We start from the raw sequence: 56938 nt of genomic DNA on the forward strand, positions 1-56938 counted from the left end.
GGCAGCTGGCTCCCGCAGCCCGCCGCATGGGCCGGCCTGAGCGTCGCCGCGCAGACCGGCGACCCCCACTCCACCCTCGAGCTCTACCGCGCGGCCCTCGAACTGCGCCGCGCCCTGCCGGGCCTCGGCGCCCCCGAGGCCGGGCCCCTGACCTGGCTCCCCGCGCCCGAGGGCGTCCTCCTCTTCACCCGCCCCGGCTTCGCCTGCACCCTCAACACCCGGCCCGCCCCGCTCGAACTTCCCGCCCCCGGGCGCCCCGTACTCTCCAGCGCTCCGGTGGAGACGGACGGCAGGACCGTGCGGCTGCCCTCGGACTCGTGCACTTGGTGGGCTTTGTAGCGTGCGACCGGTACAGTCCAATCCCGTGACCGCACGGCTAGCCGACATCGCAGCCCAGGCGGGGGTCAGCGAAGCCACAGTCAGCCGCGTGCTCAACGGCAAGCCCGGTGTGGCCGCAGGCACCCGTGAATCCGTGCTGGCCGCCCTCGACGTGCTCGGCTACGAACGCCCCGTACGACTGCGCCAGCGCAGCGCGGGACTCGTCGGGCTGATAACCCCCGAGCTCGACAACCCCATCTTCCCGGCGCTCGCCCAGGTCATCGGCCAGGCGCTGACCCGGCAGGGGTACACGCCGGTGCTGGCCACGCAGACGCCCGGCGGGTCCACCGAGGACGAGCTGACCGAGATGCTCGTCGACCGCGGGGTCTCCGGGATCATCTTCGTCTCCGGACTGCACGCGGACACCACGGCCGACATGGGCCGCTACGACCAACTCCGCGGGCAGGGCGTTCCGTACGTCCTCATCAACGGGTTCTCCGACAAGGTGCAGGCCCCCTTCGTCTCCCCCGACGACCGCGCCGCCATGCAGCTCGCGGTCACCCACCTGACCGCGCTCGGGCACACCCGGATCGGACTGGCCGTCGGACCCAAGCGGTTCGTGCCCGTCCTGCGCAAGATCGAGGGCTTCCGGCTCGGCATGAAGGAGCGGCTCGGACTCGCCGAGGACGAGATCGAGGAGCTCGTCCAGCACTCCCTCTACACGCTGGAGGGCGGCCAGGCCGCCGCGTCCGCGCTCATCTCGCGGGGCTGCACGGCGGTGGTGTGCGCGAGCGACATGATGGCGCTCGGCGCGATCCGGGCGGCCCGGCAGCAGGGGCTCCGGGTGCCGCAGGACGTCTCGGTCGTGGGCTTCGACGACTCCCCGCTCATAGCGTTCACGGATCCGCCGCTGACCACGATCCGCCAGCCCGTCCAGGCCATGGGCCAGGCGGCCGTCCGGACCCTGCTGGAGGAGATCGGCGGGACGCCGGCACCGCACAGCGAGTTCGTCTTCCTGCCCGAGCTGGTGGTCCGCGGGTCGACCGCGTCGGGGCCGCAGCAGGGCCGGGGCCCCGCCCGCCCCTGATCGCAGACCCCTAGGGACACAAGGGCTCCGCTCGTCCACGAGGGGGAGATGCTGCGCCCAAGACCGTCCCAAGGGATGATCGGAGGCGAGTACGCCATCTGGCAGACTCTTTCCCTATGGGTGAAGCGAGCGTGAAGACACTGGATACCCGGACGGACCTCTCGTCACCTGTCGTGGCCGAGGGCGCGAACCGCCCGGAGTCTTCCGAGCGTGCCCGGTTCTCCCGGATGCGCGTTCCGCGGCGGCCCCGGCTCTGGTTCGAGATCCTGCTCATCGCGGTCAGCTACTGGACGTATTCGCTGATCCGCAACGCCGTGCCGGAGCAGAAGGCGGCCGCGCTCGCGAACGCCGACTGGATCTGGAAGGTGGAGCGGGCGCTCGGCATCGCCGTGGAGGAGAAGGTCAATCACGCGGTCAATTCGGTGACCTGGCTCGTGGTGGGCATGAACTACTACTACGCCACGCTCCACTTCGTCGTGACCATCGGCGTGCTGGTCTGGATCTACCGCTTCCATCCCGGGCGTTACGCGGCGACGCGGCTCGTCCTCTTCGCCACCACGGGCGTGGCCCTGGTCGGCTACTACTTCTACCCGCTCGCGCCGCCCCGGCTGATGAACGGGCACGACTTCGTCGACACCGTGCTGGTCCACCACACCTGGGGGTCCATGGCCTCCGGCAACCTCAAGCACATGTCGAACCAGTACGCGGCCATGCCCTCCATGCACATAGGGTGGTCGCTCTGGTGCGGGCTGACGATCTTCGCGGTCGCCTCCGCCCCCTGGGCCCGGATCCTGGGCCTGCTCTACCCGACGACGACGCTGATCGTGATCGTGTCCACCGCCAACCACTTCTGGCTCGACGCCGCGGGCGGCATGCTCTGCCTGGCCTTCGGCTTCGCCGTCTCCCGCGCCTGGTACGGGTCCCTCCCGCACCGGCTGCCGCGGCGGCCCGAGGACACCGGCCGCCACCCGGTGGCGACGGCCGTGCTGAACCACCCGGCGCTGAGCCGCTTCAAGCGCTGAGCCGCTCAGGGCGCTGAGGCCCGGGGCCCCCGGGCCACGCGGAGCCGTCCACGGGCCGGGCCTCCCTCTTGCGGGCCTTCCCGTGCCAGGAGGCCCCCCGCGGAACCTCAGCCCGCCCTGTGGGTGATCCGCCCGCCCGACATCGTGAGCCGGACCGGAGCCCCGGCCAGCTCGTCCGCCGGAGCCTCCACCGGATCCAGCCCGAAGGCCGTCAGATCGGCCCGGAAGCCGGGCGCGATCCGGCCCGCCACCCGCTCCTCCCCCGCCGCCAGCGCGGCGTGCGAGGTCATGCCCTCCAGGGCCATCAGCCCGGTCAGCGCCGCCCCCGTCCCCGCCGGCGTACCCGCCGAGGCCGCACCGCGCGGGCTGCGGGCCACGGCCAGTACCCGGCGGGCGTCGTAGGGGGCGATCGGCCAGTCCGAGCCCAGGGCCAGGACCGCACCGGCCTCGCGCAGGTCCCGGCACCGCCAGGCGCGGCCCGCCCGTTCCTCCCCCAGCCGCCTGGACCACTCGTCGCTCTGGTCGGCCCGGGTGTACGCGGTGTGCGGCGGCTGCATCGAGGCGATCACCCCGAGCTCCGCGAACCGCTTCAGCTGGCCGTCGGGGACCGTCTCGATGTGCTCGATCCGGTGCCGCATCCGGGCCTGCGCGCCCAGCGAGGCCACGGTGTCCAGGACGTGCCGGACGGCCGCGTCGCCGATGGCGTGGGTCGCGGTGCGGACCCCGGCCGCGTCGAGGACCCGCAGCGCCCCGGCGTAGGCCTGCGGGTCCGGCCAGAAGGCCTCCGTGCCCTGGCCGTGGCAGTCGGCGTGCTCCAGCCAGGCGGTGCCTCCCTCGACGGTGCCGTCCATGAAGAACTTCACGCCGCCGACCCGCCAGTGGCGGCCGCCGAGCAGCTGGGTCTCGATCAGCTCCTCCAGCTCGTCGGGGCCCGCGCCCGGCATGCACCACGGCGACAGGTTCAGCCGCAGCGCCAGATCGCCCTCGTACTCCACGGTCGCGAGCAGGGCCGGTACGTCCCCGGCCCCGAGATCCATGACGTGGGCGCCCGTCAGCCCGGTGGCGGCCATGTCGGAGAGCAGCCGGGTGAGCCGGACCCGGCGCTCGGCGTACGCGGGCTTCGGCGCGAGGGAGCCCACCAGGTCCATCGCGGCCTGCTCGATCAGGTGGCCCGTGGGCCGCCCGGCGCCGTCGCAGACGATCTCGGAACGCTGGGCGAAGGCGCGCGGGCCGGTGATCCCGGCGGCGGCCAGGGCCGCGCCGGAGGCCAGGGCGGAGTGGCCGTCGTAGAGGCGCAGGAAGGCGGGGGCGCCGTCGAGGACGTCCTCGATCAGCGCCTTGTCGACGGGGCGGCCGCCGAAGGCGTTGTGCTCGAGGCCGTAGCCGAGGATCCAGCCGCCGGGGCCGCGGGCGGCCGTACGCAGGGCGGTGCGGAGCCGGTCCAGGTCGGTGACGGCGGAGAGGTCCGTACCGGTGGCCATCTCGATGCCCCAGACGGGGTGGCTGTGGGCGTCGGTGAGTCCGGGGGTGAGGGTGGCTCCGTCGAGGCCGGTCACCACGGTGCCGGGGCCGCGCCAGTCGCGTACGTCGGCCTCGTCGCCGACGGCCACGATCGTGCCGCCGAGGACGGCTACCGCGCGGGCCTCGGGGCGGGCGGGGTCGAGGGTGCGGACGCGGGCTCCGGTGAGGACGGTGTCGGCAGCGGGCACGGCGCTTCTCCTTCGGGGGTACCGGTGGTACCGGAAGTGTCGGTGACGTCGGTGGTGTGGGGTACGGGTCGTGTCGGAGGTGTCGGAGGTGTCGGGGAGGTCGGAGGCTTCCTCCGGTCACGCGCCGCGTGCCGAGTGGCGTGACAATGGGGTGAGGAACGCGTCTGCCGTTGCGGAGAGGCGGGACGTCATCGTGGCGTACATAGCCGTGACCGCCCTGAGTCATGTCGGGCTGGTCCGCGAGCACAACGAGGACAGCCTGGTCGTCGGACCGTGGACACTGTGCGGGACCACGACCACGAGCCCCCAGACGCTTCTGTTCCCCCTCGGCAGACCGCTCGTCGTCGCGGTCGCCGACGGGCTGGGCGGCCAGCCGGCCGGCGAGGTCGCCAGCGAGCTGGTCGTCCGCGAGCTCTCCCTGCTCGGCCCTTCGCTGGACGGCGCCCGAGCCGTCGAGAACGCCCTGGACCTCTGCAATCACGCGGTGTTCTCGGCCACGGCGGGCCGCCCGGAGCTGACGGCCATGGGGACCACGGTGGCCGGGACCCTCGTCCTGGAGGATTCGCTGCTGGTGTTCAACGTGGGCGACAGCAAGGTGTTCCACGCGGCCCCGGACGGGCTGCGCCAGGTCAGCGTGGACGACAGCCCACTGCCGGAGCCGGGTCAGCGCACCACGTCGGCCGTGACGCAGACGCTGGGCGGACGGCGCGGGCACAGCACCGTCACGCCCCATGTGGCGACCCTCCCGCTGTCCACGGGCGACCGCTATCTGCTGTGCAGCGACGGGCTGACCGACCCGGTGCCGGACGAGGCCGTCGACGAGCTGTTGCGGATGTACGACGACGGAAAGGCGGCCTACGAGCTGTGGAAGGCCGCCATCGAGGCCGGGGGTCCCGACAACATCACCCTCGCGCTGGTACGCATCGGCGCGTGACGCCGACCGCCTCGCGGGCCGGGGAAAGGACGACCCGGCCCGGCCACGCCGCCGGCCCCCTCCCCCGGTCGGGTGCATACGATCAACTCGACTGGCTCGTAGGCCCATAGTCCCTGCCGACCGGCTCCCCGGTACGGGTCGCGGCCGTGGAACCCGCACCGGCGCAGGACCCCGAACCCGACCGGGACCCCGGTCCGGGCTCCGGCGCCCGGCCCGCGACCGAGGCCGCCTGACCCCCGGCCGCGATCCCGTGAGGAATTCGACCGCCCCGCGGGGCAACCGAATCCGGGCGGGTGGTGGTCAAGGGGGCGAAGGAGGTGCCCATGCAAGCCGAGGAAGAAGCCCACTTCCACTCGTTCGTCGCCGCGCGCTGGACCCATCTGGTGCGGACCGCGTACCTGTTGACGGGCGATCCGCACGACGCGGAGGACGTGACCCAGGCCGCGCTCGCGAAGGCGTACCGGTCGTGGCGGCGCGTGGCGCGCATGGACAGCCCCGAGGCGTACGTCCGCCGGATGCTGGTCACGTGCAACAGCGACCGGTTCCGCAAGCGCCGGGTCGCCGAGCGGCTGACGGCCAGCGTGCCGGACACCTCGGTGCGCGACAACGCCGTGGCGTGGGCCGACGAACGCAGCGTGCTGATGGAGGCATTGGCCCAACTGCCCGCCCGCCAGCGGGCGGTGGTGGTGATGCGGTACTGGGAGGACCTCTCCGAGGCCGAGACCGCCGACGTCCTGGGGTGCTCCCAGGGCACCGTCAAGAGCCAGGCGTCCAAGGCCCTGGTGAAACTGCGGGCCTGGCCCGGACTGGACCGGATCGCGACGAGGAACGAGGGGGCGGCCGCGTGAACGGGCAGGGCAGCGAACGGGGCGACGGGCAGCGCGACGGGCGGGGCAGCGGGCGGGCCGAGGGGCTCGGCCGCCTTCACGGGGGCCCGCGGGGCGACGAGTTCGAGGGGGACCTGCGCGAGTGGATGGCCCGGGGCGCCGAGGGCGTGCGGCCGGCCGCCGCACCGTACCCGGAGATCGTCCGGCAGGGCCGCGCGGCGCGCCGGCGCCGGCTGGCGGTGGCCGGGGCCGCCCTGTTCGTGCTCGCCGTCGTACCGGCCACGACACTCGCCTTCGCCGGCTACGGCGCCGGCGACGACGGCCCGGCCGAGCGGGTGTCCGTGGCGGGCGACGGACCGGGACCGAGCACGGCCCCGCCGTCCCCCCAGCCGCCCCCTGGACCGGCCGCACCCGCGACCCCCGGGCAGCTCACCGACGGGATCACCCTCCAGGAGGCGGCCGCCGGGCTCGAGAAGTGCCTCGCCTACGACCGGCAGCACTCCGCCGAACTGCCGTACGTCCGGCCCGATCCGGGCAGGGCCGCCGAATACCGGATCCTGCTCGCGCTCCGCAGCCCCGGCAACGACAACTCGCCGGGTGAGGGCCAGTTCATCGTCGCCGTCAAGGACGCTCCTTCGCCGGCCCGGATCATCTGCGGGATCAAGGAGGGCGAGGCGAGCAGCCTGAACACCTCCACCGGCGCGGGCTCGGATCCGGTGCCGTGGCCGGTCGCCCCCGACATCAACGGGGGCAAGCTCTATCTGCAGCGGATGCGCTCCGAGGGCGCCTGGCAGCTGCCGTACCGCTGGGGCAGCATCGGCACCGTCACCCCCGACGTGGCCCGGGTCACCGTCGGATACGGCGGCGCCACGGTCGAAGCCGCCCTCGACCGCGGCTGGTTCGCCGCCACCGGCGTCCTGGACCGGGCCGTCACCGAGGCCCCGCGGATCAAGGGCTACGACGCCCAGGGCAAGCAGGTCTACGACTCCACCCAGGACAAGGGCTACGACAAGACCATCCCGTAGCCCGGACGGGCGCGTGGGACCTCGCCGCCGTACAGGGGTCGGCGGCGAGGTCCCGGGCGTCGCACAGGCGTCGGGCAGGGGCCGTACGGGCGTCGCACCGCGGCGCCCGCGAGGCCTACGCGCCGTAGAACAGCTCGTCCACCACGGCCCGGGCGCGGCGGGTGATGCGCCGGTAGTCGTCGAGCATTTCGCCGACCCGCCCCGGGGCGTAGCCGAGGTAGCGGCCGACCGCCGCCAGTTCGCGGGCGTCGGAGGGGAACGTGTCCCCGGCGCGGCCGCGGACCAGCATCACGGCGTTGCGGACCCGGGTGGCCAGTACCCAGGCCTCGTCGAGGATCTGCGCCTCCTCGGTCGGGATCAGCCCGGCCGCGTGGGCGGCGGCCAGGGCCCTTCGGGTCCGGGTCGTGCGCAGGCCCGGTTCGGCCCACGCGTGCCGCATCTGGAGCAGTTGGACGGTCCACTCCACGTCGCTGAGCCCGCCGCGGCCGAGTTTGGCGTGCAGGGTCGGGTCGGCGCCGCGGGGCAGGCGTTCGGATTCCATCCGGGCCTTGAGCCGGCGGATCTCGCGGGTCGCGTCGTCCCCGAGGCCCTCCATCGGGTAGCGCAGCGGGTCGACGAGCTCGATGAACCGGGCCCCGAGCTCGGCGTCGCCCGCGACGGGTTCGGCACGCAGCAGCGCCTGGGACTCCCAGGTGAGGGACCAGCGGCGGTAGTAGGCGGCGTAGGAGGGAAGGGTGCGCACCAGCGGGCCGGAGCGGCCTTCGGGGCGCAGGTCGGCGTCGATGAGCAGCGGCGGGTCGGCGGTGGGCAGCTGGAGGAGCCTGCGCATCTCGGCGATGACGGCCTGGGCGGCCTTCGCGGCCACCTCTTCCTCGACCCCCTCGCGGGGTTCGTGGACGAACAGGACGTCCGCGTCGGAGCCGTAGCCGAGCTCGTGGCCGCCGAAGCGGCCGACACCGATGATCGCGAAGCGGGTGGGCAGGGTGTCCCCCCACTGCCCCTGGACGGCGGCGCGCAGGGCGCCGGCGACGGTGGCGGCGGTGAGGTCGGAGAGGGCGTCGCCGACCCGGTCGACCAGGGCTCCGTGGTCCTCCTCGGCCGGGTTGTCCTCCGTACCGTAGGAGCCGATGATGTCGGCGGCGGTGGTGCGGAACAGCTCGCGGCGGCGGACTCCGCGGACGGCGGCCACGCCCGCTTCGGGGGTCGCGGCGCGGCCTACGGCGGCGAGCACCTCCTGTTCGAGGGCCTCGTGGCTACGGGGTACCAGGCCTTCGGGGTCGCCGAGCAGGGCGACGGCCTCGGGTGCGCGCATCAGCAGGTCGGGGGCGAGGCGGCCGGCGGACAGGACGCGGGCGAGGTTCTCGGCGGCGGCGCCCTCGTCGCGCAGGAGCCGCAGGTACCAGGGGGTCTTGCCGAGGGCGTCGGAGACCTTGCGGAAGCCGAGCAGGCCGGCGTCCGGGTCGGCGGAGTCGGCGAACCAGCCGAGGAGGACCGGCAGCAGGGTGCGCTGGATGGCGGCCTTGCGCGTGACGCCGGAGGCGAGGGCTTCGAGGTGGCGCAGGGCGGCGACCGGGTCGGCGTACCCGAGGGCTTCGAGGCGCTGGCCGGCGGCTCGGGGGGAGAGCCGGGTCTCGCCGGGGGCGAGCTGGGCGACGGCGTCGAGGAGCGGGCGGTAGAAGAGCTTCTCGTGGAGGCGGCGGACGACGGAGGCGTGCCGGCGCCAGGCCTTGTTGAGCTCGGCGACGGGTTCGGTGCGCAGGCCCATGGAGCGGCCGAGGCGGCGCAGGTCGGCCTCGTCCTCGGGGACGAGGTGGGTGCGGCGCAGCCGGTAGAGCTGGATGCGGTGTTCCATGGCGCGCAGGAACCGGTACGCGTCGTGCAGTTGGGCGGCGTCGGCGCGCCCGACGTAGCCGCCGGCGGCCAGCGCGTGCAGGGCGTCGAGGGTGCTGCCGGAGTGCAGGGTGGCGTCGGACCGGCCGTGGACGAGCTGGAGGAGCTGGACGGCGAACTCGACGTCGCGCAGGCCGCCGGGGCCGAGTTTCAGTTCGCGGTCGACCTGTGCGGCCGGGATGTTGTCGACGACGCGGCGGCGCATCTTCTGGACGTCGGCGACGAAGTTCTCGCGCTCGGCGGCCTGCCAGACGAGGGGGGTTATGGCTTCGACGTACTCGGCGCCGAGCCTTTCGTCGCCGGCGACGGCGCGGGCCTTGAGGAGGGCCTGGAACTCCCAGGTCTTGGCCCAGCGCTGGTAGTAGGCGAGGTGGGAGGCGAGGGTGCGGACGAGCGGACCGTTCCTCCCCTCGGGGCGGAGGTTGGCGTCGACGGGCCAGATGGTGCCTTCGACGGTGGTCTCGGAGCAGATCCGCATGAGGTGGGAGGCGAGACGGGTGGCGGCCTGGACGGCCTTGCCCTCGTCGGTGCCGGGGGTGGCGTCGCCCACGAAGATGACGTCGACGTCCGAGACGTAGTTCAGTTCGTGGCCGCCGCACTTCCCCATGGCGATGACGGCGAGCCGGCAGGCGGCCGCGTCCTCGGGGGCGGCGGCGCCGGCGATGCGCAGGGCCGCGCGCAGCGTGGCGGTGGCGAGGTCGGCGAGCTCGGCGGCGGCCTGGGCCACGTCGGTGGTGCCGCAGACGTCGCGGGCGGCGATGGAGAGCAGGCAGCGGCGGTAGGCGATGCGCAGGGCGACGGGGTCGTGGGCGCCGGCCAGGCCCTGTTCGAACTCGGGGAGTCCGGGGTGCAGGTCGGCGGCCTCGTAGGTGACGAGGGCCTGCCAGTCCCGGGGGTGGCGGGCGAGGTGGTCGGCGAGCGCCTCGGAGGCGCCGAGCACGCCGAGGAGGCGGTCGCGGAGCGGTTTGGCGCTGACGAGGGTGTCGAGGAGCAGGGGCCGCTCGTCGTCGCTCTGCGCCTCGGCGAGCCGGACGAGCCCGAGGAGGGCGAGGTCGGGGTCCGCGGTGGCGCCGAGGGCGTCGAGGAGGACCGGGTCGTGGCGGACGGTGGCCAGCGCCTCGGAGTCGAGCAGCCGGGTGGCGGCGGAGAGGTCGATGAAGCCGCTGCGCAGCAGCCGGCTGAAGGTACTGCTCCTGCGTCCCGGGACTGTCATCCCGCCGCCTCCCGCGTACGTCGGCTGCCTCTGCCCTGGCCGGGCGCTTCGCGGCTCCGTGGCCGCCGGGGGCCCGGTGGTCGCGGCGCGGTCCGTGATCGCCCGGGGGAAGCCTAGCCGGAGCAGGCGTTCGACTCACCGGGACGGGTGCGGGCCCGGGCACCGGGACGTGGCGGGCGGGGCGGGCGGGGCGGCCCCGGGCGGCCCCTCGAGGGGGCGTTCCGGGGTGTACCGGCGGACGAACGGCGTCCACATGTCGGTCACATACGCACACGAAACACGCACAATACACCACCAAAGAGGGTCACTTCCGGAAATCAGAAGTCATCGGCCGACCGAGTGAACCAAGTTGCCCGTATTGACCTCTCATTGACTGACCGACACTGACCGGCCGCCCCGACCCCGCGGCTGATCGGCGGTCCTCTCTTCCGCCGGAACGACCCCGAGGCGTAAACCGATGCCCGTATCCCGCCGCCGCTTCCTCCTCGCCACCGTGCTCCCGATGCTCACCGTCGGAGTCACCGGCGTGCTCGCCGTGGCCTCCGGCCAGCAGACGGCCGCCGAAGGCAACCCCGGAACGGACCCGACGGCCGCCCTGCCCGCGAGCACCACCGCCGGATCGGTCCTCCAGATCGTCGCCCACCCCGACGACGACCTGTTCTTCATGAACCCGGACCTCAGCCGCTCCCTGCTGAGCGGCACCCCGCTCACCACGCTGTACCTCACCTCGGGCGAGGCGGACGGCCGCAACGAGGCCGGCGGCGGCGCGGCCAAGGACCCGGAGCAGCCCGCCGACCGCGGCCACTACTCGGAGGCCCGGCAGAACGGCATACGCTCCGCCTACGCCCAGATGGCCACCGGCGAGCGCACCAGCGCGTGGCGTCGCACGGTCATACCGACGGCGGGCGGCGGCCAGGCCGAGCTCGACGTCCTCGTCGCCAAGCCGAACGTGAACCTGGTCTGGCTGCAGATGCGCGAGTCCCGCGCCCCCGTCGCGGACACGCCGGACAGCCTGCGCGGCCTCTGGTACGGCCGGATACCGGCGCTCGTGCCCCAGCTCGCCACCGGCACCCCCGTCAAGCAGGGGCACACGTACACCAAGGACCAGGTCATCGCGGCGATAGCCGCGGTCCTGGAGCGGTACCGGCCGACGACGATACGGATGCAGGACCCGACGCCGGGGCGGTACGCCGAGACCGGCAGGTACACCGATCACCAGGACCACATGTACGGGGCCCGGTTCGCGCAGGCCGGCGCGGCCTCGTACGCCGCGCGGGTCCCGGTCGGGGAGCGGCCCCACTTCGCCGTCCAGAGCTACCTGGGCTACCACAACGGCACCCTGCCGCACTCGCTGGACCCGCAGACCGCCGAGACGAAGACCGGCTTCCTCAAGACGTACGCCTGGCACGACAAGCAGAACTACTGCGGGTCCCCCTCCGGCTGCGGCGACCGCAAGGTCGCGGGCAGCCCGACCGGCCACAACTGGGCCCAGTCGCTGCGCTACGCCCGCGCCGACAACGCCTCCTGGCTGGCCCAGGGCACGCCCGGGCGGCTGTACGCCTTCGCCGTCCTCGACGGCCAGATGGCCGTCTGGAACCGCGGGGCCGGCACCGGCCCCGGCGCCGCCTGGCAGGGCCCGGCCCTGCTGCCGGGCACCGGCATCGACCCGGGCGCCACCACCACCCGCTACCCCGACGGGCGCGTCGCGGTCCTCGCCACCCGCACCGTCTTCGGCGAACAGCCGCAGGACTACCGTCGCGAGATCGTCTACACCGCCCAGTCCGAGCCCGGCGGACCCTTCGGGGAGTGGGTCTCGCTCGGCACCCCCGAGACCAGCGACGAGGACGGCACCTCCTCGATCAGCGCACCCTCCGCGGCCGCCGACCGGGACGGCCGGCTGACCGTGTACGTCCGCGACGCGCGCCGCACCCTGCGCGCCCGCGTCCAGCAGCCCTCGGGCAGCTTCGGCGACTGGCAGTCCCTCGGCGGCGCGGACCTGCAGAGCGACCCCGTGACGGCCACCGACTCGGCCGGGCGGCGCCACGTCTACGCCGCGACCACCCAGTCCGTGCTCGCCTGGATCCAGCCCGCCCCGGACGCCCCGCTGGCCGGGCCCTTCCCGACCGGGCTGCCGGCCACCACCGTGCCCCTCACCGTGGCCCAGGAGGGCGCGGGCGTCCGCCTCTTCTTCCGGCGTCCCGATTCGGGCGTCGTGCGCACCGCCCTGGTCACGGCGGGCGCCGGCAGCGCGAAGCCGGCCGTCTCCAGCATCACGGAAGCCGGCGGCCGGGCCGGCTACGGCGCGATCGGCGTGGCCGGCCGCCTCCTGTCGGGCCGCGCCGACTCGGGCACCGTCAGCACGACGGGCCTCGGCGGGCCGCCGGCCTGGACGGAGTCCGGGATGCTCTTCGCGGGCGCCCCGGCGGGCACCGTGGAACAGGGCGGCGCCACCACGACGGCGGTCCTCGGCCTGGACGCGGAACTCCACGTCACCACGGCCCACCCCACCCAGGCCCGCCCGGTCTGGCACCGCGCGGTCCCGCCGGCGTGACCCCGAGCACTCCGCACACCCCTCGCACCCGGCGCGCGAAGCCCGCCCCCGAGGTCGCGCCCCCGAGGTCCCGCCCCCGCCCGGTACCGGGAGCGGGACCTCACCCGTCGCCTCCCGTGAGGAGCTCCAGGACGTGGGCCGCGGTCCAGTTGCCGGCCGCGCCGGGGCAGGCGGACAGGTAGTCGGCGATGTCCGGCTCCTCCCACGGCCCCGATTCCAGCAAGCCGCCGGCCAGGTACCGCAGGTACGCGGCCGACGGCATGAGCGGCTCGACGTCCCGGAGGGTCCAGGGGGCGGTGAAGGTCAGCAAGGGGATGCCCTCGACCGTCCCCGGACAGATCAGCGTCTCGTAGCGCCCCGGCCCCAACGCGTCGCGTCCCCGGCGCAGGACCGTGGTCAGGTCCAGGTCAGCGCCCGGCTCCTCGTACATCTCCTGTGCGGCGATGTCCGACAGCTGACCCGGGGTCACGAGGTGGGCCCGCACCCGCATGCGGCCGGGCGCCGTCGGATCGTAGAAACCCCTGCCGCCGGTCCACACCGGGGACTCGGTGGCGAAGTAGAGCCGCCCCTCGAGCTCGACGGCGACCGACCGCTCCGGCGCCCGCCGGTCGCGGCAGCCTGGATAGGCGCGGGCCGCACCGGGCGGTGTCCCACCGGCGAGGTAGGCGGCCAGCCGGTCCATGTGCATGTTGGAGCCGTACGCCGCGTACCAGACGCGCTCGGGGGCGCCGTGAGCCTCGGCTTCGGCTTCGGCGGCGAGAGGAACCACGGTGTGGACGACCATGCTCTGTTCCTCGCGTGAGACGGCTCCGGGCCCGCGGGTGCTTGCTGATCCACGTAGGTCTCACCACGCCCGCCGCTGGTCAACCATACGGGCGCGGTCTTCCCGGAGCCGGTAGCAGCACAGCGCTCCCCCGCTCGGCGGCGCAGCGAGTACGTACGGGGCTCCACCACGCCCCGGATGCGCCTTCCTGACGCCACGTCACCCAAATAGTCGCTTTTCCTTATTTCCAGACTATTGCTGCGAAATATGCGGGAAAGCTCTCACCTGATGATCCATCACCACCTCTGGCGCGGAGCAGGTCTGCGTTTCCCGCCCGGGGTGGGCCCGCGTGTCGGCACAGGCAGCGGGCCGGCGGCCCTGACCAGCGACAAGAAAGGTCCTGCTATGGCAGCGGATGTCATCCGGACGGCTCCACCCCCCACAAGCCTTCAACGCGATCTGCTCAGACGGGGGGCCTTCGCCCTGCTCCCCGCAGTACTCCTGGCCTCGGTCGCCCTCACCCCGAGCCTCGCTCACGCCGCGGAAGCCCCCGTGGGGCTGGGGACCGCCACCAGTTACGCGGTCCTGGCCGGTTCGACGATCACCAACACGAACCCCACCATCATCAACGGCGACCTGGGGCTCTATCCGGGCACCTCGGTGACCGGTTTCCCGCCCGGCATCGTCAACGGAGTGCAGCGCGTGGCTCCCAACGCCGCCGCCGGTCAGGCGAAGTCCGACCTCGTCGTCGCCTACGACGACGCGGCGGGCCGGGGGCCCGGAGCCGTGCTCGCTTCGTCCGAGATCGGCGGCCTGACACTGGCACCCGGCGTCTACACGGCCCCGTCGTTCATTCAACTCACCGGAACGGTGACTCTCGACGGCCAGAACGACCCCAACTCCGTCTTCATCTTCAGGATCCCCTCAACACTGAACACGGCTCCCGCGAGTACCGTGGCCTTCATCAACGGAGCAAATGCCTGCAACGTGTTCTGGCAGGTGGGCAGCTCCGCCACCCTCGACACGACCACCCAGTTCAAGGGCACGATCCTGGCGCTGGAGTCCATCTCGCTGAACAACAGCGCCGTGATCGAAGGTCGCGCCCTGGCGCGCAACGGCGCGGTCACCCTGGACAACAACACCATCACGAGGCCGACCTGCGCCGTTGGCCCGACCGGGCCGACCGGGCCGACGGGTTCGCCAGGACCTACGGGATCCCCCGGGCCCACGGGTTCGCCCGGCCCCACGGGATCCCCCGGGCCTACCGGTTCGACCGGCCCGACGGGTGGGCCCGGACCTACGGGTGCGCCCGGCCCGACGGGATCTCCCGGGCCCAGCGGCAGCCCCGGCGCACCCGGACCCACCGGTTCCGCCGGCCCGACCGGTGCGCCCGGCCCGACCGGCGCCCCCGGACCTACGGGATCCCCCGGACCCAGCGGCAGCCCCGGCGCACCCGGACCCACCGGTTCCGCCGGACCCGCCGGCCCCGCGGGACCTGCTGGGCCCGCCGGACCTGCTGGACCCGCAGGGCCCAAGGGGCCTCGCGGCGACAAGGGTGAAAAGGGTGAAAAGGGCGACTCGGGCGACCACGGTCATCACGGCCACCACGAAGGCCACGAAGGCCACGAAGGCGAACACGGCCACGGTCACGACGACCACGGCGACGACGGCGGCGACGACGACCACGACCACGGCGGGGACGACGAGGGCGAGGAGGGGCACGGTCACGACGACCACGACGAGGGCAAGCCGGGCCACGGTCACGACGACCACGACCAGGGCAAGCCGGGCCACGGTCACGACGACCACGACCAGGGCAAGCCCCCGTGGGCCGGCTTCCTGCCGGGCGGCTTCGACGACGCTTTGGGCCACGCGCTTCCCGGCCGCACGGCCAAGAGCGTCAACTTCGCCCCGGTGAGCGCCACCGTCGATCGGCAGCCGAAGGGGGCTTCGCCCGATCTCGCCGCCACCGGCGCGAGCGGCAGCGGGACCGGGACCGGCATCCTGGCCGCGTCCGCGGCCGCGCTGGTGTTCCTCGGTAGCTCGGCCCTCTTCGCGATGAAGAGGACCCGCCGAGGTACGACGACTCGACAGGACTAGCCGCCACAGGCGGGCGTGACGGCCTCACGCCTCTGACCGAACGGTGCCGAAAGATCCGAGCCCCCGGACACGTCGTCCGGGGGCTCGGTCCTCGATGCCGGGACGCCTACCGCTCGGCGTTCAGGGGCCCGGCCCAGACCGCGTGCGGGCGTCTCGCGAGAAGTCCGTACCCACGTACCCCTGGATGGCGTCGTTGATGAAATGCAGGGTGCTCCCCGGGCTCAGCGCCTGCGCTTGCAGGTGTGCGTACATATCGCTGTACGTCTGCACGTCGGATCGTTTCTCCAGATAGAGATCGCTGGCGAATCTTTCCAAATACACCACGCTCACGTCGGCGACGTCGGCGAACTCGAGCAGCGCGAACTGTCCCGAGACACCCGGGTGCGCCCCCACGTCGTGAGGAAGGACCTGCACGGTGATGTTCGGCTGGGCTCCGAGGTGGGTCAGATGCTCCAGCTGCTCGCGCATGACCTCTCGGCTCCCTGCGACGCGCCGCAGTACCGATTCGTCCAGCACGGCCCACAAGCGCAGCGGCTTGCCCCGGACGTCCAGTCGGCGCTGGCGCCGCAGCCGTACCTGGAGGCGTGTGGCGACTTCGTCGGCTGCGCCCTGAGGGATCGTTCCTGCGATGACCGCCCGGGCGTAGGCGGGAGTTTGCAGCAGGCCGGGGATCACGAGGGGCTCGTAGCATCGGATCGCCGCGGCCTCGGCTTCCAGGCCGATGTAGGCGCCGTACGGGATGTCGCCGTAGGCATCCCACCAGCCCTGCTGCCCCGATTCCCGGGCCAGCTCCATCAGATGGTCGACGAGCCGTCGGTCCTGGACTCCGTACAGCCCGCAGAGATCGCGTACGTCGCGCGGCTTGATGAGGCGACGGCCGTTCTCCATGAGGCTGATCTTGGGCTGGGAGATCAGCAGGCTCTCCGCCACCTGCGGCGTGGTCATGCCCCTCATCTCCCGGAGCCGACGGAGCTCCGATCCCAACCGGCGCCTGCTGACGGTGGGATTGAAATCGACACCCACGGGCCGTGTACCTCCGAATCAAAAAACTTGCGACGGCCAGCAGATTGTCACGGCCGGGGCCGGCGTCCCCCGTCTTTTTCGGCGTGTCGTTCAGGGTTGCACAAGCCGCGTCAAGAACGACTTTGGATTGATATGACTTCCTCCCGCCTTCGAGTTTTCTGCGCAATATGCCGGTCCGTACATACGGCCGCCCGGGGCGCTTGAGACGACTCAGGGCCGGCGGCTGCATGCCGTCGGCCCTGAGTGTGGATCCGGCCCCGAAGGCCGCCTGAACTGCTGTTACAGCACGGGCATCATCTTGCGGAGTTCGAAGGCCGTGACCTCGCTGCGGTATTCCTCCCACTCCTGCTTCTTGTTGCGGAGGAAGAAGTCGAAGACGTGTTCGCCGAGGGTTTCGGCGACCAGTTCGCTGCGCTCCATCAGGGAGATGGCCTCGCCGAGGTTCTGCGGGAGGGGTTCGATGCCCATCGCGCGGCGTTCCGCGTCGGAGAGGGCCCAGACGTCGTCGTCGGCGCCGGCCGGGAGTTCGTACCCCTCCTCGATGCCCTTCAGGCCGGCGGCCAGGAGGACGGCGTACGTGAGGTACGGGTTGGCGCCGGAGTCGATCGAGCGGACCTCGACGCGCGAGGAGCCGGTCTTGCCCGGCTTGTACATCGGGACGCGGATCAGGGCCGAACGGTTGTTGTGGCCCCAGCAGATGTACGAGGGGGCCTCGCCGCCGGCGCCGGCGCTGCGGGAGGAGCCGCCCCAGATGCGCTTGTAGGAGTTGACCCACTGGTTGGTGACCGCGGCCGTCTCCGCCGCGTGCTTCAGCAGGCCCGCGATGAAGGAGCGGCCGACCTTCGAGAGCTGGTACTCGGCGCCCGACTCGTAGAAGGCGTTGCGGTCGCCCTCGAAGAGGGAGAGGTGGGTGTGCATGCCCGAACCGGGGTACTCCGAGAAGGGCTTGGGCATGAAGGTCGCCTGGACGCCCTGTTCGAGGGCCACCTGCTTCATGACCAGGCGGAACGTCATGATGTTGTCGGCCGTCGAGAGGGCGTCGGCGTAGCGGAGGTCGATCTCCTGCTGGCCCGGCGCGCCCTCGTGGTGGCTGAACTCGACCGAGATGCCCATGGATTCCAGCATCGTGATCGCCTGGCGGCGGAAGTCCATGCCGACGTTCTGGGGAGTGTGGTCGAAATAGCCGGAGTTGTCCGCCGGGACCGGGCGGGTTCCGTCGAGCGGCTTGTCCTTCAGCAGGAAGAACTCGATCTCGGGGTGGGTGTAGAAGGTGAACCCGAGGTCGGAGGTCTTGTTCAGGATGCGCTTGAGGACGTAGCGCGGGTCCGCGTAGGACGGCGAGCCGTCCGGCATGAGGATGTCGCAGAACATCCGGGCGGTACCGGGTGCCTCCGCACGCCACGGCAGTATCTGGAAGGTGCTCGGGTCCGGCTTGGCGATCATGTCGGACTCGTAGACCCGCGCGAACCCCTCGATCGCCGAGCCGTCGAAGCCGATGCCCTCGTCGAATGCCTGCTCCAGCTCCGCCGGCGCGACCGCGACGGACTTGAGGAAGCCCAGTACGTCGGTGAACCACAGGCGCACGAAGCGGATGTCGCGCTCCTCGAGTGTCCGGAGGACGAATTCCTGCTGCTTGTCCATACTTCATCCTCGCAGTTCAGACGGGCTGTGCACCACCGCTCCGGGGACCGGGCGCACATCCGGGGCACAGTCGGGACGGCCCAGTATCCCCAGCCGTGGTTTCCGCCAGATTACGCACCTCGCAAAGCCTGCGGCACCCCCGCACTGACCTTGGGCCCGTCATGAGCATTACCATCTGCGCCCATGGGGGGCCGGAAGCACGCGGAGCGGATACACCAGGGACGCCTCCGGCGTCCGCTGCCTCGGCGTGCCGTCCTCCTGATGGCCTTCGGGGTACTGGCCGGCGCGGTGTTCCTGTGCGCACGGCCCGGCACGCAGCACGTGGCCGCGGGGCATGCGGCCGCGGGGCATGCGGCCGCCGGTCACCCGGCCGCCCGGCACGCGGCCGGACCCGCCGGGAGCGCGGCCTCCGTCTTCTGCGTGTCGCCGCACGACCTGCCCGGCTGTTCCCCGTTCTCGCACGTGACCCCGGGCGTCCTGCCCGGGCCGCCACCCGCCGCGGCGCCGGCGGGCGGCGAGCCCGTACCCGCCGGACGCCCCGCGCACGCGGGGCGGCAGCAGCCGCTCGAGGCGCTCGCGCGCGGCCCCGACCTGTACGCCCTCCGGGTGCTGCGGACCTGACCGTCCCGGCTCCGGCCCGTACGCGCGTATCTCCTCCACCCCCCTCAGCAGAAGGAACCAGGGCACATGGGCAGCAGGCAGTCCGACAACCACTCCCGTCAGGCGCGCATAGCCGACATGCGCCGCGCCGACCGGGTGCGCGACCGGCGCAACAAGGCCATCGCCATCACCGTCTCGGCGGCCGTCGTCACCGGGCTGATCGGTTTCGGCGCGTGGGTGATGATCGACCAGCAGGACAAGAAGGACGCGAAGGTGGCGGCCGCCAAGGCCCCCGTCGACGGCGAGCAGACCTGGGACGCGGCGAAGCTGGGCCGCAAGCACGTCGACACGCCGGTGAAGTACGAGATGAACCCGCCCGTCGGCGGCGACCACAGCCCCCGCTGGATGAACTGCAACGGCGACGTCTACAAGAACCCGCTGCCCGAGGTGAACGCGGTGCACTCGCTGGAGCACGGCGCCGTGTGGGTGACGTACAGCGAGAAGGCCGACAAGGCCGACGTCGAGAAGCTCGCCGGGACCGTGGCCAAGACCCCGTACACGCTGATGAGCCCGGACAAGGAGCAGGCCGGAGCGATCATGCTCAGCGCGTGGGGCAAGCAGCTGACCGTGGACAAGGCGGACGACCCGCGCGTGGCGCAGTTCTTCACCAAGTACGTGCAGGGCCCGCAGACCCCCGAGCCGGGCGCGGCCTGCACGAACGGGCTGGCCGACAAGTGACCCGCCCGGCCCGTACGTACTGGGTCGCGGGCTCGGCCGTCGGCCTCGCGCTGCTCTTCGCGGTGGGGGCCACCGTCGCCGCCGCGAGCGCGGACGGCGACGGGACCGGGGCGGGCGGGTCCGCCGCCGGTACGTCCACCCGCGCGCCGGGGCTCCACTCGCCCGACGCGGGCTTCGCCCGGGACATGGCCGTCCACCACCAGCAGGCGGTGGAGATGTCCTTCATCGTGCGCGACCGGACGGCGGACGAGCCGGTACGCAGCCTCGCGTACGACATCGCCAACACGCAGGCCAACCAGCGCGGCATGCTGCTGGGCTGGCTGGACCTGTGGGGACTGCCGAAGGTGGTGGCCGGCGAGCCGCCGATGTCCTGGATGGGCACCGGCAGCCACGGCGGCGACGGCCACGGCACGCACGGCATGGAGGGGATGGAAGGGATGGAGGGCCACGACATGGGCGGGGTCGTCACCAAGCCCGGCGCCCTGATGCCCGGCATGGCCACCAAGGAGGACCTGGCCCGGCTCGGCTCCGCCGGGGGCCGGGACGCCGAGGTGCTCTACCTCCAGCTCATGACCGAGCACCACAAGGGCGGCGTCGCCATGGCCGGGGGGTGCGCGGCGCAGTGCCGCACCCCGGCCGAGCGGGCGCTCGCACAGGGCATGGTGGCGGCGCAGCAGTCGGAGCTCGCCCTGATGGCCGACATGCTGAGGCAGCGCGGGGCCGAGCCGGCGGCGCCGCAGGGCTGACCGGGCCGTACGGGCGGCCGCGCGTGCTCCGACGGGGCCGCGCGGTCCACCCGTACGGCGCGGCCCGTGTCACCCGTGCGGGGCCGCGTGGTCCGACCGGGTCAACGGGTCTCCTTCAGGGGAGGGGGCGCGCCTCCCGCTCCGTCTCCGATGCGTTCAGGACTGCCCGTGCCACGTCGTGCGGGCGGTCCAGCATGACCAGGTGGCCGGCCGGGTCCGCGACCTCGAAGCGGGCACCGATCCGGTCGGCCAGCTCCGCCTGGCGGGCCAGCCGGCGCAGGGCCGGGCCGCGCGCCGAGCCGTCGTATCCGGCCAGGACGGTGACGGGCACGTGCAGGGGGTGCGACGCACGCAGCGCCAGCACCTCGGCGGCCACGTCGAGATAGCGGGAGTTCTCCAGCAGGGCGCCGCGCCAGACCCGGCCCGTCCGGTAGCAGCGGCGTACGAGGTCCCGCGCGGCCGGGTCCGCGCGCCCCGAGCCAGCCCGACCGGCCCGGCCGCCCGGGCCGCCCCCGTCTCCCGGGCCGTCCCCGCCCCGGCCGTCCGAGCCGCGCGGGTCACCCGCTCCGCCGGACCCGTAGCCGTCGCCCGCGCGGGAGGCCCGTACGGCGGCCCGTCGGACCCGGGGGCCCAGCGCCGCGGGCAGCCCGGCGGCCGTCACGGCCAGGCCGAGCACGCGGGAGGCGCCGGTCCGCACGGCAGCGGGCAGCAGGGTGCGGGGCCGCTCCTCCACGCTGCTGTCGACCAGCACCACGGCCTCGGTGCGCTCCGGGTACAGGCGGGCGAAGGCCTCGGCGTGGAATCCGGCGATGGAGTGCCCGGCCACCGTGACGCGGGCGCCGCCCAGGCCCAGCGCGTCCAGCAGCCCGGCGATCCGGTCGGCCTCCCCGGCCGCGTCGGGCGGCCGGACGGCCGGGGCGCTCAGCCCGTGGCCCGGCCGGTCGAAGCGGACGACGGTACGGCCGGCGGCGACGAGCAGCCCGGCCACGGCGTCCCAGTCGAACCAGGCCATGGCCAGTCCGGCGCTGAGCACGACGGGCGGACCGCTGCCCTCGGTCACGACGTGCAGGGGGACGCCGTCGACGCGGAGGAACCGGTGGCGGCCCGGAGCGGCCGCGGGCGTCGAAGCCGGGCCGGAAGGCGAAGTCGAAGTCGGCAGCGACTGCGGCAGTGGAGGTGGTGTCACGTGCGGCGTTCCTTGTGGACGGAGTGGGCGAGCAGGCCCAGCCAGATCGCCACGAACAGCACCTGCAGCCGCTGCCCGGCGCCCAGGGCCCACGTGCCGTGCCCGGCGGTGAACATGGCGATGGCGGTCAGGGTCCAGGCGGTGGCGAGCAGTTCGAGCACGACGAGCGCGGGGCCGAAGCGGGCGAGCGGTGCGAGACGGCCGTAGCGGCGGGCGGCGACCGTGAGGGCGACTATCCCGACGAGCGCGCCCGTCATCGCGAGACTGCTGCTGACCGCATGGGCCTGATGGGTGGCGGGGACCAGGCCGGCGGTCTCCCGGGCCGCGCACTCGGGGTCCGCGGTCGGCGTGCAGCTCAGCGGCAGCCACGCGTCGGTGGCGGTGGCCGCCCCGAAGAGGGTGACTCCGGCCCAGCCCGCGACGGACCAGAAGCGACGGGACCCGGCGTCCCCGGCGAGGCGGGCCAGGGCCAGCAGCCCGCCGAGGAGGACGAGGAGGCCGGCGGTGAAGTCGGTGGCGCGGAACAGGCCGCCGAGCGGCTGGTCCTGGGCGGCGAGCTCGCTGACGTACGTCTCGATGGGGTTGAGGCCCGTGGACAGCACGACTTCGAGGACCCACGCGGTGTACGCGGCGGCGCCCAGGCCGATGAGAACGGCGACGGCGCGGGCACCGACGCGGCGTCCCGCGCCGGGGTCCGGAGCGGCACGGAAACCGTTCGCGGACTTCCAGGACTTCACGGGCTTCACGAGCGGGACTTTGGTGGACATAGTGTGACTAATCCTAAACACGGCGTGTGGGGGTCCGACGATCGGATACCCGTCCCGGGTAGGGTTTCGCGCATGACGCGCCCTGCCCCGCTTACCGAACGAGCGGCTGTCCGGTGGTCCCGGCTCCTGCTGCTCGCCGGGCTGCTGCTGGGCATCGTGACCATGCACACGCTGGGCCATCCGACACAGGCCCACGCCATGCAGGACGTACCGGCCGTCCATTTCGTTCCCCCGGCGGAACTCCCCGGACACCACGCTCCGGGTGCCGTCGCGGACCTCGCGGCCGGCTTCGGGGCGGACCGCACGGCCGGCCTCGCGGCGGACCTCGCGCCGGGCTCCGTGCCGGACGTGGCACTCACCGGAGCGCCCGGCCCCCGCACCGGCATGGACCCCATGTCGGTGTGCCTCGCCGTACTGGGCGCGCTCGTCCTCCTGTTCCTCGGAGCCGCACTGGCCGGCCCGGATCGTGCCACGCCGCTCGGGGGCGCGGCACGTGCGCCGGGCCGGTCCGGTGGTCCGGAGCCCCCACCACCCCGCGAACTCCTCACCCTGCTGGCGGTACGGCGCGTATAGGCGGGCTCCGTCGTCGCCCCCGCACGCCTTCGGGGCGGCGGCAGACGGTGCCCACCCGTCCGCACCACGTCATCACGAGGTGTTCCGCCATGCCTTCCTCCGTCACACCCGCCTCCGGCCCCTCCTCCGGTCCCTCCCCCGCGTCTCCCGCTCCGTTCACCTCCCCCGCCCGCCGCGCCGTGATCGGTGCCGCCGCGGCGCTCGCCGGCTCCGGCCCGCTCGCCGCCTGCGGGAGCTCCGGCTCCGGGAGGGGCGGCCGGGGCCACGGCTCCGCCCCCGGCGGCTACGTGGACCCGGCCGGGCCCGAGGTGCGGGCCGCCGAGGCCGCCCGCAAGGCCACCGGCCCGCTCACCGAGGTCCGGCTGACGGCCACCGCCACGCCGCTCGACCTCGGCGGCGGCCGCTCCGTCCACAGCTGGGCGTACGGGGACGAACTGCCCGGCCGAGAGGTACGGGTCACCGCGGGCGGCACGCTCGCCCTGACCCTGGCCAACCACCTCCCCGAGGCCACCTCACTGCACTGGCACGGCCTGGCGCTGCGCAACGACATGGACGGGGTGCCCGGGCTGACCCAGCGGGACATCGCCCCGGGCGGGTCGTTCACGTACCGGTTCGCCGTCACACAACCGGGGACGTACTGGTTCCACCCGCACTCCGGGCTCCAACAGGACCGCGGGCTCTACGCCCCCCTGATCGTGGAGGACCCGAGGGAGCCCCTCTCCTACGACAAGGAGTGGGTGGTGGTCCTGGACGACTGGCTCGACGGGGTGGAGGGCTCCACCCCGGACGCCGTGCTCGCCGAGCTCCGCAAGGGCATGGACACGGGCTCGGGCGGTGGCGGCCACGCGGGCCACGGCTCCATGGGCACGGCCACCCCGGGCGCCCCCTCGGCGGCCACTCCCGCGGCGGGAGCCGGCGGCGGCCCGTCGCGGGTCCTCATGGGCGGTGACAGCGACGTCCTCGGCAAGGACGCGGGCGATGTCGCGTACCCGCACTACCTCGTCAACGGCCGCACCCCCGAGGACCCGTCGGTCTTCACCGCCCGCCCCGGCGACCGGATCCGGCTCCGCGTCATCAACGCGGGCGGCGACACCGCCTTCCGGATCGCCCTCGGCGGCCACGAACTGACGGTCACCCACACCGACGGCTTCCCCGTCGAGCACACCGTGGCGCGCTCGCTGCTGCTGGGCATGGGCGAGCGGTTCGACGTCCTGGTGACGGCCGGCGACGGGGTCTTCCCGCTGACCGCGCTCGCCGAGGGCAAGGGGGGAGCGGCGTCCGCGCTCGCGCTGTTGCGCACCGGTACGGGGTCCGCGCCGACCGCCGCGACCCGGCCCGCCGAGCTGTCCGGCCGGCCGCTGCCGGCGGCCGGCCTGAAGGCCGCCGAGCCGGTGGTGCTCGCCGCGCGCGAACCGGACCGTACGGTGCGCATCAGGCTCACCGGCGGTATGGCCGCGTACGACTGGGCCTTCGACGGCAGGCCGTACGCGCCCGACCGGCGGCACCCCGTGAAGGCCGGGGAACGGGTCCGGCTGGAGTTCGAGAACGCCACGGCGATGTGGCACCCGCTCCACCTGCACGGCCACACCTTCGCGACCGGCGGCCGGGCGGGCGGGGCCCGCAAGGACACCGCGGTGATCCTGCCGAAGGGCCGGCTGACGGCGGACTTCGACGCCGACAACCCCGGCCTGTGGGTGGTGCACTGCCACAACGTCTACCACGCGGAGGCCGGAATGATGACCGTCCTGGGCTACCAGCGCTAGTCCCCCCTGCCGGGCCTCGGCGGGCCACCCGGGGTCCTGCCCCCGGAACCTGCCGGAGCCCACCCGGGGGCCCGCCGCAGACCTGCCGAGCCGGTCCGAGGTCCCGCCCCACGACCTGCCGGGGCCCGTCGCAGGGCCCGCCGGGGCACCGGTCGGGACCGCGCCCTCGTCCGGGCGGCGCCGGCCGGGCTCCTCCGGGCCGAATTGCGGGGCAGGCGGAGCGGCGTCCATGGCAGGCTGGTGATCGTCACGCGCCACTTTGCGAACTGAAGGACTGCCCACCGGTATGAGCACCCCGCCCAACCCGCCCAGCACCCCGTCCGTCCCGCCGACGGAGCCCACGGGGACACCCGCGCCCGAGGCGGCATCCATACCGGAGCCCGCGCAGCCCCTGTCGCTCGCAAAGCCCCCGGCGGCGCCCGAGCCGGCCCCGGTGACCGCAGCGGAGCCGAGACCGGAAGGGGCGCCTGACCAGGCCCCCGCCGCGGACCAGGCCGCCGCGCAGGCGCAGGTGCCGACCCCGGACCAGGCCCCCGCCCCGGCGACGCCCGCGGCCCCGGCCCAGGCCCCCGTCACGCCCGCGGCCCCGGCCGCCTTCGCCCCGGTCACGCCCGCCCCGCCGGCGGCTCCCGGAGGCCCCGCGTACGGCGCCCCGTACGGCGCCCCCGGCGCCCCCGCCAACCTCTGGGCCGCGCCCGGCGGTTCGTACCCCGGCCACCCCGGGCCCCCGCCCGCCACCAACGGCATGGCCGTCGCCGCCCTCGTGTTCGGCATCGTCGGCATCCTGCTCGGCCTCGTCCCCTTCCTCTTCTGGGCGGGAGCCCTCCTCGCCCTGGTCGGTCTCGGCCTCGGCATCGCCGCCGTCGTCCGCTCCCGCGGCGGCGCGCCGCGCGGTGCGATGGCCGTCGCGGGCACCGTTCTCGCCCTCGTCGGGCTCGGCGCCTCGGTCGGCGGCTACTTCATCACCCGCTCCGTCGTGGACAGGATCGACGCGAAGATCTCCGACGACCGCCGCCACGAGGACGACGGACCGGTCTTCCCCAGCAACCCGCCGCTCCCGACGCAGAAGCCCTCGCCGTCCCCGTCCCAGGTGCCCGGCCTCACCAGCGCGCTGCCGTTCGGCCAGACGTTCACGTACCCGAGCGGTGTGGAGGTGAAGGTCTCGCAGCCGAAGAAGTACGTCACCGACAGCGAGTACATCAAGGTGGGCAACGCGGTCGAGGTCACCCTCACGGTCACCAACAACTCGACCGAGACCCTCAACATCATCTACGCGGTGCCCAACCTCCGCGACGAGCAGGGCCTGGCCGGCAAGCTCGTCTTCGACGGGGAGATGCCCAAGATGATCAAGGGCGACATCCTGCCGGGCGCCTCGGCGACCGGGGTCATCGCCTACGAGGTCCCCAAGGGCACCTCGACCCTCACCGCCGACATCACCCCCGGCGGCCGCCTGCCCTCGGTGAAGTACAGCGGCCCGATCGGCTGACCCGGCCCGACCGGCCGACCCGGCCCGGCGGAATCGCCGAAATCAGCGGGCCCCAGGACATCGCGTCAGAAAGACGATTACACTGGGGCCCGTGCCTCAACTTCGCCTCGCTCTGAATCAGATCGACTCGCACGTCGGCGACATCGCCGCGAACGCCGACTCGGTCGTCCACTGGACCCGGCACTCCGCCGAACAGGGCGCCCACCTGGTGGCGTTCCCGGAGATGATGCTGACCGGGTACCCCGTCGAGGACCTCGCCCTGCGCGACTCCTTCGTCGAAGCCTCCCGTACGGCCCTGCGCGCACTCGCGGAGCGGCTGGCGGCCGAGGGCCTCGGCGACCTCCCGGTCGTCGTCGGCTACCTCGACCGGACGGAGAAGGCCGTGCCCCGGCTCGGCCGCCCGGCGGGGTCCCCGGAGAACGCGGCCGCCGTGCTGCACGGCGGGAAGGTCGTCCTGCGCTTCGCCAAGCACCACCTCCCCAACTACGGCGTCTTCGACGAGTTCCGGTACTTCGTGCCGGGCGACACGCAGCCGGTCGTCCGGGTGCGCGGCGTGGACGTGGCCCTGGCCATCTGCGAGGACCTCTGGCAGGAGGGCGGGCGCGTCCCCGCCACCCGCTCCGCGGGGGCCGGGCTGCTGATCTCGGTCAACGCCTCCCCGTACGAGCGCAACAAGGACGACCTGCGCCTCGAACTGGTGCAGAAGCGCGCCCAGGAGGCCGGCTGCACCCTCGCCTACCTGGCCATGATCGGCGGCCAGGACGAGCTGGTCTTCGACGGCGACTCCATCGTCGTCGACGCCGGCGGCAAGGTCATCGCGCGCGCCCCGCAGTTCTCCGAAGGCTGCGTGCTGGTCGACCTCGACCTGCCGGCCGCCTCGGCCACCCCGGTCGAGGGCACCGTCGACGACGGCCTGCGCATCGACCGCGTGATCCTCTCCGAGGAGCCGGTGGAGCCGTACGAGGCGGTCGTGGCCGGCGGCTACGCCGAGCGCCTGGACGACGACGAGGAGATCTACGACGCGCTGGTCGTGGGCCTGCGCGCGTACGTCAAGAAGAACGGCTTCCGCTCGGTGCTGATCGGGCTCTCCGGCGGCATCGACTCGGCGCTCGTCGCCGCCATCGCCTGCGACGCGATCGGCGCGCAGAACGTGTACGGCATCTCGATGCCCTCGAAGTACTCCTCGGACCACTCCAAGGGCGACGCGGCCGACCTGGCCGAGCGGACCGGCCTGAACTTCCGGACCGTGCCGATCGAGCCGATGTTCGACGCGTACATGGGGTCGCTCGGCCTGACCGGACTCGCCGAGGAGAACCTCCAGTCCCGGCTGCGCGGCACCATGCTGATGGCGGTCTCCAACCAGGAGGGCCACATCGTGCTGGCCCCGGGCAACAAGTCGGAGCTGGCCGTGGGCTACTCCACCCTGTACGGGGACTCCGTGGGCGCCTACGGCCCGATCAAGGACGTCTACAAGACGGACGTCTTCCGCCTGGCGCGCTACCGCAACCGGGCCGCCGTGGAACGCGGCGAGACCCCGCCGATCCCGGCCGCCTCGATCGAGAAGCCGCCGAGCGCCGAGCTGCGCCCGGGTCAGGTGGACACCGACTCGCTTCCGGACTACCCGGTCCTGGACGGGATCCTCGAGCTGTACGTGGACCGCGACCAGGGCATGGAGGCGATCGTCGCCGCCGGCTACGACGCCGAGCTCGTCGCGAAGACCCTGCGGATGGTGGACACGGCGGAGTACAAGCGCCGGCAGTACCCGCCGGGCACGAAGATCTCCGCGAAGGGCTTCGGCAAGGACCGCCGGCTGCCCATCACGAACGGCTGGCGCGAGCGCGCGTAGTCGTCGGTACGCCGGTGCCCCGGCCGCTCCTCGGAGCGGCCGGGGCACCGGCGTACCCGCGTACCCGCGGGCCGGTCGGCGGGACTACGGCTTGACGGTGACCCGGGCCGCGATCGGCAGGTGGTCGCTGCCCGTGCGGGGCAGGGTCCAGGAGGCCTCGGGGGTGACGCCGCGGACCAGGATCTGGTCGATGCGGGCCATCGGGAACTGCGCGGGCCAGCTGAAGCCGAAGCCGTCGCCGGAGGCGCCCTGGGTGGAACGCAGCTGCGAGGTGACCTCGGACAGGGCCCGGTCGTTGACGGTGCCGTTGAGGTCTCCGAGCAGGATGACCTTGGCCAGCGGTTCGGCGGCGAGCGCGGCGCCGAGGGCGTCGGCGCTGTTGTCGCGCTGGTTGGCGGTGAAGCCGGCGTTGAGCTTGACCCGGACGGAAGGCAGGTGCGCGACGAAGGCGGCGACGTCCCCGTAGGGGGTCCGGACGGTGGCGCGCATGGCCCGGGTCCAGCCCATCTTGATGTCCACGGGCTTGCTGGAGATCAGCGGGTACTTGCTCCACAGGCCGACGGTGCCTTCGACGGAGTGGTACTTGTAGGTCCCCGCGAGGGCCTTCTCGTACGCGGGGACCGCGCTGCCCTTGAGCTCGGTCAGGGCCAGGACGTCGGCCCCGGCCTTGGCCACGGACGCGCCGGTGCTCGCCGGGTCGGTGTTGTCGGCGTCCACGTTGTGGGTGGCCACCGTCAGGTTGCCGCCGCCGTGGGACTTGTCGGTGACCAGGCCGCCGAAGAGGTTCGCCCAGACCGAGGCGGTCACCAGTATCGCGATCAGCGCGGTCGCGGACCTGCGCAGCAGCGCGGCGGCGAACAGCACCGGGACGGTCAGGCCCAGCCAGGGCAGGAAGGTCTCGATGAGGCTGCCGAGGTTGCCTATGTCGTTGGGCAGCGAGGCGTGGAAGATCATGACGAGCGAGACCAGCGCCGCGAGCCCGGCGAGCACGATTCCGCGCCGCCAGATGCCGCGGTCACCCCGCAGATCGGCCAGCCGGCGTCGGAGACCGGTTCGGGAGGGCTCGGACTCCGGGCCGTCGCTCCCCTTCTCCGTCATGTACGCCTGTGCCATGCCGCTGCCCTCACTGCCGTGCTCGCGCTCCGTCCCCGCCCCTTGACCCTAGGCGATATACGGAGCGTTCCGTGCCGATTGTCTCGGCCGTACGTCCGGGAGGACGAACGGCCGAGCGGCCGCAGTTCCACTTGTCACGAAACGCACACATGGGCTCCGGCGCGCCGCACCGGCCGCCGGGCGCGCGCCCGGCGCGGGCCGGAAGTGTGATGAACGGCGAAGGAACCCGTCTTCGTGCCACTTCCGCCACGGGCCGGACCAGTGCCACCATGGGGGTGAGTCCGGGGACGCCGTAAGGGCGCCTCGAGATGAACACCAAGGAGCAGTTGCAATGACGCCTGCCGTTTCGCCTGCCCACGAGGCCGCCTCCCCCACCCTGTACGGAGGCTCGGGCACCCGGCGCATCACCGTCCGCGACCTCACCCTCGCCAAGGAACGCGGCGAGAAGTGGCCCATGCTCACCGCCTACGACGCGATGACGGCGTCCGTCTTCGACGAGGCCGGGATCCCGGTCATGCTCGTCGGCGACTCGATGGGCAACTGTCACCTCGGCTACGAGACCACCGTGCCCGTCACGATGGACGAGATGACCATCCTGTCGGCGGCCGTCGTACGGGGCACCAGCCGCGCCCTGATCGTCGGCGACCTGCCGTTCGGCTCGTACCAGGAAGGCGCCGTCCAGGCGCTGCGCAGCGCCACCCGGCTCGTCAAGGACGCCGGGGTCGGCGCGGTGAAGCTGGAGGGCGGCGAGCGCTCGCTGGCCCAGACCGAGCTGATCGTGCAGTCCGGCATCCCGGTCATGTCCCACCTCGGCCTGACCCCGCAGTCGGTGAACGCCATGGGCTACCGCGTGCAGGGCCGCGGCGACGAGGCCGCGCACCAGCTGCTGCGCGACGCGAAGGCGGCACAGGACGCGGGCGCCTTCGCGGTCGTCCTGGAACTGGTCCCGGCCGAGCTGGCCGCCGAGGTCACCCGGTCCCTGCACATTCCGACGGTCGGCATCGGCGCGGGCTCGGAATGCGACGCGCAGGTGCTGGTGTGGACGGACATGATGGGGCTGACCAGCGGCAAGCTGCCGCGCTTCGTCAAGCAGTACGCGAACCTGCGCCGGACCATGGGCGACGCGGCGAAGGCCTTCGCCGAGGACGTGGTCGGCGGAACGTTCCCGCAGGCGGAGCACGCGTTCCACTGACCCCGCGCACGGCCCGCCGGCCCCCGGGCCGGCGGGCCCTCCGTGTTCCCGGCGCGCCGGCCCGCCGGCTGTCGGTGAGCTGTCGGCGTCCTGTCGGTCGGCTATAGGCGTTCTGTCAGCGGCGGATGCTCTGATGGTCCGCATGACGCGAAACGACAACACTCCCCCGAACGGCTCGCACGCCGTAAAGGTGCGGGGGCTGGTCAAGCACTACGGCGAGACCAAGGCCCTCGACGGCGTGGACCTCGATGTCCGCGAGGGCACCGTCCTCGGGGTACTGGGCCCCAACGGCGCGGGCAAGACCACCCTGGTGCGCTGCCTGTCCACCCTGGAGGTCCCGGACGCCGGCACCGCCTTCGTCGCCGGTTACGACGTGGTCCGCCAGCCCCGGCAGCTGCGCCGCACCATAGGGCTGACCGGCCAGTACGCGTCGGTCGACGAGAAGCTCTCCGGCTGGGAGAACCTCTACATGATCGGCCGGCTGCTGGACCTGTCCCGCAAGGACGCCCGGAGCCGCGCCGACGAGCTGCTGGAGCGGTTCTCCCTCACGGAGGCCGCGAAGAAGGCCGCCATGCACTACTCCGGGGGCATGCGCCGCCGGCTCGACCTGGCCGCCTCCATGATCGGCCGACCGGCCGTCCTCTACTTGGACGAGCCGACGACGGGCCTGGACCCCCGCACCCGCAACGAGGTGTGGGACGAGGTGCAGCGGATGGTCGCCGAGGGCGCCACCGTCCTGCTCACCACCCAGTACATGGAAGAGGCCGAGCAGCTCGCCAGCGAGCTGACGATCATCGACCGGGGCCGGGTCATCGCCAACGGCAAGGTCGACGACCTCAAGGCCCGCGTCGGCGGCCGCACGCTGAAGATCCGTCCCGTCTCCGCCGCCGACCTGCCGGGCATGGCCCGCTCGCTCGCGGAGGCCGGGCTGGACGGGGTGGCCGGCTCCCAGGCCGTGCCGGACGAGGGCGTCCTGCTGGTCCCGATCCTGAGCGACGAGCAGCTGACCGCCGTGGTCGGCCTGCTGGCCACCCGCGGGTACCAGATCGCCGACCTCGGCACCTACCTTCCCAGCCTCGACGAGGTGTTCCTGTCCATCACCGGCCAAAAGCCCTCGTCGTCCGAGGACGCCACGCCTTCGGGCCTTCCCACCGAGCAGACCGAGGAGGTCGCGGCATGAGCACCGTAACCACGACGAAGCCCACCAGTCCCGCGGCCGCCCCTGAGCGGCGGCGGCCGGCCGGCGACGACGGCCGGATCGGCCTGCGGGGCAACCTGCGGCACATCGGCGCCCTGGTCCGCCGCAACACCCTGCAGATCAAGCAGGACCCCGAGTCGATGTTCGACGTCCTGTTCATGCCGATCATCTTCACGCTGCTGTTCGTGTTCGTCTTCGGCGGCGCGATCTCCGGCAAGGGCAACCAGGCGGAGTACGTCAACTACGTGGTGCCCGGCCTGATGGCCATGATGGGCATGAACATCGCCATGGCGGTGGGCACCGGAGTCAACGACGACTTCAAGAAGGGCGTGATGGACCGCTTCCGGTCCATGCCGATCGCCCGGTCCTCCGTGCTCCTCGCCAAGATCGTGGTCGAGCTCGGCCGCATGATGGTCGCCATCGGGATCCTGCTCACCGTCGGCTTCATCCTCGGCCTGTCGATCAAGACCTCGGTGCTGGAGCTGTTCCTCTCCATCGGCCTGTCGGCGGTCTTCGGCGCCTCGCTGATGTGGATCTTCATCCTGCTCGGCCTGACCATGAAGACGGCGCAGGCCGTCCAGGGCATGGCGATGCTGGTCCTGATGCCTCTGCAGTTCGGCAGCTCCATCTTCGCCCCGCCGTCCACGATGCCCGGCTGGCTGCAGTCCTTCACCGACTACAACCCGCTGTCCAACCTGGCCGACGCGGCGCGCGGCCTGATCAACGGCGGCCCGGTCGCCCACTCCGTGTGGATGACCCTCGCCTGGTCCGCGGCCATCACGGCGGTCACCATGCCGCTCGCCGTCCGCAAGTTCCGCCAGAAGACCTGATCGGGGCGGCCCGTCCGGATCGCGTCCCGGACGGGCCGTGGTGCAGCAGGGACCCGATCAGACGAGGGCGGTGGCCTCCTCCTGGGAGAGGCGGCCGCCTTCGGCGTACGCCGCCTCGTACGCGGCGTCGCCGAGCGCGGCCCGGGCCAGCCGCTCGGCCCGCTCGACATCGGCGCGCTCCGTGGTGACCGGGAAGTGGCGGGGCGGCAGCAGCGCACGGTAGGCCCCGACCAGCCGCGCGGCGTCGTACGCCCGGTGCGGGCCGCCGATCCCGGCGTGGGAGACGGCGGCCGTCAACAGGTGCACGGCCGGCAGCTGGGGGGCGATCAGCAGGGCGAGCAGGTCGTGCGCGCGCTCCAGGGCCAGGCGGACCATGACGAGGGCGTCCTCGAACTTGTCCTCCAGGTTGTCCAGCCAGGCCATCGCGCCGAGGATGACCCCGTCGAAGATGGCGTAGGCGCCGATCGCGAACTCCTCGCGCAGGGACTCGAGCTGCGCGCGGGCCTCGGCGACGCGGCCGGTGCGGCCGTAGACGCCGGCGAGGAACATCCGGGCGACGGGCCTGGCCTCGTTGCCGATGTGCTCGAATCCGGGAAGGAGGCCGTTCAGGATCTCCTCCGCCTCCTCGACGTGGCCGCCCTCGACGAGCGCCCCGGCCATCCGCACCTGCAACACCATGACCTGGGCCTTGGCGCCGAGCCTTCGGGCGTGTTCGATCGCGGCCCGGTAGTCCTGGGCGGCCAGGGCGTACGCGCCGCCCTTCTCCAGGGCCTCGGCGCGTGCGGAGAGCGCCTCGGCGCAGCCCCAGTCGTCGCCCAGCTCGCGGAAGATCGTCAGGCTCTCCTCGGCGTCGCGGGAGGCGTCGCCGGCCCAGTCGGCGCGGTTGGCCAGCACGTTGGCGCGCAGCTGGAGGGCGGAGGCGAGCTCCCAGCGGTAGCCGAGCCCGCGGGCGGTCTCCACGGTCTTCTGGATGACGTCGTGGAGCAGCCCGGGCTCGCCCGCGATCATCACGGCGTAGACCCACAGGATCCCGGGCGACCGGCAGGTCTGCGGCAGCCCCGGCCGGTAGGCGGTGATCATGGCGTCGACCTGGGCCCGGATCTCCGGGCTCGACCAGTTGAGGTCCGTCTGGTCCCGGGCGGCCAGGCACATGATCTGGATGCCGCGCCAGGCCTCGGTGAGCAGCTCGCCCTCGTAGGGCGGGGGCGCGTCGACGACCCGCTCGTAGACGGGCTCGGCGGGCAGGACGGGCGCGGCGAAGGGGTCGGGGCCGAGCGCCGCGGCGGCTCCGGACCAGTGGCGGAGCTCGACGCGCAGGTCGTGCATCTGCCAGTACCAGACCAGGGAGTGGACGAGGCAGAGCACCTCGCCGGCGTCCTGTGCGGCGACGGCGCGGCGCAGGGCCGTACGGAGGTTCTCGTACTCGGTGGAGATCCGGTCGGCGGCCGCGCGCTGGCCGTGGCCGCGGAGCAGCGGCTCGAGGGCGCGGACGAGTTCGCGGTAGTGCGTGAGGTGGCGGCGCTCGGTGGCGGCGCGGTCGCCGCCGGCCTCGGTGAGCCGCTCGGCGGCGTACTCGGCGACGGTCTCCAGGAGCCGGTAGCGCATGGCACCGCCCGTCGCGTCGGGGGCGGCGACGACGAGGGACTTGTCGACGAGGGAGCCGAGGAGTCCGGCGACGTCGACGGTGTCGACCGCTCCGGGGGTGACGGCCGGCTCGGCCCCGTCCAGTACGTCGGCGCAGACGGCTTCGGCGGCTTCGAGGTCGCAGCCGCCGGCGAAGACGGAGAGGCGGCGCAGGACGGCGCGCTCGGACGCGTCGAGGAGGTCCCAGGACCAGTCGACGACCGCGCGCAGGGTCTGCTGGCGGGGCAGGACGGTACGGCTCCCGCCGGTCAGCAGCCGGAACCGGTCGTCGAGGCGGTCGGCGATCTGGCGCGGCGTCAGCAGGCGCAGCCGGGCGGCGGCCAGCTCGATCGCGAGCGGCATCCCGTCCAGGCGGCGGCAGATCTCGACGGCGGCGGCCGGGTCCTCGTCGACGCGGAACCCGGCCCGGGCGGCGGAGCCCCGGTCTTCGAGCAGCCGCAGCGCCACGGGGTCGGGCAGCGGCTCCACCGGGCGCAGCGTCTCGCCGGGCACGCCGAGGGGTTCGCGGCTCGTGGCGAGGATCTGCACGCCGGGGCAGTGCGTCAGGAGGTGGTCGGCGAGGTCGGCGGCGGCGCCGATGACGTGCTCGCAGTTGTCGAGGACCAGCAGCAGGCGGCGCCGGGCGCAGTGCTCGGCCAGACGCTCCAGGGAACTGTCCCCGCCCCGTTCGGTGAGCGCGCGCAGTTCCTCGGCGGAGGCGCCGCGCAGCTTGGTCTCGCGGGCGCCGAGCGCGGCGAGGGCCGCCTCGGCGACGTCCTCGGGGTCGTCCACGGGAGCGAGCTCCACGAGCCACACCCCGTCGGGCCACGTGCCCCCGGCGTGCGCCTCGGCGGCCTCCTGCGACAGCCTCGTCTTCCCGGCGCCGCCAGGACCGAGGAGCGTGACGAGCCGCGCCCGCGCGAGATCGTCCCCGATGACCCGGATGTCGTCCTCGCGCCCGACGAAGGTCGTCAGCCGGGCCCGCAGATTGCCCTGCCCGGGCGGTACGGGGCCCTGCGCGGCGAAACCTTCCTGGGGACCGGGACCGGTGGCCCCGACGGGACCGGCGGCCGGGCCGGCGTCGGCGGGCGGGCCGGCATCGGCGGGCGGGCCGGCGTCGGCGGCCTCGGGGGGTGCGGACCGCCGCGGCCGGAGCGTGCCGACCGGAGGGACCGTGTCCGCGGCGGACACGGGGGCGGGAGCGGCGACCCGCGGCGCCGTGACCGCGAGGGGCGGGGCCGTGGCGTCTGCGTCAGCGTCGGCTTCGGGTGGCGTGAGGAGGGCGGCGTGGAGGGTCCGGAGGGCGGGGCCCGGGGTGGTGCCCAGCCGGGCGGCCAGGCCGCGCCGGACCTCTTCGAAGGCGGCCAGCGCCTCCGCCGGCCGGCCCGCGTCGCGCAGGGCGCGGATGCGCAGGGCCTGCAGCGGCTCGTCCAGGGGCAGGCCCGCGCACAGCGCGGTGAGCTCGGGCAGGGCCCGCTCCGCCTCGCCCAGCGCGAGCGCAGCCTCCCAGCGGCCCCGCCGCGCGTCCAGCCGTAGCGCCTTCCAGCGGGCGGCCCGCGCCTGCGAACCGGGCAGGGAGCTCAGCGGCTCGCCGCTCCACAGGGCGAGCGCCTCGTCGTACAGGGCGGCCGCGTCGGCCGGCGAGCCGGCCGCGGCTCCCGCCCCGGCCAGCCGCTCGAAGCGGTACAGGTCGATGTCGTCCTTGGCGGCGACGAGCAGGTAGCCGTCCTCCCCCGACCGCACGGCCGCGTGCCCCAGTGCCCGTCGCAGCCGTCCCACCAGGGCCTGGAGCGCCGCGACGGCGTCGGCCGGCGGGTCCCCGTCCCACACCTGCGCGACCAGCGAGGCCACCGGCACCGCCCTTCCGGGCCGCAGCGCGAGTGCGGTCAGGAGCGCGCGCAGCCGCGCACCGCCGACCGGGACGGTGCTCCCGTGGTCGTCTATGGCTTGGGTGATCCCGAGAATCGCGTAACGCACCGCCCCATTGTCTCCGTACCGGGGGCCCCTCCGCCGCCGTGTTTTCGCAAGGTAGGTTCCCGGTATGGATCGCCTGGGGTACCGCAACCGTAGCCACGACCGCAGCGAGCAGCGGATCAGTCCCGTGTTCCTCGGCATCGTCGCCGTCATGTCGGTGACCGGGTGGGCCGTGTGGACGGGGTACTCGGCCAGTACCGGCCTGGCCGTCTTCCTCTTCGTCACGGCGGCGTGGATCGTCTCCCTCTGCCTGCACGAGTACGCGCACGCCCGCACCGCCCTGCACAGCGGGGACCTCAGCGTCGGCGCCAAGGGCTACCTGACCCTGAACCCCCTCGCCTACACGCACGCGCTGCTCAGCATCGTCCTGCCGGTGATCTTCGTGATCATGGGCGGCCTGGGTCTGCCCGGCGGCGCGGTGTACATCGAGCGCGACCGGATCGAGGGCCGCTGGCGGCACAGCCTCATCTCGGCGGCCGGCCCGCTGACGAACGTGGCCTTCGCGGCCGTCTGCACGGCCCCGTTCTGGCTGGACGCCCTCGACGGGGTGCCGCTGCCGTTCCGCTTCGCGCTCGCCTTCCTCGCCTTCCTCCAGGTCTCGGCGGCGATCCTGAACTTCCTGCCGGTCCCGGGCCTCGACGGCTACGGCATCATCGAGCCCTGGCTCTCCCACCGGATCCGCCGCGAGGTGGCGCCGCTGGCCCCCTTCGGGCTGCTGGCCGTCTTCGCGCTGCTGTGGGTCCCGGAGGTCAACGCGTACTTCTTCGGCGTGGTGGACGGGCTGATGTCCGCCCTGGGCGTGAGCGACCTGGAGAGCTATTGCGGCCGCGACCTCTACCGCTTCTGGCAGGAGACCAGCGGCTACTGCACGACCACCGACGGGACCTGAGGGGATCCGGACGGGAACGGGCGTGCCCTGACGGAACGGGCGGCGAAGGACCGGTCCCCGCCGGGAACCACCGGGAACTAGACGGCGGCGCGCGCCTTCTCGACCTTCGCCCTGCGCACGTAGAACCAGGCCATGTTCGACGTGACGCCGGCCATCAGCACCCAGACGATCCCGAGCAGGCTGCCTTGGACGAAGGAGACGACGGCCGCGGCCGTCGCGAGGACGCAGAGGACGATGGCGAAGACGGCAAGGCGGGGCATGTCTGAAGCTCCTCGGAGGCACTGAAGCGGTTCAAGCCCTCCCAGTGTCCCCCATGGCCGCGCGTGCTCCCGTCCGGCCGTTTTCCACTTTCTCGTGATCTGTCCCGCCCGCCACGGCTACGGTTCGCCGGGGGCGCACCCTCACGCGGTGCGAAGCACCCACGCGACGACAGCCCGGCCGCCACGGTCCGCCACGGACGACGCCGGGCGACTGGGGGGAACACATGCAGGAAATCACGAAGGGCGCGAACGTCAGCCTGACCGCCCTCAGCGAGGACGCGGGTGCGGTCGTCGTGAGCCTGAGCTGGAGCAGCGCCTCCGGAGCCGGTGACGCGGACGTCTCCGTGGTGCTGCTGGACGGGAACGACAAGATCCGCGACGAGAACGACTTCTACTTCTACAACAACCCGGCGGCCGCCGACGGAAGCGTGCAGCTGCTGGGCAAGACGCCCACCGACAACGGCGACGAGGACCGCATCAGCGTCGACCTGACCGCGGTTCCCGGGGAGGTCGCGAGGATCGTGGTCGCGGCCAGCCGGTACGGCGGTGCCCGCTTCGGGGACCTCGACGACCTGCGGATGTCGATCGCGGACCGCTCGGGCGAACCCCTGGTCGGCTACTCGATCGACGACGCGAGCGTGGAGACGGCCTTCATCTTCGGCGAGCTGTACCGGCGGGGCGAGGAGTGGAAGTTCCGCGCGGTCGGCCAGGGCTACGAGACCGGCCTCGCGGGCCTGGCGACGGACTTCGGCATCCCGGTGCTGGAGGAGACCGAGGAGGAGGAGACGGCGGGGGCGGGGGCGGAGGCCGGCGCATCGCCGGATGCGGCGGGCGCCGCGCGTCCGGTGGACCCTGTGAACCCTGTGAACCCCGTGGCCGCCGTGGACCCCGTGGGCCCGGCGGACACCGCGCAAGCCGTCGCGGCGGCGCCGCCCGCCCCCGTCGCTCCCGTCTCCCCGGCCGTCCCCGTCGCCTCCCCCGTGCCGGCCCAGACCCGCGGCCGCGGCCCCCGCACCACCAGGAAGAAGGTCACCCTGCCCAAGGTGGCCCCGAAGTCGCTCGCCGAGAACGAGTCCTGGACCCAGGCCCGCCTGTTCCCGGTCCCCTCGCTCAAGAGCGACAGGGAACGGGAGGTCCGCGCCACCTCGGTCCTGCTCTCGGTCATGGCCCAGGTCCCGGAGTTCGGCCGCCGCCTCACCGCCGCCTTCGGCGCGCCCGCCGGCCGGATGCAGACCTTCACCGAGGTCGTGCTCCCCCACGGGGACGCTCCGCGCCGCCCGGACGGCGTGATCCGGGTGGAGCGCGCGGGCAAGCTGTGGACCGCGCTCGTGGAGACGAAGACCAACGGCACCCCGCTCAAGGCCCAGCAGATCCAGGAGTACATGGACATCGCCGCCCGCCGCGGCTACGAGGCCGTGATCACCGTCTCCAACGACGTGGCCCTCGAAGGCCGCCCCATGGTGGACGTGAAGACCGACGGCCGGCGCAAGCACAAGGTCAGTCTCTGGCACCTGTCCTGGGCCGAGGTCGCGCACCAGGCCCAGATGCTGATCCGGCACGAGGGCGTCGGCAACGCCGCGCACGCCTGGCTCCTGCAGGAGCTCCTCGAGTATCTGCGGCACGAGCAGTCGGGCTGTCACGGGTTCCAGAACATGGGCGCCGCGTGGGTACCGGTACGCAAGGGCATCGAGGACGAGACCCTCAGCCACGGTGACGTCCGGGCCGTGGAAGTGGTCGAGAGCTGGGAACGGCTGATCCGGCAGGTCTGCCTGCGCCTGGGCGGGGAGCTCGGCCAGAAGGCACTCCCGGTGCAGCGGGCCCGGCGGGGCAGCGATCCGCAGGCCCGGCGCGTCGCGGCGGCAGAGGCCCTGTGCACCGGCGGCAAGCTCTCCGCGGAGTTGCGCGTCGACGGGACCAGCGGTGTCATCGCGGTGAGCGCCGACCTCAGGACGTCCAAGGTCCGCACGTCCGTCGACGTGCCCGCACCCGAGGGCGCGTACCCGCTGGCCGCGGCTAAGCGGCTGCTCAAGCTGCTCGCGGAGGCGCCGGCCGACCTGCACGTGGAGAGCCTCGTCGAGGCCGGGAACGGGCCGCGCGGCACGCTGGAGCGGCTGCGCCCCGAGCCGGGCGACCTGCTGCCCGCGAACGGCGCGGCGGTCGTGGGGTACCGGCTGTCGCTGCTCAAGGGCATGGGCAGTACGCGCGGCAACACGGAGTCCGGTTTCATCCGGAGCGTGGACGAGGCCGTGGACCGCTTCTACCGGGGCGTGGTGACCCATCTGGTTCCGGCCGAGGGCCGTGCGGGGCGCCGGGGCTGACCCGCTGCTCACACCCCGGCCGCCCGGTTCCGCGAGGATCCGGGCGGCCGGGGAGCCGGGTCCGGGCCGGACGCCGGGGCGGCGGCCCGGGCATCCCCTCGCCTTAGTGGGCCGCGCGGCAGGCCCCGTTCGCGTCCGTCGCGGAGATGCCGGCCGCCTGGAGGCTCGCGACGCAGCTGGTCTGGTTGCCGATCTCGCCCTGGTAGCAGGCCTGTCCGACGGCGTCCGTGGTCTTCTTGCCGTGCTGTACGAGGTACTGCTCGCAATCCTGGACGCTGGTGGGGGCGGCGGTGGCGGCCGGGGCGGCGAAGACGGCGCCGCCGGCGGCCAGGACCAGGCCGGCGAGGATGCTGGGGATACGGGCCGACGGACGCATGCGGATGCACCTGCTCTCTCGGTCGGTCACGCGATCCGCGAGTGCGCCGGACCACGGGCGGGGGCGGCGAGGAGCGGGCACTCCGGGGGGCGGCCGGCTCTGCGCATCGATCGTCCCCGCCCTTCCGACGCTAGAGCACCGCACCGGCGCCCGCACGTCCGCCCGCGTTCCAGCAGGCCGCCCGGTGCCGCGAGGGCGGCACCGGGCCGACGCGGTGGCCGCTAGACGTCCGTGACGCGCAGGCCCGCGTGGGCCTTGTAGCGGCGGTTGGTGGAGATGAGGTTGGCCACCAGGGATTCGACCTGGTGGGCGTTGCGCAGCCGACCGGCGAAGACGCCGCGCATGCCCGGGATGCGGGCGGCGAGGGCCTGGACGATGTCCGTGTCGGCGCGGACCTCGCCGAGGACCATCACGTCGGTGTCGATCTCCTCGATCGACTCGTCCTGGAGGAGGACCGCGGAGAGGTGGTGGAAGGCCGCCGTGACCCGGGAGTCCGGGAGCAGGGCTGCGGCCTGCTGGGCCGCGCTGCCCTCGTCGACCTGAAGGGCGTACGCGCCCTGCTTGTCGAACCCGAGCGGGTTGACGCAGTCGACCACGAGCTTGCCCGCGAGGTCCTCGCGCAGCGACTCCAGGGTCTTGGCGTGGCCCTCCCACGGCACCGCGATGATCACGATGTCGCTGCGGCGCGCGCACTCGGAGTTGTCCGCGCCCTCCACCCCGAGGCCGAGCTCTTCGGCGGCGGTGCGCGCGCGGTCGGCGGCGCGGGATCCGATGATCACCTTCTGGCCGGCCCGGGCGAGCCGGTAGGCGAGGCCGCGGCCCTGGTCGCCGGTGCCGCCGAGGACGCCCACGACGAGACCGGAGATGTCGGGGAGGTCCCACGGGTCCTTGGCGGGAGCCTTCGCGGGGGGCTGCTGGGTGCTGTCTGTGGAGGTCATGGGGGCGAGGGTAACGCCGGGACGGGCAGACGCGAATGCGCGCGGGGTGTGAGGTCGCCGCGCGGCGGGGGCGGGACGCGGGCGCGGTAAGGGGGCGGTTGGGGGGAACGGCTCCCACATGTCCCTTCTGTGCGGCAGGATGCCGGTATGGATGCCGTGAGAGTCGCGCTGCTGCGCGAGGTACTCGCCGGTACGGAGTGGCCCGGCGCCGCGCGCCGCTTCGCCGGGGCGCTGCGGCGGTCCGTCGTGCCGGCCGGCGGGAACCTGCTGCTGGTGGGGACCGAGCTGTACGAGCCCTGGCACATGGCCGCGCACCTGGTCGACGAGGCCGCCTGGTCCGGACTGCCCGAGCTGGCGCCCACGCTCGTACGGCACCACGTACTGCCGGGCGACGCCCCGCACCTCTCGGTCGGCCTGACCCGGCTGGCGGCCGCCCGGCGCGGGCACACCGTGCTGGTGGTGGCTCCGGAGCAGCCCGGCGGGGGGCTCCTGGAACGGGTCCACGACGCCCGGCGCGCGGGGGCGACGGTGCTGTCCTTGGACGGCGGGGATCCGGCTCTCGGGACGCTCGCGCACGAGACCCTGTCGGTCCCCGGAGGCGCGGCCGAACTGGACCTGGACACCGTGCAGCACCTGGTCAGCGCGGCGGCCGGGGAGAACGGCCTGCCCGTGCAGCGCGGGACGCGGCGGTTGCGGGACCGGCTGGCGCGGCTGGCCGATCAGCTGACCGCGCCACCGCCCAGCCGCTGGTAGCCGCGGCCGCCCGGGGCCGCATGCCGAGCGCCCCGGGGCCGCACGCCGGCCGCCCGCCCGCCCGCCCGCCCGCCCGGGGCCATACGGCTAGGGAGCGGTTCCGTCGCCCTCGCGCGTCGTGTCGTTCCATTGCGGGTCGTTCTGCCATTCGAGGTTGCGCTCCTGCGCCGTCTCCATGGCGTGCGTGGCCTCGTCCGGCGTCGCGTAAGGGCCGAAACGGTCCTTCGCCGGGCACTCGGGCCCTTCCTCGACCTTCTTGTGGACCAGGCAGTAGTACCACTCGCCCGGTTTGCCCACCTGGCGCTTCTTGAACAGGGCCATCGTCCTCGGGCTCCTCTCTCCGTCGCTCTCTGCCGCCATGCTGCCCCATACCCGCTCGATACACTCGCTTGCATGTCTGGCCAGTCGCTGCTCGTACCAGGCGAGCTCACCCCCGTCCGTTCCGTTCCCGGAAACATCCGCCGGCCCGAGTACGTGGGCAAGCCCGCGCCCACGCCGTACACCGGACCGGAGGTGCAGACACCCGAGACGATCGAGGCCATGCGCATCGCCGGCCGGATCGCCGCCCAGGCGATGGAAGAGGCCGCCAAGCTGATCGCGCCGGGGGTGACCACCGACGAGCTGGACCGGGTCGCCCACGCGTACATGTGCGACCACGGCGCCTATCCCTCGACGCTGGGCTACCGCGGCTTCCCCAAGTCCCTGTGTTCCTCGGTCAACGAGGTCATCTGCCACGGGATCCCCGACTCGACCGTCCTGCGGGACGGCGACATCGTGAACCTCGACGTGACCGCGTACATCGGCGGGGTGCACGGCGACAACAACGCCACGTACCTCTGCGGCGACGTGGACGAGGAGTCCCGGCTTCTCGTGGAGCGCACCCGGGAGGCCCTGAACCGGGCCATCAAGGCCGTGAGGCCGGGCCGCCAGATCAACATCATCGGCCGGGTCATCGAGTCGTACGCGAAGCGCTTCGGCTACGGCGTGGTCCGGGACTTCACCGGCCACGGAATCAACTCGTCCTTCCACTCCGGCCTGATCGTCCCGCACTACGACAGCCCGCACGCCACCACCGTCATCGAGCCCGGGATGACCTTCACCATCGAGCCGATGCTGACCCTGGGCACCCACGAGTACGACATGTGGGAGGACGGCTGGACGGTCGTCACGAAGGACCGCAAGCGCACCGCGCAGTTCGAGCACACGCTCGTGGTCACCGACACCGGGGCGGAGATCCTGACGCTGCCCTGAACCGGAGAGATTCACGTCCCGGAGGTTTTTACCGACAAGGCGTCGGGAACACATTGACGTAAGCCTCACCAGGAGGATCGGTGTGGCGGCACGGCCGCCACACCCGTCCCCTCCTCTTCTTCCGATGTTCCGGAGGTCCGCCTTGGACGCCTTCTCCACCGTCATCCGCGTCGCCTCGCACGAGCAGCACACCGAGGCGGAGACCTCGACCTTCATGAGCGACCTGCTCGGCGGCCGGCTCGGGGTGGACGCGTACACGCGCTACACCGAACAGCTGTGGTTCGTGTACCGGGCCCTGGAGGACGCCGCCGAGGCCCTCAGGGACGACGCGGTGGCCGGGCCGTTCGTGCGGCCGGAGCTGATGCGCGGGGCGGCGATCGAGCGCGACCTCGCCCACCTGCGGGGTCCGCGGTGGCGCGAGACGCTGGTGGCGCTGCCCTCGACCGAGGCCTACGCGGCCCGCGTGGCCGAGTGCGCGGCCTCCTGGCCGGGCGGGTACGTCGCCCACCACTACACCCGCTACCTGGGCGACCTCTCCGGCGGCCAGATCATCCGCGACAAGGCGGAGCGGACCTGGGGCTTCGAGCGCAAGGGCGACGGCGTCCGCTTCTACGTCTTCGCCGACATCCCCAACCCGGCGGCCTTCAAGCGGACCTACCGCGAGCTGCTGGACGCGATCGCCGCGGACGACCTGGAGAAGCAGCGCATCATCGACGAGTGCAAGCGCGCCTTCGGCTTCAACGGGTCGGTGTTCCGCGAGCTGGGCGAGCAGTTCCCCCTGAGCGCGTAGCCCCTGCGGCGGGCGGGGCGCCGGCCGCCGGTCCGGCAGGGCGGTCCTCCTCGGTGCGGACCATCCGCGCGGTCAGTTCCGGGACCCGTACGCGGCTGCGGCCGCCGTCCTCGGTTCTGGTGGCACCCGTCCGCGGACCCAGGCCGCGCAGCGGGTTCCCGCCCGGGTCGAAACGGACGCGGCCGCCGATCTCGATCGTGCCGTCCGGGCCGGGGGCGGTGAGGATCTGGGAGCCCGCGCCCTGGGTGATGTTCAGGGCCCGGTTCAGCTCGGCCGTCAGCAGGATCGCCGCCGAGCCGGTGGCCTCGTCCTCGGCGATCACCCCGTCGGAGCGGCGCGGGAAACCGCGGGCCCGGATCCGGCCCGCGGCCTCGTCCTCCCACGCCCATGCGTACAGCCAGCCCTCGCCCGGCGGCGGAGCCTCCAGCGCCTCCACCGCGGTGGCGTCGGCGTACTGCTCGGTGCGCTTGCCCTCGACCCACTCGGGCCGGGCGGTGATCCAGGTGAACTCCCCGTCGTCGCGCGCCCATACGGCGCCGGCCGGGGGCCGGAGCTCCTCGATGTCGAGCAGCCACGCGACGCCGACCAGGGGGTGCCCGGCGAAGGACATCCGGGCTCCGGGTGTCCGGATGTCGACGACCCCGCGCTCGGGGTCGTCGACGAACACCGTCTCGCTGTAACCGAGTTCGGCGGCCAACGCCTGCCGGGACGCGTCGTCGGGGCAGGTCCGGCCGTCACGTACGACGCCGAGCAGGTTGCCGTGGCCGCCGTCACCCGCGCAGAAGACCCTCAGGACGTCGAGATCGTTCACGCGGGCATTGAAGCACGGCCCGGTTCCTGCCGTCCGCCGCCCGCGCGCCGCGAAGACCGCGCCGCCGCCGACTCGGCGCGCGGGCGCCGGAGGTGCTCCCGCACCCGCGCGCCGGGACTCCGCCGGCTCGGTCCGCCACGGAGGGTTGACCTCCGCTTGACCATTCCTTGGGAATGCGATGGGTCGGCCGTGACGACCCCGTGTCCGGCGGCCGAACATGTGGCCTGAATCACTGGACGCGCGGGTATGGGTGAGGTAAGCCTCGGTTAAGTTAGGTCCGCCTCACCGGCCGCCCCCACATGATCGGGGCGGCCGTCTGCCGAACGCCAGACTGCCAGGAGCCTCCTATGCGTCCCGCCCGCCTCACCGTCGTCACCGCGGCCGCCGTGGTGGCCGCCCTCTCCGCGGTCACCGGCTGCTCCGAGAAGAGTGACGCGTCCGGCGACGGCACGATCCGCGTGGCGGCCTCCGACACCGCCTGCGAGGTCTCCGCCAAGGAGTTCCCCGCGGGCAAGGTGGTCTTCGAGGTCGAGAACAAGGGCTCCAAGGTCACCGAGCTCTACGTCCTCTTCCCCGACGACCGCATCGTCGCCGAGCGCGAGAACATCGGCGCCGGCACCAAGGCCAGCATCACCGCCGAGCTCAAGGCGGGCGACTACGAGATCGCCTGCAAGCCCGGCATGAAGGGCGACGGCATCCGCCAGCAGGTCACGGCCACCGGCAAGGGCGGCACCGAGAAGCGCAGCCCCGAGGCCGACGCCGCGGTCGCCTCGTACCGCAAGTACGTGCAGGAGCAGGCCGACGAGACCATGCCCAAGGCCCAGGCCTTCGCGGACGCGGTCAAGGCCGGCGACGTCGAGGCCGCGAAGAAGGCGTACGCGCCCTCGCGCATCGGCTGGGAGCGCACCGAGCCGGTCGCCGAGTCCTTCGGTGACATCGACCCGAAGGTCGACGTCCGCGAGGACGGCCTGGAGCCGGGCCAGGACTGGACCGGCTGGCACAAGTTGGAGAAGTCCCTCTTCGCCGACAACAAGATCGACGACGCGGACAAGAAGCTCGCCGACACCCTGATCGCCGACCTGACCGAATGGCAGAAGAAGGTCGGCCAGGCGGAGATCACCCCCACCTCGATGGCGAACGGCGCCAAGGAGCTCCTCGACGAGGTCGCCACCGGCAAGGTGACGGGCGAGGAAGAGCGCTACTCCCACACCGACCTGGTCGACTTCAAGGCCAACGTCGAGGGCGCGGAGAAGGCGTACGAGCTGCTCAAGCCGATCATCTCGAAGAACGACCCCGCGCTCTCCGCCGAGCTGGAAAAGCAGTTCGCGGCGCTGAACAACCTGCTGGAGAAGTACCGCCCGAACAAGGCCGCCTACGAGTACACCGCGTACGACAAGGTCGGCGACGCGGAGCGCAAGGAGCTCTCGGACGGCGTCAACGCGCTGGCCGAGCCGCTCTCGAAGCTGGCCGCCGCGGTCGCGAAGTAATTCCGGTAACGGCAGAACAGGCGGGAGACCCGGATGACCGAGTCAGTGTCCGAACAGAGCCCCGAGCGGGGACCCGAAGGGGTGTCCGCGCAGGAGCAGGCCAAGGGCGCGCCCTCGCGGCGCTCCGTCCTCGGCTGGGGCGGTGCGGGCCTCGCGCTCGGCGCCGCCGCGGCCGGCGGCACGGCCCTGGCCCTTTCCAGGGACTCGGACTTGGTCTCGGCGGCCTCCGCCGGGGCGGCCGTGGCCTTCCACGGTGAGCACCAGGCCGGTATCGCCAGCGCCGTCCAGGACCGCCTGCACTTCGCGGCCTTCGACGTGAAGACGAAGGACCGCGGCGAGCTGGTCAAGCTCCTCAAGGACTGGACCGAGGCGGCCCGGCTGATGACGGCCGGTCACCCGGTCGGCGAGGGCGGCTACGGCGGTCTCCCGGAGGCCCCGCCGGACGACACGGGCGAGGCCCTGGGCCTGAAGGCCTCCCGCCTCACCCTGACCATCGGCTTCGGTCCGGGCCTGTTCGCCAAGGACCGTTTCGGTCTGGAGGGCAAGCGCCCCGAGGCCCTGGTGGACCTGGAGCCCTTCCCCGGCGACAACCTCGACCCGGCCCGCTCGGGCGGCGACCTGTGCGTCCAGGCCTGCGCCGACGACCCGCAGGTCGCGGTGCACGCCATCCGCCAGCTCGCCCGCATCGGCTTCGGCAAGACGGCGGTGCGCTGGTCGCAGCTCGGCTTCGGCAAGACCTCGTCCACCACCCCGGACGCGCAGACCCCGCGCAACATGATGGGCTTCAAGGACGGCACCCGGAACGTCTCGGGCACCGACAGCGCGGCGCTGGACAAGCACGTGTGGGTCGGCGCGGGCGACGGCAGCGCCTGGCTGACCGGCGGCTCGTACCTGGTGGCCCGCCGCATCCGGATGAACATCGAGACCTGGGACCGCACTCCGCTCGGCGAGCAGGAGGACATCTTCGGCCGCGACAAGGGCGAGGGCGCCCCGGTCGGCAAGTCCAAGGAGCGCGACGAGCCGTTCCTGAAGGCGATGAAGCCGGACGCCCACGTCCGTCTCGCCCACCCGGACACCAACAACGGCGCGACGATCCTGCGCCGCGGCTACTCGTTCACCGACGGCACGGACGGACTGGGCCGGCTCGACGCGGGCCTGTTCTTCCTCGCCTACCAGCGCGACGTCCGCAAGGGCTTCGTTCCGATCCAGCGGCAGCTGTCCAAGAACGACGCGCTCAACGAATACATCCAGCACGTGGGTTCGGCCGTCTTCGCCGTCCCGCCGGGCGTCCGCGACAAGGACGACTGGTGGGGCCGGACGCTGTTCGCGTAGGGACCGGGAGAACCGAAGTGTTCAGCAATTATCTGATCGGGCTGCGCGAGGGGCTGGAAGCCAGCCTCGTCGTCTGCATCCTCATCGCCTACCTGGTGAAGACCGGCAACAAGGACAAGCTGGCACCGCTGTGGCTGGGCGTCGGCCTGGCCGCCGCCCTGTCGCTGGCCTTCGGCGCGGGCCTCGAATTCGGCACCCAGGAACTGACCTTCAAGGCGCAGGAGGCCATCGGCGGCTCCCTGTCGATCATTTCGGTCGGCCTGGTGACCTGGATGGTCTTCTGGATGAAGCGCACCGCGCGGCACCTGAAGGCCGAGCTCCAGGGCAAGCTCGACGCGGCGCTCGCGATGGGCACCGGCGCGCTGGTGACCACCGCGTTCCTGGCCGTCGGCCGGGAGGGCCTGGAGACCTCGCTGTTCGTGTGGCGCTCGGTGCACGCCGCCGGCAACGGCACGGGCCCGCTGATCGGCGTCCTGCTCGGGATCGGGTCCGCGATCCTGCTGGGCTGGCTGTTCTACCGGGGTGCGCTGAAGATCAACCTGTCGAAGTTCTTCACCTGGACCGGCGGCATGCTGGTCGTCGTCGCCGCGGGCGTGCTCGCGTACGGGGTGCACGACCTGCAGGAGGCGGACTTCCTGCCGGGTCTGGCCAGCAGGGCCTTCGACATCAGCACGACGGTCCCGCCGGACAGCTGGTACGGAACCCTGCTGAAGGGCACCTTCAACTTCCAGCCGGACCCGACCGTGCTCCAGCTCGTGGTGTGGCTGGCCTACCTGATCCCGGTCCTCACGCTGTTCCTGGCCCCGTCGGTGATCCGCCGCAGCAAGGCCGGGCAGGCGCCGGAGCTGAAGCCGAAGCCGGAGCCGACCCGGTCCTGATCACCACAGCCGGTCCACCGTCCCCGGGTGGAGCGGTACCCGAACGCCGGTGAAGACCGCACGGACCCCGTCCGTGCGGCCTTCGCCGTCCGCGGTGAAGAAGGCCGCCAGGACGAGCTTGTCGAAGCCGGGGGCGTCCGTGGCCAGCGGGTCGGCGGGGGTGCCGCCGACCAGGACGGTGCCGGGGAGCACCTCGAAGCCGGCGGCCTCGTAGAACGGGGCCAGTGCCCGGTCGCAGCTGAACAGCGCGAGGTCCACCGCCGGGTCCGCGGCGAGCACGGCCCGGGCCGCGGCCACCAGCCTGGCTCCGTGGCCGCGGCCCCGCAGCCCGGCCCGGGTGACCACCCCGCTCAGCCCGGCCGCGCGGTACGTGCGCCCCTCCTCGAACCGGACCGGCTTGTACAGCAGCGCCAGCGAGGCGGTGACGCTGCCGCTCCCGTCGAGCAGGAGCACCGCCTTCGGCGCGAGCGCCGGATCGTGGCCGGCGGCCGCCCCGGGCCACGCCTGCTCCTCGAGGGCCGCCACCTGCGCGGCGAGCCCGGCGGGCAGGGCCTCGTGGACCTCGGTCCGCAGCCCGGTGCCCGCGACCGGGTGCGCGGGGGCACGCCCGGCGGGATGCTCGACGGGACCGCTCATGACGGGATGCGCACGCCCGCGCCGCCCACACGGACCCGCGGATCGTCCGCGCGCAGTTCCACCGTGAGGTGACCGGGGCGGCCCATGTCCGCGCCCTGGTGGAGGGTGAGCACGGAGTCGGCCGGGACCAGGCCGAGCTCGCGCGCGTACGCCCCGAAGGCCGCCGCGGCGGCGCCGGTCGCCGGGTCCTCGACGACGCCGCCGACGGGGAAGGGGTTGCGTACGTGGAACTCCACCGGGCCCGCGCGGTGCACGAGCTGGACGGTGGTGAGATCCAGGCGCCGCATCAGCGCCTCCAGCCGGGCGAAGTCGTAGTCGAGGTCGGCGAGCCGGGCCCGGGTGGCCGCGCCGAGCACCAGGTGGCGGGCTCCGGCGTAGGCGATCCGCGGCGGGAACTGCGGGTCCAGGTCGGCGGCCGGCCAGTCGATGGCGGCCAGCGCCTCGGCGAGGTCGGCCGGGTCCAGGTCCTCGGTGTGCGGTTCGACGCTGGTCAGGGTGGCCCGCAGGGCGCCCCCGTCCGCCCGCGTCACCGAGACGGGCACGGTGCCCGCCCGGGTCGAGAAGACCAGCTCGCCGGGACCGATCCGCTCGGCGAGCGCCACGGCGGTGGCCACGGTGGCGTGCCCGCAGAAGGGGACCTCCGCCTTGGGACTGAAGTAGCGCACGGTGAAGCTCCGGCCCTCCGCACCGCCGAGACCCTCGGGCGGGGCGGTGAGGAAGGCGCTCTCGCTGTAGTTCAGCCGGGCGGCGATCTCCAGCATGGCGGCCTCGTCGAGGCCGGTCGCGTCGAGCACGACTCCCGCGGGGTTGCCGCCGGCGGGGTCTTCGGAGAACGCGGTGTAACGCAGCACGTCGGTCATGCTCGCCTCAACCCGGCCCCCCGGGCCCGCATTCCCGGTGCGCGTGCGGGGGCGGACCCGGACCGGACCGGACTGGACCGGGCCCGCACCGGGTCCGCACCGGACCGGGTCAGCCGCGCCCGATGTAGGGCATGGCGGTCGCCATCACCGTCGCGAACTGCACGTTCGCGCCGAGCGGCAGTTGCGCCATGTGCAGGACGGTGCGCGCCACGTCGGCCGCGTCCATCACGGGCTCCACCGCGAGCTGCCCGTTGGCCTGCATGATCCCGCTCTGCATCCGCTCGGTCATCTCCGTGGCCGCGTTGCCGATGTCGATCTGCCCGCAGGCGATGCCGTACGGGCGGCCGTCCAGCGACAGCGACTTGGTCAGGCCCGTCATCGCGTGCTTGGTCGCGGTGTAGGCGATCGAGTTCGGCCGCGGGACGTGCGCGGAGAGGGACCCGTTGTTGATGATGCGGCCGCCCCGCGGGTCCTGGGACTTCATCATCCGGAAGGCCGCCTGGGCGCAGAGGAAGGCTCCGGTGAGGTTGACGTCGACCACCGAGCGCCAGGCCTCGTAGCTGATGTCCTCCAGTGCGACGCCGGCCGGTCCGAAGGTGCCGGCGTTGTTGAAGAGCAGGTCGAGCCGCCCGTAGTGCCGCTGGACGGTCCCGAACAGCGCGGCCACGTCGTCCGGATCGCTCACGTCGGCCCGTACGCACAGCACGTCCGCCGTGTCACCGGAGGCGTCCGCGGCGAGGGCGGCGGCGCGGGCCGTCTCCTCCAGGGGCGCGGCCCGCCGTCCGGTCGCGGCCACCGCCCAGCCGGCGGCGGCGAGGGTGAGGGCCACGGACCGGCCGATCCCCGATCCCGCTCCGGTGACCACGGCGATCTTCTGCTCACGTGCGCTCATGGGCCCGCAGGCTACGTCACATCGGCCGCCCGTCCCGGGACGTTCCGATTGCTGAGAACATGGGGCTGCCAGGGGGTGCGAACACACGATGAGAAGACTGGAGTTCCGTATGCCGGAGAGAGGCCCCGCGGCGCCCGCCCAGGAGTCGTCGCCCAGCGAGCCCTCCCCCGTCCCGACGTCCGCCGTCCCGCCCTCCGTCGCCGCACCCCTGACGGCCGCACCCCTGGCCGCCGCACCCCTCGCGGCCGCCCGCCGGACCGGACTGCTCGTCACCTTCGTCCTCGGCGGCCTCACCGCGCTCCCGCCGCTGTCGATGGACATGTACCTGCCGGCGCTGCCGGCGGTGACCACCGCCCTGAACAGCCCGGCCGCCACCGTCCAGCTCACCCTGACCGCCTGCCTCGCCGGCATGGCGCTGGGCCAGCTGGTGATCGGCCCGATGAGCGACAAATGGGGACGGCGCCGGCCCCTGCTCATCGGCATGGTCGTCTACGTCCTCGCCACCGCCCTCTGCGCCTTCGCCCCGACCGCCGAACTGCTCATCGGCTTCCGTCTGCTCCAGGGCCTGGCCGGCGCGGCCGCGATCGTCATCGCGCGAGCCGTCGTGCGCGACCTGTACGACGGGGTCGAGATGGCCCGGTTCTTCTCCACGCTGATGCTCATATCCGGCACGGCCCCGATCATCGCCCCGCTCATCGGCGGCCAGGTGCTGCGCTTCGCCGACTGGCGCGGGGTCTTCGTCATCCTCACCGTCATCGGCACCGTGCTCACCCTGACGGTCTGGCGGCGGCTCGAGGAGACGCTGCCGCCCGAACGGCGCCAGACCGGCGGCGTCGGCGCCGCGCTCCTGACCATGCGCGGGCTCTTCGCCGACCGCGTGTTCACCGGCTACGCGCTGGCCGGCGGATTCGCCTTCGCGGTGCTCTTCTCGTACATCTCCGCCTCGCCGTTCGTCGTGCAGGAGATCTACGGTGCCTCACCGCAGACCTTCAGCCTGCTCTTCGGCGTCAACTCCGTCGGCCTGATCGCGGTCGGCCAGATCAACGGCAAGCTGCTGGTGGGCCGGGTCAGCCTGGACAAGGTGCTCGCGGTCGGGCTCGCGACCGTCACCACCGCCTCGGTGGCCCTGCTGCTGATGGCTTCCGGGGCCTTCGGGGAGGTCGGGCTCTTCCCGATCTGCGCCGGGCTGTTCGTCCTGATGTCGGCCATGGGCATCGTGATGCCCAACACCAACGCGCAGGCCCTGATGCGCGCCCCGCACGCGGCCGGCTCGGCCTCCGCGCTGCTCGGCACCTCCTCCTTCCTGATCGGTGCGGTGGCCTCGCCGCTGGTCGGGATCGCCGGCGAGGACACGGCGGTGCCGATGGCCCTGGTGCAGCTGACGTGCTCGCTGCTGTCGGTCGGCTGTTTCGCGGGACTGTGCCGTCCCTGGCGGAAGCCGGAGCCGCAGGCCCCGTAGCGCGACGGCGTCGTGGGCGCGGTGGGACCGGCCGCCCGGGCGGGGGCGGGCCCGGCGGGGTTCCGCCGTAAACTTCGTGGGTGAACGCCTCCGTCCCCACCCCCGCCACGACCTCCGCCGCAACCCTGCGCACCGCCCTGGGAGCGCTGCTCGACGGGCTCCCGCAGAAGCAGGCCACCGCCGCCGTGGAGCGACTGATCGCCAACTACCGCGGCCAGATCCCCACCCACACGCCCGTGCTGCGCGACCGCTCGGACGTGGCGGCGTACGCGGCGTACCGGATGCCGGCCACCTTCGAGGCCGTCCGGTCCGCCCTCCACGGCCTCGCCGAGGCGGCCCCGCGGTGGACTCCGGGCACGCACGTGGACGTGGGCGGCGGCACCGGCGCGGCGACCTGGGCGGTGGACGCCACCTGGGAGGGGCCGCGCGCCACGACGGTGCTGGACTGGGCGGATCCGGCGCTGGTCCTCGGCAAGGAACTGGCCGCGGCCTCGTTCTCCCCGACGCTGCGGGCGGCCGAGTGGCGGCGCGCCGTCATCGGGGCCGGGCTGGAACTCCCCGCCGCGGACCTGGTGACGGTGTCCTACGTCCTGGGCGAGCTGGCCCCGGAGGCCCGCCACGCGGTCGTCGCGGAGGCGGCGCGCGCCGGTCAGGCCGTGGTGGTCGTCGAGCCGGGCACCCCCGAGGGCTATCTGCGCATCCGCGAGGTCCGCGAGCAGCTGATCGAGGCCGGACTGCGGGTCGCCGCACCGTGCCCGCACGACGGGACCTGCCCGATCGAGGTCGGGCAGGACTGGTGCCACTTCTCGACCCGGGTCAGCCGGTCCTCGCTGCACCGGCAGGTCAAGGGCGGCTCCCTGGCGTACGAGGACGAGAAGTTCAGCTACGTGGCCGCGACCCGCTTCCCCGTGGAGCCGGCCTCCTCGCGGATCACGCGCCGGCCGCAGATCCGCAAGGGGCTCGTCCTGCTGGACCTGTGCGGTCCGCAGGACGGTGACGCGCCGGGTCTGACCCGGGCCACCGTGACCAAGCGCCACGGTGACCTCTACAAGGCGGCGCGGGACGCCGACTGGGGCCAGGAGTGGCCGCCTTCCCAGGAGGCCTAGGTACGCCGGGGCCCGCAGCGCCGGGCCCGGGGATCCCGGGGTCCGGCGCCTGTACGGGGACCGGAAAGGGTGCACCTTTCCGGTCCTAGGACGAGGGCCGCAGCTCCTGCGTGCAGCACTTCACGCTGCCGCCGCCCTTGAGCAGCTCCCCCAGGTCCATCGGGACCGGTTCGAACCCGCGGGCCCTGAGGGGCTCCAGGAGTCCGGTGGCCGCCTGCGGGAGCAGGACGTGCCGGCCGTCCGACACGGCGTTGAGCCCGAGGGCGGCCGCGTCCGGCGCCTCGGCGATCAGCGCGTCGGGGAAGAGCCGTCGCAGTACGGCCCGGCTGCCCTCGGAGAAGGCGGCCGGGTAGTACATGATCTCGTCCCCGTCGAGCACGGACAGTGCCGTGTCCAGGTGGTAGTAGCGCGGGTCGACCAGATCGAGTCCGATGACCGGGCGGCCGAAGAACTCCTGCGCCTCGTCGTGCGAGAGCGGACTGGAGCGGAAGCCCCGGCCCGCCAGGAGGTAGGAGGCGGTGACGGCGAAGTCCCCCTCGCCCTCGTTGACGTGGGAGGGCTCGTGGACCTCCTGGTAGCCGTTGCTCCGGAACCAGTCGAGGTGGATCTCCGCCTCGGGGGCCCGTTCCGGATGGGCGAACCGCGCTCCCAGCACCCGGCCGTCGACGACGAGGGCGCCGTTCGCCGCGAAGACCATGTCGGGCAGCGCGGGGTCGGGGACGAGGGTTTCGACGGTGTGGCCGAGCGACCGGTAGCGGTCCCGGAGGTCCTCCCACTGGGCCTGGGCGAGGGGGAGGTCCACCGGTTTCGTGGGGTCCATCCACGGGTTGATGGAGTACGTGACCTTGAAGTGCGCGGGCGGGCACATCAGGTAGCGCCGGGGTGTGGCGTCTCTGCGCAACGAGGGCTCCTCACGGTGATGAGGAGAGAATCGTCTCTCCTCCGGGAAGACCGCGCAGTGAACTGACTGGGTGGTTTCCGGAACGGCCGAAAGACGAGCGGTACCGGAGGGGTGATGTGCCGAAATGAGCGTTCCCCCCGCCCTGTCCGCGCCCCCGCCGCTGACGGCGCGGATGCCGCTCTGCCCGCCGACCTGACGGGGCGGCACCGGGGCCGGCGAGCGCCCGGACCCGTCGGAGAGGCCCCGGCCGCCCCACCATGGCCGAGAACACATGGCCGAATTCTATGGTTATGTGGGGGCCGGAGCCGGGGGTGCGGTCACCCGGTGCCCAGGATGGTGGGACCATGTGAGGGTCTGCCGGGGAAACGCTGTAGGTGAGGGGATAGATGGGGTCTGAGTCCGGCCGCGTCAAACGCGGCCAGCAGAGCAGGATCTCCCAGTGGCTGCGCCGCAAGCCGAAACCCTCCGCCGAAGACCCGGGACGAGAACGCGAGGCCCTGCTGCTGGCCGTCGCCGCCGCAGGTCTGCCGATCTCTCCCGCCGCCCATCCCGCGGGATACCGGTGTTCGTGCGACCGCATCGGCTGTCCGACTCCCGCACGCCACCCCGTCTCCTTCGCCTGGCAGACGCAGTCCACCACCGACCCTGACCAGGTCGCACGGTGGGCGCGCAACGAGCCGCAGGCGAACTTCATCACCGCGACCGGCATGGTCCACGACGTCCTCGACGTCCCGCTGGAAGCCGGGCACAGCGCGCTGACCCGTCTGCTGGCGGCGGGCGTGGACGTCGGCCCGGTGGCCGAGTCCGGCGGTACGGGCGAGCAGGCCCGGATGCTCTTCTTCACCGCGACCCGGGGTACGCCCGAGGACGAGGACGAGTGGTGGCCGTGCGAGCTGGACTGCCACCCCGAGACGATGGACGAGCACCCGGGCCTGCGGTGGCACTGCCGGGGCAGCTACGTGCTGGTACCGCCGGCGGCCCTGCCGGGGGATTTCGCGGTGACCTGGCTCCGGGGCATGGAGCATCCGCTCCCCGACCCGCTGACGCTGCTCGAAACCCTCACGGACGCGTGCGCCGTGTACGCGGGCGCCTCCGACCAGGCCCCCGCGGCGGTCGCCTGGCCCTTGGGCCGCTAGGGCCCGGGCCATGAGCCCGGTCCGCGCCTGGTTCCGCGACGGGTGACCCGTCGCGGGACCGGGCGGACAGCGGAACCGGCCGGACAGCGGGACCCGGCGGGCAGCGGGCCGGTCAGTGGATCTGGGTGACCACCACGTCCAGGGCCCACGCCTTCGACGGCTTCGACGGGGGCTCCGCCTCCACCGTGAAGCCCAGGTCCCGCAGGGCCGTGACGAGTTCCGCCGGGGACGCGGGGGCCGCACCCGCCGTCAGGAGGTCGCGGACCAGGCGGCCCTTCGTGGCCTTGTTGAAGTGGCTCACCACGGACCGCTTCTCCACGCCGTCCACCCGCTGCGCGTGCAGCACCCGCACCGTCGCCGTCCGCCCCGCGACCTCGCCCTTCGGCTTCCACGCGGAGGCGTAGGCGGAGGAGCGCAGGTCCAGGACCAGGCCGTCGGCCGCCGCCTCCGGCATGACCTCCGCCATCGGCTGCCGCCAGAACGCGCCCAACGCCCCCAGCCCAGGCAGCTTCACGCCCATCGAGCACCGGTAGGAAGGGATGCGGTCCGTGATCCGGACCGCGCCCCACAGACCCGAGAAGACCAGCAGCGACCTGTCGGCCCGCGTCACCGCGTCCGGCGGAAGCGTCGAGAGGCCCAGCGCGTCGTACAGGACACCCGTGTAGACCTCACCCGCCGGCCGCGCCACCGCCGACCGCAGTTCCGCGTTCTTCGCGACCTCGCCCCGCAGGCCCTCGCTCAGGCCCAGGACTTCGCGCGCCTTCTCCTCGTCGCCCACGCACAGCTCGACGAGTTCCTCCAGCACCGCCGCCCGTGGGGCGCCGAGCCCCGGCAGCGACAGCGACTCCGGCTTCAGCGGTGCGCCGGAGCCGCCGGCGGCCTTTCCTTCGGACGGCGGCAGCAGCACGAGCACGGTGGTTCTCCTTCTGACGGGCATGGCACAGCGGCGGGGGTGCGGCCCCAGCCCAGAGTAGACGGCTCGCCGTGCCGCCCCGGCCCGCCGGCCATAGGCTCGGTGCATGCCACGCCGTCACATGATCATGACCGGCGCAGACGGGGTTGCCCTGCGGGCCGCGCTGCGTGCACTGCGGACCGAGCTGGGGGTGACGCGGGAGTTCCCGGCGTCCGTCCTCGCCGAGGCCGAGCGGGCCGCCGGCCATCCGCTCCTGCCCGGCCTGGACGCCACCGACATCCCCCTCTTCACCGTCGATCCGCCGACGTCACGCGACCTGGACCAGGCCATGCACCTGGCGAAACGTCCCTCCGGCGGCTACCGCGTGCACTACGCCATCGCCGACGTCGCCGCCTACGTCACGCCCGGCGGCGCCCTCGACGCCGAGGCCCACCGCCGGGTCGCCACCCTCTACTTCCCCGACGAGAAGGTCCCGCTGCACCCGGCCGTGCTCTCGGAGGGCGCGGCCAGCCTGCTGCCCGACCAGACCTGCCCCGCCCTGCTGTGGCGGCTCGACCTGGACGCGGAAGGCCGGGTGGTGAGCACCGACGTGCGCCGCGCGCTCGTGCGCAGCCGGGCCAGGCTCGACTACGCGGGGGTCCAGAAAGCCATCGACGACGGCACCGCCGAGGAGTCCCTGGCCCTGCTCAAGGAGGTCGGGACCCTGCGCGAAGCCCTCGAGGTGGAGCGCGGCGGGATCTCGCTGAACGTGCCCGAGCAGGAGATCGTCGAGCACGGGGGCTCGTACAGCCTGGCCTACCGGGCTCCGCTCCCGGCCGACGGCTGGAACGCCCAGATCTCCCTCATGACCGGCATGGCCGCCGCCGAGCTCATGCTCGCCGCCGGCACCGGCATCCTGCGGACCCTGCCGACCGCTCCCGACGGGGCGGTCGGACGGCTGCGCCGGGTGGCGAAGGCGCTGCGGATCGACTGGCCCCACCACGTTCCGTACGCCGAGCTCGTGCGCTCCCTCGATCCGCGCCGTCCCGACCACGCGGCGTTCCTCCAGGACTGCACCTCCCTGCTGCGCGGCGCCGGTTACACGGTGTTCACCGGCGGTGAGACGCCGGACCCGGCGCTGCACGCGGCGGTCGCGGCCCCCTACGCCCACTGCACCGCCCCTCTGCGCCGGCTCGTCGACCGGTACGCCGGGGAGCTGTGCGTGGCGGCGGTCG

At 73.3% G+C, this 56938-nt stretch carries 47 protein-coding genes and 2 pseudogenes (1 of these 49 cut by a window edge); 30 read left to right on the plus strand and 19 right to left on the minus strand.

The genetic code is table 11. The features are described from left to right. From ABZY44_RS16105 to ABZY44_RS16115, 3 genes are all read left to right on the plus strand, one after another. The coding region (locus tag ABZY44_RS16105) for a DUF3459 domain-containing protein (RefSeq protein ID WP_356654100.1) at positions 1 to 339 on the plus strand (339 nt) is incomplete at its 5' end. Positions 340 to 364: 25 nt separating this feature from the next. Next, positions 365 to 1405, plus strand: a complete 1041-nt coding sequence (locus tag ABZY44_RS16110) for a LacI family DNA-binding transcriptional regulator (protein ID WP_356654102.1) — start codon at positions 365 to 367, stop codon at positions 1403 to 1405. A 116-nt stretch (positions 1406 to 1521) separates the two neighbouring features. After that, the gene (locus ABZY44_RS16115) at positions 1522 to 2427 is read left to right on the plus strand and encodes a phosphatase PAP2 family protein (protein ID WP_356654104.1); all 906 of its coding nucleotides are present in this window, start codon (positions 1522 to 1524) and stop codon (positions 2425 to 2427) included. 107 nt (positions 2428 to 2534) lie between these two features. On the opposite strand, the gene ABZY44_RS16120 is transcribed toward ABZY44_RS16115, so the two are convergent. Continuing rightward, positions 2535 to 4136 (minus strand): amidohydrolase, encoded by a 1602-nt coding sequence (locus ABZY44_RS16120; protein WP_356654106.1) that lies wholly within the window; start codon positions 4134 to 4136, stop codon positions 2535 to 2537. Between the two features lie 193 nt (positions 4137 to 4329). Here ABZY44_RS16120 and ABZY44_RS16125 point away from each other — a divergent pair, with 193 nt between their 5' ends. From ABZY44_RS16125 to ABZY44_RS16135, 3 genes are all read left to right on the plus strand, one after another. Continuing rightward, positions 4330 to 5070 carry a protein phosphatase 2C domain-containing protein gene (locus tag ABZY44_RS16125; RefSeq protein WP_356654108.1) on the plus strand — a complete coding sequence of 247 codons (741 nt, stop codon included), beginning with the start codon at positions 4330 to 4332 and terminating at the stop codon, positions 5068 to 5070. A gap of 323 nt (positions 5071 to 5393) precedes the next feature. After that, positions 5394 to 5918, plus strand: a complete 525-nt coding sequence (locus ABZY44_RS16130) for a SigE family RNA polymerase sigma factor (protein ID WP_356654110.1) — start codon at positions 5394 to 5396, stop codon at positions 5916 to 5918. Then, entirely contained in the window at positions 5915 to 6922 is a 1008-nt protein-coding gene (locus ABZY44_RS16135; protein ID WP_356654112.1) for a hypothetical protein, read from the plus strand. Before ABZY44_RS16130 ends, ABZY44_RS16135 begins: the two co-directional genes overlap by 4 nt. A gap of 115 nt (positions 6923 to 7037) precedes the next feature. On the opposite strand, the gene ABZY44_RS16140 is transcribed toward ABZY44_RS16135, so the two are convergent. After that, positions 7038 to 10025: a bifunctional [glutamine synthetase] adenylyltransferase/[glutamine synthetase]-adenylyl-L-tyrosine phosphorylase gene (locus tag ABZY44_RS16140; protein WP_356654114.1), complete on the minus strand. Its 2988-nt coding sequence runs from the start codon at positions 10023 to 10025 to the stop codon at positions 7038 to 7040. Between the two features lie 457 nt (positions 10026 to 10482). Here ABZY44_RS16140 and ABZY44_RS16145 point away from each other — a divergent pair, with 457 nt between their 5' ends. After that, a complete protein-coding gene (locus tag ABZY44_RS16145; protein WP_356654116.1) occupies positions 10483 to 12576 on the plus strand; it encodes a PIG-L family deacetylase in 2094 nt (697 codons plus the stop codon). Between the two features lie 100 nt (positions 12577 to 12676). Here the strand turns inward: ABZY44_RS16145 and ABZY44_RS16150 are convergent, their stop codons facing one another. Beyond that, positions 12677 to 13360 carry a histone deacetylase gene (locus ABZY44_RS16150; protein ID WP_356654118.1) on the minus strand — a complete coding sequence of 228 codons (684 nt, stop codon included), beginning with the start codon at positions 13358 to 13360 and terminating at the stop codon, positions 12677 to 12679. 531 nt (positions 13361 to 13891) lie between these two features. Here ABZY44_RS16150 and ABZY44_RS16155 point away from each other — a divergent pair. After that, positions 13892 to 15439, plus strand: coding sequence for an ice-binding family protein (locus tag ABZY44_RS16155; protein ID WP_356654120.1), 1548 nt, complete (start codon positions 13892 to 13894; stop codon positions 15437 to 15439). 120 nt (positions 15440 to 15559) lie between these two features. Here ABZY44_RS16155 and ABZY44_RS16160 read toward each other — a convergent pair whose 3' ends face one another. Together ABZY44_RS16160 and glnA are read right to left on the minus strand one after the other, a co-directional pair. Continuing rightward, positions 15560 to 16462 carry a helix-turn-helix transcriptional regulator gene (locus ABZY44_RS16160; protein WP_356654122.1) on the minus strand — a complete coding sequence of 301 codons (903 nt, stop codon included), beginning with the start codon at positions 16460 to 16462 and terminating at the stop codon, positions 15560 to 15562. Positions 16463 to 16741: 279 nt separating this feature from the next. After that, positions 16742 to 18103 (minus strand): type I glutamate--ammonia ligase, encoded by a 1362-nt coding sequence (gene glnA, locus ABZY44_RS16165; protein ID WP_356654124.1) that lies wholly within the window; start codon positions 18101 to 18103, stop codon positions 16742 to 16744. A 261-nt stretch (positions 18104 to 18364) separates the two neighbouring features. Between glnA and ABZY44_RS16170 the strand changes: the two genes are divergently transcribed. From ABZY44_RS16170 to ABZY44_RS16180, 3 genes are all read left to right on the plus strand, one after another. Beyond that, entirely contained in the window at positions 18365 to 18724 is a 360-nt protein-coding gene (locus ABZY44_RS16170; protein ID WP_356654126.1) for a hypothetical protein, read from the plus strand. A gap of 66 nt (positions 18725 to 18790) precedes the next feature. Further along, positions 18791 to 19441, plus strand: a complete 651-nt coding sequence (locus ABZY44_RS16175) for a DUF3105 domain-containing protein (protein ID WP_356654128.1) — start codon at positions 18791 to 18793, stop codon at positions 19439 to 19441. Then, positions 19438 to 20187 carry a DUF305 domain-containing protein gene (locus ABZY44_RS16180; protein ID WP_356654130.1) on the plus strand — a complete coding sequence of 250 codons (750 nt, stop codon included), beginning with the start codon at positions 19438 to 19440 and terminating at the stop codon, positions 20185 to 20187. Before ABZY44_RS16175 ends, ABZY44_RS16180 begins: the two co-directional genes overlap by 4 nt. Before the next feature lie 115 nt (positions 20188 to 20302). Here ABZY44_RS16180 and ABZY44_RS16185 read toward each other — a convergent pair whose 3' ends face one another. Together ABZY44_RS16185 and ABZY44_RS16190 are read right to left on the minus strand one after the other, a co-directional pair. Next, complete coding sequence (locus ABZY44_RS16185) at positions 20303 to 21256, minus strand: alpha/beta hydrolase (protein ID WP_356654230.1); 954 nt, start codon at positions 21254 to 21256, stop codon at positions 20303 to 20305. A 113-nt stretch (positions 21257 to 21369) separates the two neighbouring features. Further along, entirely contained in the window at positions 21370 to 22140 is a 771-nt protein-coding gene (locus ABZY44_RS16190; RefSeq protein ID WP_356654132.1) for a DUF998 domain-containing protein, read from the minus strand. A gap of 72 nt (positions 22141 to 22212) precedes the next feature. Here ABZY44_RS16190 and ABZY44_RS16195 point away from each other — a divergent pair, with 72 nt between their 5' ends. The 4 genes from ABZY44_RS16195 to ABZY44_RS16210 all read left to right on the plus strand — a co-directional run bounded on the left by ABZY44_RS16195 (position 22213) and on the right by ABZY44_RS16210 (position 27808). After that, positions 22213 to 22713 carry a hypothetical protein gene (locus tag ABZY44_RS16195; RefSeq protein WP_356654134.1) on the plus strand — a complete coding sequence of 167 codons (501 nt, stop codon included), beginning with the start codon at positions 22213 to 22215 and terminating at the stop codon, positions 22711 to 22713. 89 nt (positions 22714 to 22802) lie between these two features. Then, complete coding sequence (locus tag ABZY44_RS16200; protein WP_356654136.1) at positions 22803 to 24476, plus strand: multicopper oxidase family protein; 1674 nt, start codon at positions 22803 to 22805, stop codon at positions 24474 to 24476. A 286-nt stretch (positions 24477 to 24762) separates the two neighbouring features. Further along, on the plus strand, positions 24763 to 25962 hold the full coding sequence (locus tag ABZY44_RS16205; protein WP_356654138.1) for a DUF4352 domain-containing protein: 1200 nt from the start codon (positions 24763 to 24765) through the stop codon (positions 25960 to 25962). Between the two features lie 91 nt (positions 25963 to 26053). Next, positions 26054 to 27808 carry an NAD+ synthase gene (locus tag ABZY44_RS16210; RefSeq protein ID WP_356654140.1) on the plus strand — a complete coding sequence of 585 codons (1755 nt, stop codon included), beginning with the start codon at positions 26054 to 26056 and terminating at the stop codon, positions 27806 to 27808. A gap of 84 nt (positions 27809 to 27892) precedes the next feature. Here the strand turns inward: ABZY44_RS16210 and ABZY44_RS16215 are convergent, their stop codons facing one another. Beyond that, positions 27893 to 28921 (minus strand): endonuclease/exonuclease/phosphatase family protein, encoded by a 1029-nt coding sequence (locus ABZY44_RS16215; protein WP_356654142.1) that lies wholly within the window; start codon positions 28919 to 28921, stop codon positions 27893 to 27895. Between the two features lie 331 nt (positions 28922 to 29252). On the opposite strand from ABZY44_RS16215, the gene panB reads away from it, so the two are divergent. The 3 genes from panB (at position 29253) to ABZY44_RS16230 (ending at position 32141) form a co-directional block, all read left to right on the plus strand. Continuing rightward, a complete protein-coding gene (gene panB / locus ABZY44_RS16220) occupies positions 29253 to 30113 on the plus strand; it encodes a 3-methyl-2-oxobutanoate hydroxymethyltransferase (protein WP_356654144.1) in 861 nt (286 codons plus the stop codon). Between the two features lie 133 nt (positions 30114 to 30246). After that, on the plus strand, positions 30247 to 31293 hold the full coding sequence (locus ABZY44_RS16225; protein WP_356654146.1) for an ATP-binding cassette domain-containing protein: 1047 nt from the start codon (positions 30247 to 30249) through the stop codon (positions 31291 to 31293). Further along, positions 31290 to 32141, plus strand: coding sequence for an ABC transporter permease (locus ABZY44_RS16230; protein WP_356654148.1), 852 nt, complete (start codon positions 31290 to 31292; stop codon positions 32139 to 32141). Before ABZY44_RS16225 ends, ABZY44_RS16230 begins: the two co-directional genes overlap by 4 nt. Before the next feature lie 57 nt (positions 32142 to 32198). On the opposite strand, the gene ABZY44_RS16235 is transcribed toward ABZY44_RS16230, so the two are convergent. Next, positions 32199 to 35741 carry a BTAD domain-containing putative transcriptional regulator gene (locus ABZY44_RS16235; protein ID WP_356654150.1) on the minus strand — a complete coding sequence of 1181 codons (3543 nt, stop codon included), beginning with the start codon at positions 35739 to 35741 and terminating at the stop codon, positions 32199 to 32201. A 64-nt stretch (positions 35742 to 35805) separates the two neighbouring features. Here ABZY44_RS16235 and ABZY44_RS16240 point away from each other — a divergent pair, with 64 nt between their 5' ends. Next, positions 35806 to 36627, plus strand: a complete 822-nt coding sequence (locus ABZY44_RS16240) for a site-2 protease family protein (RefSeq protein ID WP_356654152.1) — start codon at positions 35806 to 35808, stop codon at positions 36625 to 36627. Positions 36628 to 36704: 77 nt separating this feature from the next. On the opposite strand, the gene ABZY44_RS16245 is transcribed toward ABZY44_RS16240, so the two are convergent. Then, on the minus strand, positions 36705 to 36887 hold the full coding sequence (locus ABZY44_RS16245) for a hypothetical protein (protein ID WP_356654154.1): 183 nt from the start codon (positions 36885 to 36887) through the stop codon (positions 36705 to 36707). Between the two features lie 224 nt (positions 36888 to 37111). On the opposite strand from ABZY44_RS16245, the gene ABZY44_RS16250 reads away from it, so the two are divergent. Further along, positions 37112 to 39205 (plus strand): TerD family protein, encoded by a 2094-nt coding sequence (locus tag ABZY44_RS16250; protein WP_356654156.1) that lies wholly within the window; start codon positions 37112 to 37114, stop codon positions 39203 to 39205. 103 nt (positions 39206 to 39308) lie between these two features. On the opposite strand, the gene ABZY44_RS16255 is transcribed toward ABZY44_RS16250, so the two are convergent. Further along, a complete protein-coding gene (locus ABZY44_RS16255) occupies positions 39309 to 39581 on the minus strand; it encodes a hypothetical protein (RefSeq protein WP_356654158.1) in 273 nt (90 codons plus the stop codon). A gap of 221 nt (positions 39582 to 39802) precedes the next feature. Beyond that, complete coding sequence (gene npdG, locus ABZY44_RS16260; RefSeq protein ID WP_356654160.1) at positions 39803 to 40519, minus strand: NADPH-dependent F420 reductase; 717 nt, start codon at positions 40517 to 40519, stop codon at positions 39803 to 39805. Between the two features lie 147 nt (positions 40520 to 40666). Here npdG and ABZY44_RS16265 point away from each other — a divergent pair, with 147 nt between their 5' ends. After that, entirely contained in the window at positions 40667 to 41272 is a 606-nt protein-coding gene (locus ABZY44_RS16265) for a hypothetical protein (protein ID WP_356654162.1), read from the plus strand. A gap of 87 nt (positions 41273 to 41359) precedes the next feature. Here the strand turns inward: ABZY44_RS16265 and ABZY44_RS16270 are convergent, their stop codons facing one another. Beyond that, on the minus strand, positions 41360 to 41593 hold the full coding sequence (locus ABZY44_RS16270; protein WP_356654164.1) for a hypothetical protein: 234 nt from the start codon (positions 41591 to 41593) through the stop codon (positions 41360 to 41362). Between the two features lie 72 nt (positions 41594 to 41665). On the opposite strand from ABZY44_RS16270, the gene map reads away from it, so the two are divergent. Then, positions 41666 to 42523, plus strand: coding sequence for a type I methionyl aminopeptidase (map, locus tag ABZY44_RS16275; RefSeq protein WP_356654166.1), 858 nt, complete (start codon positions 41666 to 41668; stop codon positions 42521 to 42523). Between the two features lie 124 nt (positions 42524 to 42647). After that, a complete protein-coding gene (locus ABZY44_RS16280) occupies positions 42648 to 43313 on the plus strand; it encodes a biliverdin-producing heme oxygenase (protein WP_356654168.1) in 666 nt (221 codons plus the stop codon). 175 nt (positions 43314 to 43488) lie between these two features. Here the strand turns inward: ABZY44_RS16280 and ABZY44_RS16285 are convergent. Further along, positions 43489 to 44124 (minus strand): annotated as a pseudogene (locus tag ABZY44_RS16285) (PhzF family phenazine biosynthesis protein); the annotation flags it as partial. A 347-nt stretch (positions 44125 to 44471) separates the two neighbouring features. Between ABZY44_RS16285 and efeO the strand changes: the two are divergent. Genes efeO through efeU form a run of 3 tightly spaced genes read left to right on the plus strand, consistent with a single transcriptional unit; the run spans position 44472 to position 47821 of the window. Beyond that, positions 44472 to 45611, plus strand: coding sequence for an iron uptake system protein EfeO (gene efeO / locus ABZY44_RS16290; protein ID WP_356654170.1), 1140 nt, complete (start codon positions 44472 to 44474; stop codon positions 45609 to 45611). A gap of 33 nt (positions 45612 to 45644) precedes the next feature. Continuing rightward, a complete protein-coding gene (gene efeB, locus ABZY44_RS16295; protein WP_356654172.1) occupies positions 45645 to 46943 on the plus strand; it encodes an iron uptake transporter deferrochelatase/peroxidase subunit in 1299 nt (432 codons plus the stop codon). Positions 46944 to 46960: 17 nt separating this feature from the next. Then, a complete protein-coding gene (gene efeU / locus ABZY44_RS16300; protein ID WP_356654174.1) occupies positions 46961 to 47821 on the plus strand; it encodes an iron uptake transporter permease EfeU in 861 nt (286 codons plus the stop codon). Here the strand turns inward: efeU and ABZY44_RS16305 are convergent, their stop codons facing one another. The 3 genes from ABZY44_RS16305 to ABZY44_RS16315 form a co-directional block, all read right to left on the minus strand. Next, positions 47822 to 48457, minus strand: a complete 636-nt coding sequence (locus ABZY44_RS16305; protein ID WP_356654176.1) for a GNAT family N-acetyltransferase — start codon at positions 48455 to 48457, stop codon at positions 47822 to 47824. Next, positions 48454 to 49317, minus strand: a complete 864-nt coding sequence (locus ABZY44_RS16310) for a PhzF family phenazine biosynthesis isomerase (protein ID WP_356654178.1) — start codon at positions 49315 to 49317, stop codon at positions 48454 to 48456. Before ABZY44_RS16310 ends, ABZY44_RS16305 begins: the two co-directional genes overlap by 4 nt. Before the next feature lie 109 nt (positions 49318 to 49426). After that, on the minus strand, positions 49427 to 50209 hold the full coding sequence (locus ABZY44_RS16315) for an SDR family oxidoreductase (RefSeq protein WP_356654180.1): 783 nt from the start codon (positions 50207 to 50209) through the stop codon (positions 49427 to 49429). Positions 50210 to 50318: 109 nt separating this feature from the next. Between ABZY44_RS16315 and ABZY44_RS16320 the strand changes: the two genes are divergently transcribed. Together ABZY44_RS16320 and ABZY44_RS16325 are read left to right on the plus strand one after the other, a co-directional pair. After that, the gene (locus tag ABZY44_RS16320; RefSeq protein WP_356654182.1) at positions 50319 to 51668 is read left to right on the plus strand and encodes a multidrug effflux MFS transporter; all 1350 of its coding nucleotides are present in this window, start codon (positions 50319 to 50321) and stop codon (positions 51666 to 51668) included. Positions 51669 to 51748: 80 nt separating this feature from the next. Further along, entirely contained in the window at positions 51749 to 52774 is a 1026-nt protein-coding gene (locus ABZY44_RS16325) for a small ribosomal subunit Rsm22 family protein (RefSeq protein WP_356654184.1), read from the plus strand. A gap of 85 nt (positions 52775 to 52859) precedes the next feature. On the opposite strand, the pseudogene ddaH reads toward ABZY44_RS16325, so the two are convergent. After that, positions 52860 to 53687, minus strand: a pseudogene (gene ddaH, locus ABZY44_RS16330) (dimethylargininase); the annotation flags it as partial. 374 nt (positions 53688 to 54061) lie between these two features. Here ddaH and ABZY44_RS16335 point away from each other — a divergent pair. Next, a complete protein-coding gene (locus tag ABZY44_RS16335) occupies positions 54062 to 54811 on the plus strand; it encodes a bifunctional DNA primase/polymerase (protein WP_356654186.1) in 750 nt (249 codons plus the stop codon). 112 nt (positions 54812 to 54923) lie between these two features. Here the strand turns inward: ABZY44_RS16335 and yaaA are convergent, their stop codons facing one another. Next, positions 54924 to 55724, minus strand: coding sequence for a peroxide stress protein YaaA (gene yaaA / locus ABZY44_RS16340; RefSeq protein ID WP_356654188.1), 801 nt, complete (start codon positions 55722 to 55724; stop codon positions 54924 to 54926). Positions 55725 to 55830: 106 nt separating this feature from the next. Between yaaA and ABZY44_RS16345 the strand changes: the two genes are divergently transcribed. Then, positions 55831 to 56938, plus strand: the 5' portion of a protein-coding gene (locus ABZY44_RS16345) for an RNB domain-containing ribonuclease (protein ID WP_356654190.1). Its footprint extends 335 nt past the window's final position; the window shows 1108 of its 1443 coding nt (coding positions 1-1108); it begins with the start codon at positions 55831 to 55833; its stop codon lies off the right edge, out of view.

Origin of the sequence: Streptomyces sp. NPDC006544, assembly GCF_040611715.1 — a bacterium.
Taxonomy (GTDB): Bacteria; Actinomycetota; Actinomycetes; order Streptomycetales; family Streptomycetaceae; genus Streptomyces.

Bases quoted from the DNA above. Each gene is read 5' to 3' on its own strand.
- ABZY44_RS16115 (WP_356654104.1), top strand. From the start codon at position 1,522: ATGGGTGAAGCGAGCGTGAAGACACTGGATACCCGGACGGACCTCTCG.
- ABZY44_RS16130 (WP_356654110.1), top strand. From the start codon at position 5,394: ATGCAAGCCGAGGAAGAAGCCCACTTCCACTCGTTCGTCGCCGCGCGC.
- ABZY44_RS16140 (WP_356654114.1), bottom strand. From the start codon at position 10,025: ATGACAGTCCCGGGACGCAGGAGCAGTACCTTCAGCCGGCTGCTGCGC.
- ABZY44_RS16145 (WP_356654116.1), top strand. From the start codon at position 10,483: ATGCCCGTATCCCGCCGCCGCTTCCTCCTCGCCACCGTGCTCCCGATG.
- ABZY44_RS16150 (WP_356654118.1), bottom strand. From the start codon at position 13,360: ATGGTCGTCCACACCGTGGTTCCTCTCGCCGCCGAAGCCGAAGCCGAG.
- glnA (WP_356654124.1), bottom strand. From the start codon at position 18,103: ATGGACAAGCAGCAGGAATTCGTCCTCCGGACACTCGAGGAGCGCGAC.
- ABZY44_RS16170 (WP_356654126.1), top strand. From the start codon at position 18,365: ATGGCCTTCGGGGTACTGGCCGGCGCGGTGTTCCTGTGCGCACGGCCC.
- ABZY44_RS16175 (WP_356654128.1), top strand. From the start codon at position 18,791: ATGGGCAGCAGGCAGTCCGACAACCACTCCCGTCAGGCGCGCATAGCC.
- ABZY44_RS16190 (WP_356654132.1), bottom strand. From the start codon at position 22,140: ATGTCCACCAAAGTCCCGCTCGTGAAGCCCGTGAAGTCCTGGAAGTCC.
- ABZY44_RS16195 (WP_356654134.1), top strand. From the start codon at position 22,213: ATGACGCGCCCTGCCCCGCTTACCGAACGAGCGGCTGTCCGGTGGTCC.
- ABZY44_RS16200 (WP_356654136.1), top strand. From the start codon at position 22,803: ATGCCTTCCTCCGTCACACCCGCCTCCGGCCCCTCCTCCGGTCCCTCC.
- ABZY44_RS16205 (WP_356654138.1), top strand. From the start codon at position 24,763: ATGAGCACCCCGCCCAACCCGCCCAGCACCCCGTCCGTCCCGCCGACG.
- ABZY44_RS16215 (WP_356654142.1), bottom strand. From the start codon at position 28,921: ATGGCACAGGCGTACATGACGGAGAAGGGGAGCGACGGCCCGGAGTCC.
- panB (WP_356654144.1), top strand. From the start codon at position 29,253: ATGACGCCTGCCGTTTCGCCTGCCCACGAGGCCGCCTCCCCCACCCTG.
- ABZY44_RS16225 (WP_356654146.1), top strand. From the start codon at position 30,247: ATGGTCCGCATGACGCGAAACGACAACACTCCCCCGAACGGCTCGCAC.
- ABZY44_RS16230 (WP_356654148.1), top strand. From the start codon at position 31,290: ATGAGCACCGTAACCACGACGAAGCCCACCAGTCCCGCGGCCGCCCCT.
- ABZY44_RS16240 (WP_356654152.1), top strand. From the start codon at position 35,806: ATGGATCGCCTGGGGTACCGCAACCGTAGCCACGACCGCAGCGAGCAG.
- ABZY44_RS16245 (WP_356654154.1), bottom strand. From the start codon at position 36,887: ATGCCCCGCCTTGCCGTCTTCGCCATCGTCCTCTGCGTCCTCGCGACG.
- ABZY44_RS16250 (WP_356654156.1), top strand. From the start codon at position 37,112: ATGCAGGAAATCACGAAGGGCGCGAACGTCAGCCTGACCGCCCTCAGC.
- ABZY44_RS16255 (WP_356654158.1), bottom strand. From the start codon at position 39,581: ATGCGTCCGTCGGCCCGTATCCCCAGCATCCTCGCCGGCCTGGTCCTG.
- npdG (WP_356654160.1), bottom strand. From the start codon at position 40,519: ATGACCTCCACAGACAGCACCCAGCAGCCCCCCGCGAAGGCTCCCGCC.
- ABZY44_RS16265 (WP_356654162.1), top strand. From the start codon at position 40,667: ATGGATGCCGTGAGAGTCGCGCTGCTGCGCGAGGTACTCGCCGGTACG.
- ABZY44_RS16270 (WP_356654164.1), bottom strand. From the start codon at position 41,593: ATGGCCCTGTTCAAGAAGCGCCAGGTGGGCAAACCGGGCGAGTGGTAC.
- map (WP_356654166.1), top strand. From the start codon at position 41,666: ATGTCTGGCCAGTCGCTGCTCGTACCAGGCGAGCTCACCCCCGTCCGT.
- ABZY44_RS16280 (WP_356654168.1), top strand. From the start codon at position 42,648: ATGTTCCGGAGGTCCGCCTTGGACGCCTTCTCCACCGTCATCCGCGTC.
- efeO (WP_356654170.1), top strand. From the start codon at position 44,472: ATGCGTCCCGCCCGCCTCACCGTCGTCACCGCGGCCGCCGTGGTGGCC.
- efeB (WP_356654172.1), top strand. From the start codon at position 45,645: ATGACCGAGTCAGTGTCCGAACAGAGCCCCGAGCGGGGACCCGAAGGG.
- ABZY44_RS16305 (WP_356654176.1), bottom strand. From the start codon at position 48,457: ATGAGCGGTCCCGTCGAGCATCCCGCCGGGCGTGCCCCCGCGCACCCG.
- ABZY44_RS16310 (WP_356654178.1), bottom strand. From the start codon at position 49,317: ATGACCGACGTGCTGCGTTACACCGCGTTCTCCGAAGACCCCGCCGGC.
- ABZY44_RS16315 (WP_356654180.1), bottom strand. From the start codon at position 50,209: ATGAGCGCACGTGAGCAGAAGATCGCCGTGGTCACCGGAGCGGGATCG.
- ABZY44_RS16320 (WP_356654182.1), top strand. From the start codon at position 50,319: ATGCCGGAGAGAGGCCCCGCGGCGCCCGCCCAGGAGTCGTCGCCCAGC.
- ABZY44_RS16335 (WP_356654186.1), top strand. From the start codon at position 54,062: ATGGGGTCTGAGTCCGGCCGCGTCAAACGCGGCCAGCAGAGCAGGATC.